This is a genomic window from Pararhodonellum marinum (assembly GCF_015354735.1).
GTDB classification, from domain to species: domain Bacteria; phylum Bacteroidota; class Bacteroidia; order Cytophagales; family Cyclobacteriaceae; genus Pararhodonellum; species Pararhodonellum marinum.
In genome coordinates, this window is sequence record NZ_JACEFJ010000012.1 from 1 (window position 1) to 57,671 (window position 57,671).

A 57,671-nucleotide genomic window follows, 5' to 3' on the forward strand; every position below is an offset into this window, starting at 1 on the left:
GATGATATTATAGGCGAGACCCGAAAAAAGAGCTGAAAGGATCCCTACAAACAAGAACCATAGGTCAATTCTTGGATCAAAGCCTTCAATGACCAGAACACCGGCAAAGGCCATGGCAAAATAGAAGAATTGAATCGGCTTGATTTTTTCTTTAACAATAAAAATCCCCAGAATACTGGTGAAAATGGGAGAAAGATATTGGATGGTTACAGCGCTGGCCAATGGAATTTTCTGTAGGGTGTAAAAAAATGTAATAAGACCAATGGACCCTACCACTCCTCTCAATATTAATAAAGGTTTGTTATTGCCTAAAACCGGTACCTTTTGCTTTTTAAGGATTAAAAAGCTGATCACAAAACTGATGATAGACCTAAAGAGTATGATTTCAATGGCAGGAATGTGTGGCAGATATTTTACCGAGACATTCATCAAGGCAAAAAAAACACCTGCTATCAACATGTGCTGAATACTTTTATTCGTCAAAACGGTCCCAGTTTAAATTATGGTTAAAAAAAGTAATTCCAAATAAATGAATTAAGTTCAGTAAAACATTCTTTGCTTTACGGACTTTATCTATATTGAACTACAAATCAATTTAAAATGGCCTTAAAAATAGGACAAAAAGCACCGAATTTTTCCTTGCCCAGCACATCCGGTACAATCGTGATTTTAAATGAAGACCTCAAAGGCAAGCCATGTATCTTGTATTTTTACCCTAAGGATTTCACTAAGACCTGTACGGCTGAGGCCTGCGACTTTAGAGATCAATTTGACGCATTCAGGAATTTGGACGTGCCTGTGTTCGGTATTAGCCGGGACAATATCCCCACCCACATGCGTTTCAAAAAAGAGCATAGACTTCCATTCGAACTCTTGAGTGATGAAGATGGCGCTGCATGTAAGGCTTATGATGCTTTAATCCCAATTCTTAAGATACCAAAAAGAGTTACCTATCTATTGGATAAAGACCATCGCATTCAAGCGGTGTATTCTGAGATGTTTGAATCCAAACAGCATGTCGAAAGCATGTTAAAGCAATTGAAATCATGAGTGTTTAAAGGATTTTTCCATCCTGCATGGTCAACATCCTATCGGCCATCTGAGCGAGTTCTTGGTTGTGCGTCACGATAACAAATGATTGTCCAAATTCTTTTCTCAATCTAAAAAAGAGTTCATGCAACGCTTGCGCTGAATTGGAATCGAGGTTGCCGCTTGGTTCATCGGCGAAAACAATTTTGGGATCGTTGATCAAAGCCCTCGCTACTGCGACCCGTTGTTGTTCACCACCGGAAAGCTCAGAAGGTTTATGCTGTAATCTATCAGAAATACCCAAAAGTTCTGCCAGTTCACCAGCCCGCTTTTTCAAAGCTTTTTCATTTTTTCCTGCGATTAGTCCAGGTATCAGTATGTTTTCCTCAGCAGTAAATTCAGGCAAAAGGTTGTGGAACTGGAAAATGAATCCAATCTCTCTGTTTCGGAATGCGGCAAGCTTATCACCCTTAAGTTGGGTTATTTGGGTGTTTTCTACAGCGATGCTACCTTCATCAGCTTCATCCAGCGTGCCAATGATGTGCAGCAAGGTACTTTTACCCGCCCCTGAGGCACCTACGATAGAAACTATTTCACCAGGTTGTATGGTGATATCTACCCCCTTGAGTACATGGAGATCCCCGTAATATTTATGAATACCTTTGGCTTCTAACATTTTTCAGAATTGGAATTTCCAAATTTAAAACTATTTCCAAGATAACTTCAAAAATATGCTTATTTGCTAAAAAGAGAGGGGCTTTCCTTGAATAATCAAATGGTTCACCTTAACTTCGGGCAAAAATTTTAGGAGGATGAACATACACGAATATCAAGCAAAAGAAGTTTTAAAGAGTTATGGTGTTAAGATTCAGGAAGGTATCGTAGCCGAAACCCCTGAAGCAGCCCATGAAGCGGCGAAAAAATTGCATGAAGAAACCGGCACAACATGGTTTGTGATCAAAGCCCAGATCCATGCCGGTGGTCGTGGTAAAGGTAAAATCCAAGAAACTGACTCCAATGGAGTGGTTTTAGCCAGAAAATTAGAGGATGTTGCTGAGAAAGCCAAAAATATCCTTGGGGGTACCCTCGTTACTCACCAAACTGGCCCTGAGGGCAAAAAAGTAAACAAAATCTTGATTGCGCAGGATGTCTACTATCCTGGAGCAACTGAGCCAAAGGAATACTACTTATCCATTCTTTTGGACCGGGCGACAGGAAGCAATGTTATCATGGCTTCTACCGAAGGGGGCATGGACATTGAGGAAGTAGCGGAGCATCAACCCGAGAAAATCATCAAAGAATGGATTGATCCCAAAGTAGGCCTACAGCCATTTCAGGCTAGGAAAGTAGCCTTCGACCTAGGTTTATCCGGGAATGCATTTAAGGAGATGGTTCAGTTCATTACAGCACTTTATAAAGCTTATGAAGGTACTGATTCCTCCCAGTTTGAAATCAATCCTGTACTCAAAACATCTGATGATAAGATCCTAGCTGTGGATGCCAAAGTGAATCTTGACGACAATGCCTTGTACCGTCAGAAAGATCTGGCAAACCTAAGGGATTTAGCAGAAGAGGATCCTTTGGAAGTAGAGGCCACTAAGTCAGGCTTGAATTATGTAAAGTTGGATGGAAATGTGGGTTGCATGGTCAATGGAGCAGGCTTGGCTATGGCTACCATGGACATGATCAAGCTATCTGGGGGTGAGCCTGCCAACTTCCTTGATGTAGGAGGCGGAGCCAATGCGCAAACCGTAGAAGCAGGGTTTAGAATCATCTTGCAGGATCCCAATGTAAAAGCCATTTTGATCAATGTCTTTGGAGGTATCGTAAGGTGTGATAGGATCGCCAATGGTGTAGTCGAAGCTTACAAATCCATCGGTAATATTAAAGTCCCTATAATAGTCAGACTACAAGGTACCAATGCAGAGGAAGGAGCCAAAATCATAGACGAATCCGGATTGAAGGTTTTTTCGGCCATTACTTTGAAGGAAGCTGCAGAAAAAGTTCAGGACGTACTCAGAGACGCCCGATAATCACATATTTTGACCCTAGTTCTCCAAGGATCTAGGTCACGCGCCCGTAGTTCAACTGGATAGAATATCGGATTTCGGCTCCGAGGGTTGAGGGTTCGAATCCTTCCGGGCGCACCATTGGGTATCCATGCTTGTAAAGCATGGATTTTTTTTGCCCAAAAAACGCCAACCTTTTAAATATGATCAATGTCATGCTTTTCCCTGATTTTCTATAGGGATTAAAAAAAGAAAGGAGCTTATATTTAAGAAACTGATATCTAACACTTTAACTCCTAATTGTCATGAAAAAAATATTGATCCCAACAGACTTCTCTCCTTATGCGGAGGCCGCATTGGAATACGGCATGGCCATTGCCAAAAAGACCGGGGCAGAACTTATTCTCATGCACGTGGAGCTCACCCCGGTCAATTGGGCAAAGCTCAGCAAGGATCAGGAAAATCTCTATCCGGAGGCTCAATCTGCTATCAAAAAGGCAAAGGCTGAATTATCAAATCGGATCAAAAAAGTGCAGAAGTTAGGAATTCCTGTCAAAGAGTATTTGCAATTGAGTGATGGGAAAGGACAGATTGAAAAATACATGGATTTGGAAAAAATCGACCTGATCATCATGGGTTCTCATGGCCAATATGGGTTCAAAGCACATGTATTGGGCTCAAATACCTATGGAGTAATCCGAAAATCAAAAGTTCCTGTACTTGTGGTAAAATCATTGAACAAACCCGTTGGGTTCTCTACTTTATTGTTTGCTACTGACTTTAAATCACCTGCCGGCAAACATTTCAAAAAAATTGAAATGTTTGCAGAATCCATCGGGGCTAAAATGGAAATCCTCTATATCAATACGCCGGCTAATTTCAAAGAAGATGGAGAAATAAAAGAGATGGGCAAAAAATTCATCGATCAATTTGCCAACTATGATTTCCCCATTCATCTGTACAGTGCATACAAGGAAGAACGGGGTATAATCCAATTTTCAAAAATTATTGGAGCCGATTTGGTGGCAGTCATCACGAGAGGTAAAACCGATTTGCAACAGCTTTTTTCCCCAAGCATTACGGAAAACCTAATAACTTATCTGGATTTGCCCATTTTAAGTGTCAATATGCAATCTACTTGAATAAAAATAGCCAAAACGTAAAAAAGCAGGAGAAATTCCCCTGCCCTTTATTATGAAAACTAAACCAACTATTATTTAACTACCACAATTGAAACAAAAATAGTACTTTTTACTAATAAACAAAATATTTTTTCAAAAGCTTGTAAATGAACTACTCTTTATTGCCAATTTTGTAGAGAATTCCCAACGCTAAGCCTTGGCTAAATTGAATATTGGAATCCTGATCGAAATCATACAAATTCAAACTTGTAAAAGTGACATTTATCAGGTTTGTGATTTTGGCTGTTAAGGTGAGGTCCAGCCTATGGTCGGTCTCTTTTAAATTGAACTTCTCATAATTGGAGAACATCTGATACCTCATCTTCAAGTTCAGGTTTTCCGCCAAATCTTTGTTCCATGAGGCGAAGATCTGAAGTGCCAACCATTCTGTTCTGACTGTTTCTCCTATTGGGACCCCATAGTTTCCAGGAACAGTCAAAAAGAGGTCCCTGTTGGTCACAAAAGTCAATCGGGGAGATAAGGGCCCTATCCTAAGGGCAAATTCATCGTTGGGCTTGTATTCCATCCCTATGGATGAGGTCAGAAAGGCTGGTGACATGAAATCCGAAATCAGCAAAAAGGGAGGTTCGGAGAAATCAAAACCCTCTGCAAACTGAGATAGAAAATTTAAGGAAGCGTATGTTCCCCACTTTTTGCTCAATAAATAACCGACTTTGGTGTCTAGGAAAATCCTGTCATTGTTTTTTCGGGTCTCTTCACCCTGATTTCTTACAATTCCGTACAACAATTCCACTTCAGAATCCCAAGAGAAACGGTTATTCAGGTAATTTGCAGTCCCTGCCAATATTCCTCCAAAGGCAACTGAGTTCACTCCACCGGCCTTCCAGTTGCTGCTGAATGCACCTTGGTTAAAGTTGAGCCCACCTGAAAAACTTTTTATCCAATAGGTGGTGTCTTTAAAAACCAACTGGTCTTCTTCCAAAGAAGGCGGTGCAGGAGGAGGTGCTACTTCCTGGGCAGATGATGAATACAAAATACAGAGCATAAACAGGGGTAAAAGAATGAAACTTTTCATAAAATGGTATATTTAAGTTGTAAATAGATTATGAAGAAAACCAACCGCGAAAATATGGAAAATGAACCTGAAAATGAGCTGATTGTTAGAGATTATTTGGCTCGACAGCGGACAACGATGGCCAACGACCGTACTTTGCTTTCGTATATCCGAACTTCCCTTTATTTTTTGGTCAGCGGAACAGCCCTTATGGAGGTAGAAGTCTTAGATCATATCAGTGATTTGGGATACCTCTCCTTTGCCTTGAGCATTTTCCTGGTCATTCTGGGATTTGTAAATTTTTTTAAAGTAAGAAAGAAATTAAAAAAAGGCTATTATCAAAGCATGTGAATTTTAAAAAACTATGTGATCTGATAAATATAAATGGTTATCCGCATATTTGCCAGTGACCCAACATTCTTCTCCAAACGGGTCGGTAGCCCCCTGCTTGTCGGCCTTGCAGGCCCGCCAGTGGTCGGGCAGGCCCGCCAGTGGTCGGGCAGGGGATGTTACGGGACATTGCAGTTTGCTGGCGAGAACTGTATTGGATTACCATTTTACTGGCATCATTGCGTACCTATATGGAAACAATAGCCAAATTTAAGTTTCCCAATACTTATGGAGAGCTTGGCAATGAATTTGTTCATCAAAATCAAAATGCATCCATCAATACCGAAACCCGAATCCAATTGAAATTAGCAGCAGTAGATATCGGATCCAATGCGATCCGATTACAGGTTACCGTGGTCACCCAATATGAAAATAAAATCACCTTTAAAAAGCTGGAATACATCAGGTTCCCCTTGAGGTTGGGAATGGACGTTTTTCACACCCGGAACATCAGCGATAAAAACAGAAGGAAATTTCTCAAACTCATGAAGGCCTTCAAATTGCTCATTGATCTGTATGAAGTGGATGATTACATGGTCTGTGCTACTTCAGCATTGAGGGAATCAGAAAACGGTAAAGAAATAGTAGAAGAGGTCAGGCAAGAGATGGGCATGAAAATCCAGATAATTGATGGAAATAGAGAAGCCGACCTGATCAATATGGCACTTTGGAGCTACATAGACCACAAGCCTTACCTGCATATTGATGTAGGAGGAGGAAGTACAGAGTTGAACATTTACAGAGACCAGACCAAAATAGCCAGCAAATCTTTTAAAATAGGTTCAGTGAGGGCTTTAGATGACAGGATTCCGCTGACCGTTTGGAAAAACATGCACAATTTCATTCATGAATTTGTACCTGATAAGGGTAAAATCACCTGCATTGGAACAGGCGGAAACATCAATAAAATATTTGAACTGTCCAATCCAAGAAAAAACAAAAGGTACTTAGACTTTTCTAAGATCAAAGAGGTCCAACAAACCCTGGAATCTTACACCTTTCAAGAGAGGATCAATGTGTTGAATTTAAACGAAGACCGTGCAGATGTAATTATCCCCGCCACCAAAATCTACCTGGCAGCCATGTCTGCGGCGAATTCCAGCAGAATGATTGTCCCAGACGTAGGGCTAAAGGATGGGGTTATGAATGTGCTCTATGAGCGAAACAAATTGAAAAAACCTCTAAAATAGAAAAATCTGACTTTAGATTAATTTTACATTTTCAATAATGCCGGTATCCAACTCAAAGAATTTTTGGTGAATATTGAATTCTTCCTCCCCTTCAACTGGCAACTTTATTTCATAAGTACCATCTTCTTGCATGATATAAGTATTGACATTGTCCTTAAGATTGTAGGCCAGGATATTCATCAGTTGCTTTTCCAAGAAAGGAGAGTCAATCCTGAAAAGTGATTCTAACCTTCTATCAAAACTCCGAACCATCATGTCGGCACTCCCTACATAGGTCCTTGATTTGCCTATGTTATGGAAGTGGTATATTCTGGAATGTTCCAAAAAATCACCTACTATGGAAAGTACCTGTATGTTCTCACTTAATCCTGGACGACCGGGTCTTAGACAGCATATCCCTCTGACAATCAATTTAATAGGTACGCCAGATTGTGAAGCCCTATAAAGCGCATAAATGGTTTCACTGTCTTCCAAAGAATTGACTTTAATAAATATCCCACAAGGTAATCCCTCTCTGGCATGACTTGCCTCATCTTCGATAAATTGGATCAACTGATTGCGCATGTCCCTTGGAGCTGTTAACAGATTTTGGTAAGTGGCAGGCATGGAATGCCCCGTAATGACATTAAAGAATTCTGACACATCATTGGCCAAAATTTCATTGGTAGTGAGTAACCCGATATCGGTATACAACCTGGAAGTTTCCTCATTATAATTACCGGAACCTAAGTGAACATATCGGATGACCCTGTTTTCATCTTTTTTGACGATAAGCAATAATTTGGTATGGGTTTTCAGGTTACTGACTCCATAGATTACAAAACAGCCAGCTTTCTGAAGTTTCTGCGCCTCTCTGATATTGTTTTCTTCATCAAATCTGGCTTTGACTTCAAAAAGAACCGAAACGTGTTTGCCGTTTTCGACCGCTTTCAATAGCGCATTGGTAATTCTGGAACCTTTGGCCAGGCGGTAAATGGTCATTTTTATGGCCATGACATTAGGATCTTCTGAAGCTTTCTCTAAAAGATCAAGAATAGGGCTGATGTTGTTATAGGGATGGTGAAGCAAAACATCTTTGTGCTTCAAAACCTGAAAGATATCTTCGGTACCGGCTTCGGGATAGGAAAGTGGCGGAACAGGATTGGGTACTGCTGGTATTTTATCTTTAAACCGCTTGTTGCCGATCACCTCCCAAAGCCCATTGAAATCAAACATACTGGCTCTTTCAATCTTGAAGATGCTGTCATCTTGAATCTGCCAGCGCTCTTTAAGCAAATTCATCATCCATTTGGAATAACCCTCCTCAACTTCTATTCTAACCACGCGGCCAGTTTTTCTTGCGTTGAGTTTTCTCTTGACTTCTTCCAGAAAATTGGTGTCCATATCCTCACTTTCCTCCAATGTAAAATCGCCGTTTCGGGTGATCCTAAAAAGGTTGATGGATTCTATGTCCACATTTCGGAATAAGGCAACCACATGTTCCCGTATGATTTCCTCAATAGGCACATAAATGACGAGATCTTCCCGTTCTATTTCAAAAAACCGAGGAATATTGGAAGGTATCTGAACGAAGGAGAGCTTTCTATTGTCTTTTTTATCCCCTGGACTAATGGTAACCACACCGAAGATAAGTAGCTTGTTCATCAGAATAGGAAAGGTATGGTATCCATCGTATACCATAGGGGTAAGCATGGGATAGACCGCCTTTTGATAGTATTCCTTCAGATATTCCTGTTCTTCCGGCAATAGATTTTTGACATTGCTCAAAATAAATCCAAATTCCTTGAGTCCGGGAAGTAAGGTATTCTGGAAATGGTCATGCTGCTTTTTGTGAAATTCTTGGCACTCAAGCATCAACTTCGTCTTAAAGGGCTCTTCACGCAATCCTGAATAATCTACCCTTTCTTTATCATAATCAAGGTAATTGTACAAAGATCCCACTCTGATCATAAAAAATTCATCGAGATTTGATGCCGAAATGGCAAGAAATTTCAACTTCTCAAAAATGGTTCTCGAGGCTTTGTAGGACTGATCTAGCACACGGTCATTGAATTTGAGCCAACTCAAGTCCCTACTGACTAAGTCACTTTGATAGATGATCTGGTCTACTCTATCTTTCTGAAGTACTTTCATGATAAAATTTTAGAAATCAAGGCATTAAGGATTTTTTTGCAAGGATACAAATGCCATTCACTTGCCGCTTCTGCAAAATATCCCCCTTTTGTTCGGGAAAAACAATGGGATTTACAAATTAGGACTAAATTATTGAATTAATCACATTAAATTTTGGTGGATACTTTATTAATTTATTAAATAAAAAAAAGGGGATGATGGTCCCCTTTATGTTTATTTGCGTCAGTTTCCATCAGGTATCTATGTGGGCATATTTGGCATTCTTCTCAATGAAATCTCTTCTAGGGGCTACCTCATCCCCCATCAGCATACTAAAGAGGTGGTCTGCTTCGGCAGCTGAGTCGATATTTACTTGCTTGAGTGATCTTCTCTCGGGGTTCATGGTGGTATCCCATAGCTGCTCCGGATTCATTTCACCCAGCCCTTTGTAACGTTGGATACTGACACTGTCTTCTCTGCCATCCTTGGCCAGTTCTTTAGTAATGATTTTTCTCTCCTCTTCGGTCCAGCAATACCGTTCTTCTTTTCCTCTTTTCAATAGGTAAAGCGGCGGTAAGGCTATATACACATACCCTTGTTCGATAAGGGTACGCATGTACCTGAAAAACAAAGTCAAAATCAAAGTCCGAATGTGTGACCCGTCAATATCAGCATCCGTCATGATGATGATTTTGTGGTAACGAAGGCTTGAAATATCTAACTCCTTGTCATCCTGCAAGGTACCGAACTTAACACCAAGGGCAGTTAATATATTCTTGATTTCTTCGTTGTCATAAATCTTATGCTCATGTGCTTTCTCCACATTAAGAATTTTACCTTTGAGAGGTAAGATGGCCTGGAAATCACGATCACGTCCTTGTTTGGCTGAACCACCAGCCGAGTCTCCTTCCACCAAGTAAAGTTCACAGACCGTTGGGTCACTGTTAGCACAATCGGCCAATTTTCCGGGAAGTCCTCCCCCACCCAGTACGTTCTTCCTTTGGACCATCTCTCTGGCCTTTCGGGCAGCATGTCTGGCTTGGGCGGCCAACACAACTTTGTCCACGATGATTTTGGCAGATCTGGGATTTTCTTCCAACCAGATCTGTAAAACCTCGGAAACGGAACTGTCTACTGCACCGGTCACATCTGAATTACCCAATTTGGTTTTGGTTTGACCTTCGAATTGGGGTTCTGCTACTTTAACCGAAATAACAGCTGTGAGGCCTTCTCTAAAATCATCTCCTGTCACCTCAATTTTCAGCTTATCCAAAATCCCAGATTTATCAGCATATGACTTCAGGGTCCTGGTCAATGCCCTTCTGAAACCTGAAACGTGCGTGCCTCCTTCATGTGTATTGATGGTGTTGACATAGGAAACCACATTCTCGGTGTAGGAAGAGTTGTAACTCATCGCCACCTGAACAGGTACTCCGTTTTTCTCTGATTCAATGTAGATAGGTTCGGGAATGATTTTATCCTTGGTTTCATCCAGATATTCCACGAATTCTACCAAACCACCTTCGGAATAAAACTCATCTCTTTTGGGTTGTCCATCCTCTTCAATTTCCCTTAAATCAGTCAGATAGAGTCGGATGCCGGCATTGAGAAATGCCATTTCCCTGAGTCTTGTGGCGATGGTTTCGTATTTATATTCACTGACGATGAAGATACTGTCATCAGGTTTAAAATGAATGGATGTACCTCTTCTGTCAGTGGTGCCGATTTCTCTGACGTCATACTGGGGAACTCCTATTTTGTATTCCTGCTCATATATTTTTCCGTCACGGTATACAGTGGCATGAAGGTCTGTGGAAAGCGCATTGACACAGGATACCCCTACCCCATGCAAACCTCCAGAAACCTTATAGGTGTCTTTATCAAATTTCCCCCCTGCATGAAGTACGGTCATGACCACTTCCAGCGCGGATTTGTTTTCCTTTTTGTGCAGGTCAACCGGTATCCCCCTACCGTTATCTTCTACAGTGATGGAATTGTTCTCGTGAATGGTTACTTTTATCGTATCACAATGTCCAGCTAGGGCTTCATCAACTGCATTATCGACTACTTCCCAGATCAAATGGTGGAGACCTTTGATTCCCACGTCTCCGATGTACATGGCTGGCCTTTTTCTTACTGCTTCTAATCCTTCTAAAATTTGAATATTCCCAGCGGAATAATCGTCCTTGTTTACTGGCTTGTTGGTATCGCTCATGATTTATTTAACGTCTTTCTTCCAAAAGAAAAACGACTGTTTTTTATTTTTAATTGACCCGTAATATTACGCAAAAAAACTGACAGTACATACCCGAAATCCTCCTTAAATTCGGCAAAAAACCTCAGGTGAAAGGATATTTTGAATTTCATTCCAGTTCTCGACTTTTATGGCTGTAATATAAAAATACTTGTAAAAATTGCATTTTTTTAATAGACAATTATCACTCATTTGACCCTTGATTAACAGCTGTTTATTTACATTTGTTTATCAAAAAGCCTTGTTCGTTAAACAAAATATATTTGGTTTCCATTATACTGGCATTACCCGAACAAAATAATATTCACTCATTAAACTCACTTTAACACAAAAACGCGTATGAAATCACTATTCCTCGCAGACATTGTAGGTCTGGAAAAAATTGTAAACAGTGACCCGGTCGCAATCACTTTCTTTATCGGATACATGGCCATGTTTGCCTCGGCTGTGTTCTTTTTTATTGAAAGAGGTTCTGTTGACGGAAAATGGAAAGCATCCCTTTTGGTATCAGGATTAATTACAGGGATTGCCGCAGTGCATTATTATTATATGAGAGACTTCTACCTGCAGACAGGTACTAGTCCCACAGCATTTAGGTATGTGGACTGGACTTTGACAGTGCCGTTGATGTGTGTGGAATTCTATCTACTTACCAAGCCTTTCGGTGCCAAGGGAAGTACCTTGTTTAAATTAATAGTTGCAGCCTTGGTCATGTTGATTACAGGTTACATCGGTGAAACATCAGGTTTGGACAACAATGTAATGTGGGGTATCTTTTCTACACTAGGCTACTTATACATTGTATATGAAGTTTTTGCTGGTGATGTGGCAAAATTAGCCAAAGGTTCAAACAGCCCAGCTTTAAACAGAGCAATGTTTCTATTGAAAATTTTTATCACTTTAGGCTGGTCCATTTACCCAATCGGATACATGGTGCTTCCTGGAAACCTGTTGTCCGGTGCCTTTGAAGTTTCAAGCATTGACCTGTTTTACAACCTTGCAGATGCCATCAACAAAATTGGATTCGGTTTGGTCATCTATTCAGTTGCCATTTCTGAAACTGCACTTTCCAGAAAATTAGCCAAAGCTTAATTCTTCTTCACCAAAGGCCATTCTGAAAATTTCAGGATGGCCTTTTTTCTATCTACTATGAAATATGATTTTATCATTTCGGGAGCTGGTTGTGCGGGGCTAAGTTTTATACACTATCTGCTTCAAAGTCCATTGAAGGACAAAAAGGTGCTGGTCATAGATGCCTCTGATAAAAAGCAGAATGATAGGACTTGGTGCTATTGGTCAAAAAGCCCATTGGACATTCACCCGAAAAAAGATCAAATCATTTCATGGAATAATATCATCATCCAGGACGAAGCCTCTACCGTCAATAAAAACCTGGACGGTTCAAAATATTTCCATATAAAATCTTCGGATTTCTATGATGAAATTTTGGGCCGCATCAAGATGTATCCGAACATCGAATTCTTACATGAACAGGTAAAATCAGTTACCGGCAAGCCCGGTTCTGCCATTATGGTGGAAACTGTGAGCTCGGGTTCATTCGAATGCCATCAATTGATCAATTCCATTCCCAACCTTGGAACCACCATGCCCCAACCCGAAATCAAACAGGTTTTTTTGGGGTGGGAAATTGTGACCGATCAGGCCTGTTTTGATCCCAATGCTGCTGTGTTGATGAACTTCAAAAATCTGTTTGCAGATAAAGTCAATTTCATTTACCTTTTGCCCTTTTCAGAAAAGCATGCTTTGATTGAATTCACGGTATTGGCCCCGGAATCTGAGCAAGAGGAAAAACTTGAGGAAAAGATCAAAGCATACATCAAAGAAAGCCTGGGAATAGATCAATATGCCATTACTTTTGTGGAAAAAGGCAGCATTCCGATGACTACCCAACAAATGCCGGAACCCAATGTGCCGAACTGGTTCAACATAGGCAGCATTGCCAACTGTACAAAAGCTTCTACCGGATACACTTTTTACAACATTCAGAAACAATGCCAAGAACTGATTGCCAGACTTTCCTATGAAAGCAATGCCTTTAAAAAAACAGAAAGGTCTCCAAGGCGGTTTAGATTCTATGACAACATCATTTTAAACATCATTGCGAAATGGCCTGCTGCAGCTCCTGCGGTTTTTAAATCAATATTTGCCAGTAATCCGGCTGACCAGGTTCTGAAATTCCTGGATGAAGAGACCACCCTGGCAGAGGAAATAAAAATGCTCTCAAGGTTGCCTTTCAGGTATTTTGTGAAATCTTTGCTCCACTATGGGAAGTACTGAAAAATATGGAAAGACCATCGGATTACTGTTGGCAGTCCTCTATTTTCTTTTTTTTCAGGAACACCCCGCATATCAATGGATTGTTTTTGCCTTGATTCTCATCACAGTAGGAATACCCCACGGGGCAATAGACCACCTTTTGGTAAAGGAAAAAGGAGAATCCATCAAACCCCTTGAATTTTACCTTAAATATCTTGGCACCATTTTGTTATACCTGTTGGTTTGGTGGCTTTCCCCCAAACTGGCCCTGTTTGTTTTTTTGGTAATTTCTTCCTTCCACTTTGGCCAGGCCCATTTTACAAGGCATTCAATCACTGACTTCAGATTTCTCACATATTTTTTATTGGGCGCTTTCTTTCTTGCCCTGATCATTCTCAGTGATTTCGCGGTTTCAAGAGATATCTTACTTCCTATTTTAGACATAGGGCCTATAGCCCCATATGCCTTATGGATTATTTTATTCCTTGGTTTGATCAGTTTTGTTTTAACTTCCCGGCAAAAAATAGCTGGCAAAGGGGCATTTTTTATGGAAATAGTTTTACTGTCTGTCCTGCTTTACTTTCTGCCTGTATTGATGGGTTTTATTTTGTATTTTGGATTTTGGCACTCCCTTCCCAGTATGCAGGAAGAATTCGAGGTGTTAATGGCCAAACAGAAATCCGACAAAATTTTTGGCTTTATTAAAAAACTACTGCCATTTAGCCTCCTCAGTTTGGGGGGACTGGCCCTGATTCTGTACTTTTCCAGCAACAGACTGGAAACTGATCAGCTAACTTTATTGCTTTTTGTAATGGTCTCTCTGATCACGGCCCCCCATGTGTGGGTAATGGACCGGTTCCTTGAAAATAAAAAAAACTAAAATTGCCCTGTGCTTAGCATGACCAGATTACAGGCAGGCAATACCTCTATGTTTTTTTTTCTGGCCTTGGCCATTAGGCTTGGGTTATGTGTACCCGGATTAAAAATGATTCTTCTGGGCTCCAATGACAAAATATACTCCTCCCATTCCACCTGATTTTCAGGTCCAATGTATAAGGTTATGGTATCCACTTCCTTAATCTGTGGCTTTTCTTTTAAATCAAGAATTTCCTTACCGAAAAGCTTTCCCTGTTTTATTCCGACGGGAACAAAATCATAACCCTTTTCTGAAAACATTTTGGCTGCCATGTAGGCGTATCTCCCCGGGTTGGTAGTGGCACCCATGATCACAGTTTTTTTCATGCTATTGCTGTAAGCTTTATAAGTTTATTTTTATCGGTAAACCGAAAATTGATGTATTGTAGAACTTGTACTGAATTGATAGATTCAATTTCTTGGCTGATTTACAATTCTTTCATTCATACAAAAAAAATTCTGGTATGGTTCATGGTTATCTGAAACAAATGGTTTGATTTATTTGTGATGTATGCTTAAAACTATTGCACTTTACGCTCCATTTTGTTTTCCATATCATAGCATGAAAAATCCAGAAAAACAAAATGCTTTAGCATCATAGGGATTTACGGAAAAGAACGAAAACATTTATTTGTTATCACCTCTTCAAGCCGATGATGTCAATTCTCTCCTTCGATTGATCAGAAAGTAACAGGGCCAAAAGTCAAGTCAATCCTCCAAAAGCCGCCGTTTTAACTCTTTAACCCGGTCTGCAATGCTCATCTGTGTGATATCTGCATTCAATGATATGGCACCTAAATAATCCTTTAGGTCCCCTTTATGGTCTGTGGTGGTGCCTTCCTTGATCGTGACATAGCGCATGGTGGACCAGAGAATGTTTTTCAGTTCCCCCTTATTGTCATCAGTCATGTAATACTCCACCACGACCGTATTGTGGTTGTGCCAAAGCAATCGGGTCATGATCCTGATCCACTCTCCTACTTTTGCAGGCCTCACATAGGCAATGTTGTGGTTGTATACCACCCATGCAGCCTCATATTTTCGAATAAAATCCATCATTTCTACCCCATAAAGCTTAGGCACCTGATCCTCCCGGGCATTGAAGTAATAATCAAAATACTTGGCATTATTCAGGTGACGGAGGGGGTCACAGTCCTGAAAACGGACTACTACCCTACTTTCGGTTTCTTTGGGATAGTGTTTTTCTGGATCGAATTCAAACATAGGTTGCTTAAGTTTGGAGTAGGCTTAAAAAAAATAAAATTTATGAATAACGGGTTCGTAGGATATCAAGGTGATGTTCGCAATGACCTGCAATAATAAATACCAAAGCCCTTACACTTACTGGCTTTCCATTGGCGATGCCTATCCTTTCGGAGGCGTTTTCTGGAAGCGTACTCAGCAAAGACATCAAACCGTATCTGGACATCTCAAAATCTTCCAAAAGTTTGGAAAGAGAAATTTGGTTAAATCCAGCTTGATTGACATAGGCATCCTGATCAAAGCCCGGCAATGGTTGCTCTTCTCCCCTAGCAATACACAATATTCTATAGGCCATGATTCGCTCCGTATCCACTACATGGCCCAAGACTTCCTTTGGAGTCCATTTCCCCTGCCCGTAAGGAAAGAGTGCCTTTTCCTCATCCATACCTTTAAAGTATGATTTGACTTTCTCCACTTGATTCAACATAAATCCCTCCAAAGATTTATCTATTACCCTTGAAATATATTTTTCAAAATAAGGTGGATATTCCAATTTATCGGGAGGGATCAAACTAATCATGTCATGACGTTTACTGATGTTTAAATTTATGCTTATTTCCAGAACTTGGAATGAAAAAACAGAACTTTATTTTAAAATTATGGTCATCCGCTTACTTGCCAGTAACCCATTATTCTACTTCAAACGGGTTGGAAGTCCAATGTACCGGACATTTCAGTTTCCTGGCGAGTGTTAGATTGAATTACCATTTTACTAGCGTCATTGTGTAAAGACATTTTAAAAATTCTATTTTTTAGTGAGGATGTATTGGATTGCATGCTCCATTTAATGTTTTTCTCCTTTAACATTCTTTACTGGATTCAATTCTATAACTTTGAAGTAATTGTGAAGTTAAATGACAAAAACTATCATTACCATGAATCCATTGTTGGAAAAATTTAATACTCCTTTTGAAACCCCACCTTTCGATAAGATTAAAAATGAACATTTTCTTGAAGCCATACAGTCGGCCATCCAAGAGGCAAAATCAGAGATAGCTAAAATCAAAACGAAAGAAAAAACTGATTTTTCAAATACAATTGCTGCAATGGATCTGTCAGGCCAAAAGTTGAATAGGATAGCGTCCATCTTTTTCAATCTAAATGCAGCAGAAACCAATGAAACCATTCAATCCTTAGCAAGGGAAATATCTCCTTTATTGACGGCCCATAGCAATGATATTCTGTTGGATGAAGATCTATTTGAAAGGGTAAAAAAAATTTACCATCAAAAAGAAACATTAAATCTGAATGCAGAACAACACACATTATTGGAAAAAACATTTAAGTCCTTTATCCGAAATGGCGCCAACCTAAACCCTGAAGAAAAGCAAAAATTAAGAGAAATTGACAAAGACTTATCCCAGTTGGGCCTGCAATTTGGGGAGCATGTATTGGCTGAAACAAACCGATACGAATTGGTCATTGAGGAAGAGAAAGACTTGGAGGGCTTACCGGAGACGGTCATCGATGCTGCCGCCCTTACAGCCGAAGAAAAAGGCAAAACAGGCAAATGGGTTTTCACGCTGGCTTTCCCTAGTTACGTTCCGTTTATGACATATGCAAAAAACAGGCAGCTCCGAGAGACCTTGTTCATGGCTTATAACACCAAGGGAAACAAGGGTGATGAGTTGGACAACAAGCAGATTATCAAGGAGATTTTAAAGCTGAAACATGAACGTGCAACACTACTTGGATACAATCGTTTTTCGGATTTTGTTCTGGAAGAAAGGATGGCTGAAAGTGGAGAAAAGGTGCTTGGTTTCTTAAAAGATCTATTGGCTAAAGCAAAACCCAAAGCGCTGGAAGAAATTAGAGAATTGCAGGAATTTGCTTTAAAAACCGATGGGTTGGATCAATTGCAAAAATGGGATTTCTCCTATTATTCGGAAAAACTAAAGATGGAGAAGTACCAGATAGATGACGAAGTCCTTAAACCTTATTTTGAACTGAATGCAACGATTCTTGGCGTTTTTGAAACAGCCAATAGACTTTTCGGACTACAATTCCAACCCAATATAAAAATACCTGTTTATCATAAAGATGTGACTGCATACGAGGTCTTAGACAGGCATGGAAAGCACTTGGCCGTTTTTTATGCGGATTTTTTTCCTAGAAGTGGAAAAAGAAACGGCGCATGGATGACCAGTTACAAAGGACAATACAAACAGGACGGAAAAGACTCAAGGCCACAAATTTCCATCGTTTGTAACTTCACCAAACCTACCAAAACAACTCCCTCCCTCTTGACTTTCAATGAGGTTACTACCTTGTTCCATGAGTTTGGCCATGCCTTGCACGGTATGTTGGCAGATGGAACCTATGAGTCCTTATCCGGCACGAGTGTGTATTGGGATTTTGTCGAGTTGCCCTCACAGATTTTTGAAAATTGGTGTTACGAAAAAACTTGTCTCGATCTGTTTGCCAAGCACCATAAAACAGGAGAAAAGATCCCTCTGGATTTGGTTGAAAAAATTAAGCAGGCATCTAATTTTCAACAAGGTTATCAAACTGTTAGACAGATCAGTTTTGGATTGCTTGACATGGCATACCACAGTACTGATCCGGAAATGATAGGTGATATTGTGTCATTTGAAAAACAGGTGATGGGAGAAACGGATCTATTGCCGGTAACACCTGGAACTTTGATGAGTACTTCGTTTTCACACATTTTCCAAGGAGGATATGCAGCTGGATATTACAGTTATAAATGGGCGGAAGTGCTGGATGCGGATGCATTTGAACTCTTTCTTGAAAAAGGGGTGTTTGACCAGGAAACCGCAGAATCATTCAGGAAGAACATCCTTGCAGCAGGAGGACGGGAGCATCCAAAAATACTTTTCAAAAGATTTAGAGGAAGGGAACCTAGACCTGATGCGCTCTTGAAAAGAGCAGGATTAAAAATATGAAAAAAGGGTGCAAAATATTTGCACCCTTTTCATTGTTCTATTCATTCTAGAAAAAACTTATTGTAATGGTTTAACATAGGCTAGCCAAGTTAGATGATAAAAATAAATCCAACGAGCACTAACCAAACAACAGCTGAAATGGCCAGAAATAATCTGAATTGTTTGTCCTCGTTCATAGCTTTTTAGATTTAATGTGTGGATAAGTTACACTTTTTTTTATTTGAAAGCAATTTTTTTGTGGATAATTTCTCTTATCAATCCATTGATTTTAAGGTGTTTAACAGGCATATCAAAAAAAAGCAGTCAATTGAATTTTCCTCAATTTATAATTAAGGGAAGTGAGCATGATGAAAAAGAGAATCACTTCCTGATATTTATAATTATTAGAATATTTTATATCATCATTTTTATTTCGTCTGTTCAGGGGTTTTCCGTGGTTTCATGGTAATGTTTTTGATTCTTAGCCATCAATTCCGAGGTCCACTTAATTTTCACCGAATTTGGGGATCTTCTCACCGGGCAGTTTTTGACCATACAATAATGGCAGCATTTTTCTGGGATACAAGGGTCAGCGTGAATGAAAACTTCGACCATTCCGGGAAGCTGATTTCCCAAAACATCTTCAACGTTTTCCACTTCATCATGTACCTGTCTCAAATTAAAATAATAGGGCAATGTAAGGTGAAGGTCTATGTGCCGGTCTCCGCCATATTGTTGCACCCGCATGTTATGGATGTCTATCCAAGTAATTTTTCGGTGTTTGTTCAGCAGTTTAACGGCTGGTTGTAAGTTTGCAGGATTGATTTCATCCATTAGGCCTGCTACAGATTTGCGAACCAAAAAATATCCATTGTATAAAATATAGGTGGCAAATAACAGGGACAAAAAACTGTCCAACCAATAATACCCGGAAAAATACATGAGACCAATGCCTAGCAACAAGACCAAGCTACTGACGGCATCCGTGGAAACATGTTTACCGTCTGCTTCCAAGGTTAAGCTGTTCAATTTTTTTCCCTTTTTGAGTAACAAATACCCCAAAAGCCCATTTGCCAATCCAGAAAAACCCACCAAAACCATTCCTAAAGGCAAAGCAGTAAGTTGTATTGGAAAAATTAAAGTATAAATAGACTGATAAATAATAAATAAGCCTGCTAGAATGATTAAAACACCTTCTAGTCCTGCGCTGAAGAATTCGATTTTACCGTGTCCATATGGATGGTTTTCATCCCTAGGCATGGAAGAAAGGTAGATGCTGTAAAAAGCAAATCCGGAAGCAACTACATTAACAATGCTTTCGAGCGCATCTGTAAGGATCGCATTTGACTGGGTAACATAATATCCATAAAACTTGACTACCAGCAATATGATACTGACTACAAACGAAATCAATATCCATTTAAATTTTTCCTGGTGAGGCATTTGGCAGGCTGAAGGGTTATAATGAAAGCAATATACACAGTGAAAGCTTATCTACCACAAAGAATAAACTTGATTTTTGTCCTAGGGTTTAGGTAGCTTTAAGTCCGGTATTTATCGAAAAATCGGTTGTAAAAAAAACTCAATGTATATTATATGGTTATCCATTTCTTTGCCACTAATCCTATATTCTCCTTTAAAAGAGTCGGAATTCAGAAGTCACCCGCCTGTCGTCGGGCAGGGATTTACGGGAAATTTCAGTTTGGTGGCGAGAATTAAATTGAATTACCATTTTACTGGCATCATGGCGTACATACATTTTGTATTAAATTTCTTTTGAAAAAAAAAAGCCCCGAAGGGCTTTTATTGAAATTGTTTAATCTTCAAACAGAAATTTTTTCAACTCGTCTTCCGCTGCTCCGGTTTTCTTTTGCAGTTTTCCCAAAAGTTGGTCTTCTTGACCTTCTTCATAAGCTAGGTCATTGTCAGTCAATACTCCATACTTTTCTTTCAATTTTCCTTTCAGGACATTCCAGTTTCCTTTAATCTTAAGGTTATTTGACATGGTATTAAGGTTTAAGTGGTAAATTTATTTTACTTTTATACCTAAATATAAACAAGATTCGTTCCAAAAATTATTTTTATGCAAAAAATAATATTACCAAGATACATAACTGTATTATTTATTCTTTTATTAATAATTGTTATTGTATTTATACTAATTATAGGTCGAGGGATTATGGTTCCCTTGTTTTTATCTGGCTATTTGGCAGTCATACTTACCCCCTTGAGTGGATGGCTAGAGAGAAAGAAAGTTCCTAGAATACTTAGCATCATCCTATCTTTGCTTTTGGGCCTGGCTACTGTAGCCGGATTGATCACTTTGGTCATTCTTCAAGTAAGCAGTTTTACCAAAGATTTGGATAATGTCAGTGACCGACTCAATAATTACCTTAAAGATATCGATGGTTTTTTATCCGGTTATGGTTTGAACACAGGTATCGGAAATGGGATTGACAAGTCTCAAATTATCGAAATGGTAGAATCAAACAGTAGAACTTTAGGCGAATTTTTGCTGAATACGGTAGGTTCCATGACCAGTTTAATACTCATTCCTGTATTCGTTTTCTTCTTTTTATTGTATAGGGATCACCTCACCACTTTTGTAGCTAAGCTTTTTCATGATCAGGATACCAAAATTGTAAAATCAGAAATTCTACAACTTAGAAAATTGGTTCAACAGTATATTGTTGGTATGTTTAAAGTGATGGCTATATTGGCGGTGTTGAATACAGGGGCGCTGTATGCCTTGGGTATCAAACATGCTTTATTCTTTGGTTTGTTTGCAGCATTATTAAATATCATTCCCTACTTAGGTCCTTTTTTGGGTGCGATTCTTCCATTTATTTTTGCTTTTCTCACCAAAGACAGTCTGTTTTATCCCATTGCTGTGGTTGGTATTTTTACCATCATTCAATTGATCGAAAGCAACTTCCTCACTCCCAAAATCGTGGGTAACAATGTCAATTTAAATGCATTTGTGACATTTTTTGGCCTTTTGGTCGGCGGAGCAATATGGGGCGTGATCGGCATGATTCTGATTATTCCTACTATGGCGATCATGCGACGTATTTTTGAATTGAGTGAGTCAACCAAACCTTACGCTTTTTTGTTTGGTGAAGAGAAATCAACGTAAATATGAAGGTATACAGACTGGGAGTTATTTGTGTTTCAATTTTCATGTTCTTTTCTTGTGATAGTCAGGAGGACAAAAAAGGAAGGTTTTTGTTGAAAGGAAATGGAAAAATCCAAGAAAACGACCTTACAGGAGCGATCAGCTTCTATTCGGAAGCTTTAAAAATTGACCCCACATTTGCTGAGGCATACTATAACCGTGGGATAGCCCATAGCCAATTAGCCAAATCAGAAATGGCTATTTCCGATTTTACAAACGCCATTTCCAACAAACCTGAATACCTTGACGCATACTTTCAGCGGGGATGGGCCCATTTGGATTTAGGTGAAAAATACAAAGCCTTGGAAGATGCTGAAGCAGTCATCAAATTAGATCAAAATGGATATAGAGGGTACTTTTTGAAAGGATTGGTCCATGAATCCTTGAAAAGATATGCTGAAGCATTGAATGACTTTGAAGAAGCCATCCTTCGGCAACCCAATAACCCTGATCTTCTGGTCAACAAGGCCACCATCTTATTTTACACAGGAAAGCTGGATGAAGCCTTGGAAATTTTGGAAAATGCAGAAAAAATAAATCCTGAAGAGGCCAATCTTTACAACCTTAGATCTCAAATTGCTTTTGAAAAATCCGATTATGAAGCTGCCCTATTTTGGGTTGAGAAAGCCCTGGAAAAAGATCCCGGTCAGGCTTATTTTTATAACAACAGAGGGCTTTACCTTTTGTTTGCTGGCCAACCCGAGAAAGGTCTGGAAGACATCAACTTTAGTTTGAGGCAAAACAGCAAGAATCTGTATGCTTTAAGAAACAAGGGGATTTACTATGTTATTAAAGGGGAAAAAGACCAAGCTATGGTCTATTTGGAAGATGTGTACCAAAAAGATCCCGAAATCCCCCTTACCAAAAGATTTCTGGAACAGGCTCAGAAATTGTGATTGGCTGCCTGTAGAATCTCGAATATTTTTTTGTGCAATTCCTGGCCGTCTATGGGTTTAGATATGAATCCATCGAATTCATTTAAATCAATCTGTTGGATGATTTCTAGTTTAGAAGCCGCTGTAAGGGCAATAATAGGTACATTTACTGTTTTTTTAATGACCTGACTGGCTTCAAATCCATTCATGATAGGCATTTGAATATCCATTAGAATCAGATCGTATTTGTTCTTTTTGACAGCCTCTACTGCCTCTTGCCCATTCTCTACTCGGTCATATTCATGTCCCCATTTTCTCAAAATTTTTCCTAAAACCAAAGCATTGACATCATTGTCTTCCGCCATTAGCAGCTTTAATTTATTCACTTTTTTTGATGGATCTATTCCAGCTGGTTTGTTACCTTCACTTGATTTCGGTACTTTTTCCAAATCCAGCTCAAAAAAGAAGACGGATCCCTTTCCTAATTCCGAATCAAACTCGATTTTACTTCCCATCCTCTCCAGGAGTTTTTTGGTGATGGATAGCCCTAAACCAGTTCCACCATATTTTTTACTGAAACTATGCCTGACCTGATCAAAATCATTAAAAATTTTGTGGTGATTTTCTTTGGCAATGCCTATCCCAGAATCTTTTACCTCAAAGTAACATCTTGCTCGATTTTCATTTTCATTGAGTATTTTAACCCTTACATCTACCTGTCCTTTCTGGGTAAATTTCAGGGCATTTGTAATTAGGTTGTTAAGGATTTGAGCCACCCTGACTTTATCTGCTTTCACCTCGATATCCAATTCTTCAACATGGTGCAGCGTTAGGGTGTTTCCTGTGTCCTTGGCATGAAATTCCAATCCCTTTACCACTTGTTCCACCAAGACCCTCATATTTACCGGATGGTATTCCAAACTCAGTTTACCGGCTTCTATTTTCTGAAAATCCAATAAATCATTGATCATGATGATCAAGTTGTCTACCGCAAAATTGATGGTATTTAAGGATGTTTTTTGGGTGTCCGAATGGTCATCCTGAAGGAGGGAATAAACCGAGCCCGCAATCGCATTCAGAGGTGTTCTGAGTTCATGGCTGATCATAGAAAGGAACTCGGATTTAATCTGATTGGCTTTCTCAGCAGATAGCTTAGCTTTTTCTAATTTGTATTCAAAATTTTTGAGTTCAGAAATATCTGTGATGTACCCGTACCATACCACATTGCCACTTTCTTGAAGCTCAGGTCTGGCAGCAGCCATCACCCATTTGAAACTGTCCCCTTTTTTAACCCTGAACTGGCAATTCCAAGGCTCCATTTTTTTGGCTGAAGCTACCGTGGTGATCATGATGTGCGGAAGGTCTTCCGGATAGATTTTGGAAATGGCAAATGAAATGTCATTAAAGTGGCGGTATTCATCTTCACCCAAATCGAGAACTGACTTGATTCCCGGACTCAGGTAGGCAAATTCCATTTTACCCTCTTCATTGAGGACAAATTGATATAGCGCACCAGGAACCTGATCAGCTAAACGCTTAAGGAATTCAGAGGTTTCCTGAAGGGATTTTTCAAGTTTTACCCTTTTGGAAATATCCCTTGAGAAAGCCAAAATAAACTCTTTGCCCTGCACCTCAATCAGATTGACGCTGGTTTCAATGGGGAATTCACTGCCATCGCTTTTCTTATGAGAGCCTTGGATCAGAAGGGACTGGTATTTTCTCAATTGCTCTTTATGAGACTCCCATGAAGATTTTTCTGCAAAAACAGGCTCCACCTCACCAATGTGCAATTGGCCTGGAACGAAATTTTTCAATTGAAGCCTTCTCTTGGCCTCCATATTTAGGAACTGAATTCTTCCTCCCGGGTTGATGATCTGTATGGCATCCGGAGAATGATCAAACATCTCCTTAAAAATACCCAATTCAGCGTTCGTTTCTTCCTCTGAAGTAATGTCCTGAAAAGTCCCAAACCCTTTTAAAACCACCCCTGATTTGATTTCCACATTACCCAAAATCCTTACCCATTTGACCTCTTCCTCCCCTGCTTTCACCTGCAGTTTGATATCAAATGATTTTCCGTCCTTAAGTAAGTGATTTATGGCCGTACTGAATCTTTCTCTGTCCTTTCCTTCAAAGTATTGTTGCCAAGCTTCCAGCGAAATGGGGTTAGGATAGGTGGTTCCTAAGATTTTAGATAATTCACTACTCCAATGAACCGACTTATCATGTGGATTAATCTCATAAACCCCCAGTTTTGCCACTTTTTCTCCCAATCTATACAATTGGTTTTGCCACTCTCTGGCTTCTTGAATTTCCTTCTCTTTGGTAACATCTCTACCCACACCATAGTATTTGCCTTTGGTGTACTTTACCTTCCAGTCTATCCATACGTACTCACCTGATTTGCTTTTCATCCGGGTGGAAATGGTGTCTAAAAGGGACTGTTTTTTGATGTTTCTCAGAAAATCTTCCCCGGATTTCGCATCGTCTGGATGGAGCAATTGACAAATATTTTCATTGATCAACTCTTCTCTTTCATAACCCAGGACGCTGAGTACGGCCTCATTGATCCAGGTCAGAAAATTTTCCTGACCGATGGCAATGATGTCCAGACTGTTATCGAAAAACAATTTGATCTCCTGTTTTTCTGGCAATACTTGCCTATCCGTTTCTTTCCCTTTATAAAAAACGAAAAAATCAGTGCCATTCTCTTCAGGAAGTTCCAGTTGAAAGATATAATCTTTCCCTTGGAAAGATATGAAGACTTCTTCTTTAAAAATATAAGAACTCACATCCAAGCCCAGACCGACTAGGGAGTTTTCTTCCAGATAATTCCCAATTTGTTTTTCAAAGGAGGAATTGGAATAAAAAATGCCATAGGGAAAAGTGTCGTCAGCTAAAAAGACCATCTCTGAAGATTCAAAGACCATCTTTTTAAACATACTATTAATGCCTATTTCCTTCATTTAGAGGATCAAATGATAAAATATAATTTAGGTGACTAAGCGTACGGTTCCATAAAAACATAAAAGAAGCGTACATTCAAACAATTGACTCCAAACATACACTTTTTTGTTTTTTATAACAAATTTTTTGTTGTATAAATTTATTTTGACCTAAATGTACCCACTGGTAATGCTTTAAATTCCGAATTCCACCTGAAACATCCCTGTCCATGTATTCCCTGCATTAGAGAGTATTTCCAAGCCATCCAACCATCGGTAACCTACATTTCCCTGCACCTTAATTCTATGTCCGCTGAGATAGCGCGTGTACCCCAACAACACTTCATCTGTTCGCTGTTGTAAGGCCTGTATCTGCTCGGAAGGTACTACAAAAGAATACCGTAAGGCAAATTCTGACTTATGGGATATTAATTTACTACATTGGGTATTAAGTCCATGACCTGTTACTATATATCTGATCTCTCCCAAATCATTCTCAGTAATTGGATCTGTGGCACTTCTGCTCAGAAATTCTGCCTGTACAGCCCAGCCCTTATGTTTATAAATACCATCAATGATAAGGGTTCCCATGTCCCTTGACTCAAACAATTCAGCACCCAATTGTCCACCGGTTCGAATGGCTTTAAAGTTTTTATTTAAGGAGAGTCCCAGTGAAAGTTTTGGGTTGGTTTCAAATTCAAGATCGCCTTCAGAATAATCCCCGCTATTGGAAAATGACCCAAATGGCAGAAATTCCAGCCTACCCGTATAGGACAAACCATCATTAACACCAGAAGCATTCCTTCCATCTCCTGTGGTCACTGCACCTTTTATCATCCAAATAGATTCCGTTTTTGTTCTGATGGAATAGTATCCAAAAAAACCAAAATCCCTGTCCAAGGTAAACAACGCATTGACCAAGGATCTATCGGCAAATTGAAGGTTACCGGAACTGATTACCCTTTGTCTATTCCCTGGCAGTTTAGATTGACCAAAACCCACATAAAAATTTTCACTTACTGAGTAATACAAAATCGCATCCCTGACAGGCTGGGCAATACTCCCCACCTCCAAATCAAGATCTGCCTTTGAAAAAGCCAATTGGATATAATACTGGAATCTGGGGTGCATCACAAAACCGTCAAATCTCAGCCTTAACCTTCTAACCCTCATTTCAAAGGCTTCTATTCCGAACTCATCCCCTCCTACTGTATTGAAGCCCGCTCGGTTTTGCATTCGGAACCGTAAGTTCATCAAGAAAAGTGAATCTTTGGAAAAACTGATCCCATCTTCACTATACAACAAAGGTCTTTCATCGGATTCCACCACTTGGGCATGGGTAGCAACCGAGTACAATAAAAAACAAAAAATCAGCAAAAAACCAGCTCCTCCAGTCTTTCTGAGTTTAACAGTTAAAGGGGTAATCATGGTAGGCTCTAAAGGCTTTCAAAATAGGAAAAAATATTAAAAAACAAGAAAAAAGGCCGCAATTTAACTTGCGGCCTTAACCTTAAAATTTAAAATAGATCAACCATTCTGCGCTTTGATCAAATTAAGGGCTGAGCCGGCCTTAAACCACTCAATTTGGCCTTGATTATACGTATGGTTTACTGTTATTTCATCTTTACTGCCGTCAGAGTGATTAAGAACCACTTTAAGGGACTTCCCTGGAGCGAACATGGTCAAACCTAGGATATCTATGCTATCATCCTCCTGAATAAGATCATAATCCGCTGGGTCTGCAAAAGTCAATGCAAGCATTCCCTGCTTTTTGAGGTTCGTTTCATGAATCCTTGCGAAAGATTTGACCAAAATTGCCCTTACTCCAAGGAATCGAGGTTCCATGGCCGCATGTTCCCTGGATGAACCCTCACCATAATTTTCATCACCTACCACAATAGATCCTACATGATGCAACTTGTACTGACGTTGCACAGCCGGAACCTCTCCGTATTCACCTGTAAGTTGATTTTTAACGGTATTGGTAGAGTCATTGAAAGCATTGACCGCTCCGATTAGCATGTTGTTGGAAATGTTGTCCAAATGCCCCCTGTATCTTAGCCAAGGACCAGCCATGGAAATATGGTCTGTCGTACACTTACCTTTTGCTTTTATCAATAATTTCAGATTTTTTAGGTCTGTTCCTTCCCAAGGTAGAAAAGGCTCCAGAAGTTGTAGTCTGTCAGATTGAGGATCGACGATTACTTCTACCACTTTGCCATCATCAGATGGGGCCTGATAACCTGCATCCTCTACGGCGAAACCTTTAGTAGGAAGCTCAAGTCCATTGGGTTCTTCCAACCTGACCTCTTCTCCACTTTCATTCAAAAGCGTATCTAACATAGGATTGAAGGTTAAATCACCTGCGATTGCTAATGCCGTGACCACTTCTGGAGATGCCACAAAAGCATGTGTGTTCGGATTACCGTCTGCTCTCTTGGCAAAGTTCCTGTTAAAAGAGGTGATGATGGAGTTTTTCTCTTGTTTATCAGCACCGTGTCTAGCCCACTGTCCAATACAGGGACCACAGGCATTGGCCAAAACAACACCTCCCATTTTATCAAAAATATCCAAAAAACCGTCTCGGTCCACCGTATACCTTACCTGTTCAGAACCAGGAGTGATGGTGAATTCAGATTTAGCCAAGAGTTTTTTGTCCACGGCCTGTTGGGCAAGAGAGGCAGCCCTTGAAATGTCCTCATAAGAGGAATTGGTACAGGATCCGATCAAGCCCACTTCCAGTTTTGCAGGCCACCCATTTTCTTTCACTGCAGCGGCAAATTTGGATATAGGCCAGGCCAAATCCGGAGTGAATGGACCATTGATATGGGGTTCGAGTTCTGACAGGTTTATTTCTATTACCTGGTCAAAGTAAATTTCAGGTGAAGCATAGACAGCATCATCCCCATTTAGGTGATCCTTGATGGTATTGGCCAAATCAGCGATGTCTGAACGGTCTGTGCCTCTAAGATAAGCCTCTGACTTTTCATCATACCCAAAAATTGAGGTAGTGGCTCCTATTTCAGCTCCCATATTGCAGATGGTTCCCTTTCCTGTGGCAGATAGTGATCTTGCCCCTTCTCCAAAATATTCTACGATTGCTCCGGTTCCTCCCTTTACAGTCAGGATCCCAGCTACTTTTAATATGACATCCTTAGCAGAAGTCCATCCTGACAATTTCCCGGTAAGTTTGACGCCGATGAGTTTTGGGAATTTCAACTCCCAAGGCAACCCGGCCATGACATCACATGCATCTGCCCCGCCCACGCCGATGGCAATCATACCTAATCCGCCAGCATTGGGAGTATGTGAATCCGTACCGATCATCATACCGCCTGGAAAAGCATAGTTCTCTAAAACGACTTGGTGAATGATACCTGCACCCGGTTTCCAAAATCCAAGACCATATTTGTTGGAAACAGAGGAGAGAAAATCATAAACCTCTTTATTTTTATCTTTGGCTTTTGCCAAGTCGGTTTTTGCTCCGATTTCAGCCTGAATCAAATGATCACAGTGAACAGTGGATGGTACAGCCACTTTACTCCTACCGGCTTGCATGAACTGAAGTAATGCCATCTGAGCGGTCGCATCCTGCATGGCCACCCTATCAGGTTGAAATTCCACATAGGATATCCCTCTTTGATAAGGTTGAGAAGCTTCACCTTCCGTCAGATGACTGTATAATATTTTTTCTGTTAGGGTAAGAGGTTTGTTTACCGTTTTTCTTGCAGCAGCAATGCGTTTGGGAAACTGTGCATAGACTGCCTTGATCATTTCTATATCGAAAGCCATTTGAAAAGATTTGTTGGTTAAGCGCTTGATTATTTTTTGTTGTTGGCAAAGATAGAAAATTAGGGTAAAATGAGAAGTGGTAAGTCCTTAAAAGCGTATTTTATTCTTCTAAAACCATATAAGAATACCCAAAAGGAATACCAATGTACCTACCAAAAAGAAAATCGAAGTATATTTAAACAACTCTTTTCCAGTCACTCCAGTTATGGCCATCAACGGAAGGGCCCAAAAAGGTTGTAACATGTTGCTTACTTGATCTCCATAGGCCATGATCATAATCATTTTTGGTATTTCCAAATCGAAGTTTTTGGCCGCCTCAATCATTACAGGCCCTTGAATAGCCCATTGCCCGCCGCCGGATGGGATAAAAAAATTGAAAAGGGAGGCACTGAAAAAGGTAACAATAGGAAAGGTATCTGCATTTGAAAATGTAACAAAAAAGCCTCCCAAAGCTACCAACAAACCTGAATATTTAAATATCCCTAGAATGCCCGCATAAAAAGGAAACTGTAAAATGATGCCCGCAGCACCAGTTAAAGCGGTTTGGATTGCTTTGACATAATCAGTCAGGTTTTGATGACTGATCAACCCCAAACCAAACAACATGAAGTTGATGTAATTGAGATTGATAAAAGCCAAATCATAGCTGAAGTCCTGTAAAATTGCCAGAAAACCAGAAATTACCATAAGCATCCCGATCCAAATTCCTCCCTTACCGGATTTTGTGGATGGCTTATGGCCCCCATCAGATAAGGTTGGTTTGGGCCACGAATCGGATCGGCTGTATTTTGCCATCAGATATAGTAAAATTGCCAAAACAAGCAGAATTAATGCATTTATACTCATGTTAAAATGACTTAACAGCGTTTCTCCGATAGGTATTACTCCTATTTCCTGCATCAAAAAATGTCCATTTTCTGCCACTTTTAGCGGTGCTGAGCCTGATAATCCGCCGTGCCAAATCATCATACCCAAATACCCACTGGCAGCCAAGAGCGCGTAATTTATTGGTTGTCGGTTCAATTTGGCTTGGGCGCCAACTTCCTTGGCAAGAACTGCACCCAAAATCAGCCCGAATCCCCAATTTAAATATCCTCCTAACAAAGCCCCTGCAGCCACAAGAAATGTGGCTTGGATTTGATTAGATGGCCATGACGCTAGGTTTTTCAGGCATTTTTGGATGATGGGTGAAAGGGCCAATGCATGCCCGAAGATTAAAATCAAAACCATCTGCAGGGTAAAATCCAATAATTCCCAAAAACCGATCCTCCAAAATCCCAACACTTCAGTACCATACTGTACATAGGATAATTCACCGGGCTTGGTTAGAAAAATGGCAAGTATTAAAGTTAGTAGCGTTAGCCAGAGCGCAAGTTCAAAAGGGGTAGGAAAGTAAATAGAAGAATCATTCTTTTTTGGGTCCATAATATGGTCAAATAACTGTATAAACGGTAAATTTCCTCACCTTAATGGTAAGTTATATTTTACTTACAATTTATCAAACCTTAGCCTTTGACGGAGGAATTAATTAACGGATCAAAACAAATCGAAGAAAAAGCATTTCAGATATTATATATTGCATTTTAGATTAAATCGATATATTATTTTACACAAACAATAATTTATTTATAAAATAATTGTAAATTATTGAAAAATTATTTCTTTATTTGTTTGATATTTTAATTGTTTGATTTGTTTAAGTTCATTTAATCACCCTTAAATGGCATATACTATGTACCCGTTAACCGTCGTGCTATTTTTTGCATCGGTTGTCTTGATGATTTTGGCTTTTGCTGTATTGAAACAAAAGAAAAGTAAGTTGGTTTGGCTCTCTCTCACCATTGTGGCGATGGCCATTTGGTCTTTGGGCTATGGGTTTGAATTGGCCAGCAACACGCATGAGCAAATGCTTTTTTGGAAAAAGATCGAATATTTGGGCATCAATTTGATACCTGCCTTTTGGCTGATCTTTTGTATTGAATTTTCCGGTAAGGAATTCTTCCTTTCTAAAAGATGGCTGGGGCTTATTTTCTTTTTTCCGGTCATATCTTACTTGATCATTGCGACTAATGAATATCATCTGCTTTACTACGAAACAGTTGCATTGGACTCAAGTGGGATAGTTCCCCTGTTAAGGACCACCCCGGGAGTTTGGTATTACATACATGTATTTATTTTTTACATCATGTTTGCCTTAGGCACATTTACCTTAATCTTCCGATTAAAATACCTCAATCCTTTATTCCGACCACATGCTTATACTTTATTGGTGGCAGCCTGTTTGCCGTGGTTGATTAACATAACCTATATTGCTGATATCCGGCCTTTTGGTCAAATTGACATTACTCCCTTTGCATTTATCCTTTCTCTTCTCATCGTTGGGGGTAGTTTTATCAACAACTCTTTATTTAATGTTTTACCAATTGCTACGTCAAAAGTGATTGACTCCATGAGCAATGGATTGATGGTATTGGATAATCAGAATAAGGTAATAGAAATCAATCCATCTCTCCTCAAAATACTGCCTTTTTGCACTAAAGATTTATTTGGCAAAGATGTGCTCTACCATGTCCTTCATTATGAAGGATTGCACAGCACAATATTAGAAAGGAAAGCAGCAAAAAATGGCTTTCAATTTAAACACGAGGGGAAAACCAAATACATCCTGGTCGAATCTGTTCCCATGACCGAAAAAAATGGCGTATATATAGGCCTGCTGTTGTTGTTTGAAGATATTACCAAAGAAAAGAAGCAACAGGAGCTGTTGTTTAAACAGGCAGAGGAATTGGTACGACTCAATCAATTGAAGGATAAATTGTTTTCAGTGATCTCTCATGACCTTAAAGGACCTATTCAAGGTATCAAAGAAATTCTTCACATGACCCTTAGGGGAGTCATATCAAAAAGAGAGTTCTTTGATATTTTACCTGATATGACCAAGGACATCAAAGAGGCCTCCAACCTACTGGATCAGTTATTGAAATGGTCAGGAAAACAATTGAAAGGAGAAGGTGTGGTGAAGGAGAAAATGGATCTCTTTTATTCGGTAAGCAAGCAAATGAAGTTTTTCGAAAATGCTGCCAAAGAAAAGAATATCCATTTCATCAATGAAGTACCTGATGGCATCATGGTCATCGCAGACATCGATATGATTGAATTGGTCCTCAGAAACTTGATTGGAAATGCAATCAAATTTTGTTCAACAGGAGATACAGTTCGTATCAACGCCAATATCAGAGCTGACAAAATAAAAATATCGGTGACGGATACAGGTCAAGGTATCAAAGAAGAGCATTTGGAAAAATTACTTTCAGGGGAATCAATCAGCACAAAAGGAAGTCAGAAAGAAATCGGCAATGGGCTTGGTTTAATTATGGCCAGGGATTTTATCCATAAAAACGGTAGCAGGTTAGAAATCAAAAGCATACCTAAAGAGGGCAGCATCTTCAGCTTTGAACTACCTTGGGATCAAGAAACCATCGATGAGCCAAAAGAAAGCGCTGTGGTCAACCTATAAAGAAGTTAAAAAGGCCAAAGTATCCACTTGGTCTGCGTAATCATTGACTTCAGGATACTGGGCTTTTCCGAATGGAAGACTATTCGGAAACCAAGCCTCTTTACTTACCATACATTGGATGCTGTCAGCTTTCCCTGTTATTTTTTCAGTTAAGTCAGCAAAATCATTATAAATTTCATAGAACAATACTGAAATTGGAGACACCAACTCCTCACTCTCTTTGACCAACAAAAAGCCATTATCCAAATGATCCACCTGATTGATTAGGTAAATGGACTTATTGTAATCGTAATTATTGCGGTATTTATGGTGATTTCCAACCTCCGAATAAGATTGAATGGCATCCATAAATGCAGGTAACTGATCTCTATTCTTCAGATAAATTTTGGATACATTTCTACATCCCAACCCAAAATAGGTAAAAATATCTTCTGCCAAACTTTTGTAATCATGATCCGATTCCATTCCATTCAACACCCCAATAGAGGTTCTGTTTTTACGAATGATGCACGGATATTTGCCAAAGTAATATTCAAAATACCTGGCAGAATTGTCACTTCCAGTGGCGATGTAGGCATCCTTTCCCTTCAACATCTCCTCAAAGATTATATTTTCACTAAACCGAGGCTCTATGCCAACAAGTTCTCCAGCTAGCCAGCGAATCAAAACTCCATCGGAAGAACTAAGTTTCGCATGGACCCTATGTCCACTCAACAAAACACACATAAAATCATGGAATCCCACAGCAGGTATATTTCCAGCCATCAATACGCCTACATTTTTTGGTCCAGCCTGGTCTTGAAAAAAATATTTGGAAAGCCAATTTCTTAATTTTTCTTCTTCCAGCATGTAGCCTATCCCATCAAGTGCCTTTTTGGTTTCATTTGGTGTAAACCAATTATTGGAATTTTCAATCTTGCTGGCCAAATGCATAAATTCAGTTTCCTGAAGATTCACAATCCTTTCCTTTAACTTCACAAAGGCTTCTATCCTTTCTTTAAGTACCATATTCCTACATTTGAGACACAAAGATATTTATTTGAATCCAAACGAAAGGCATGCCTTGCTAAAGTGGAATGAATAAAAATTACTTAGCACAACAACTTTTGTATTGGTAGATTGTTAAATGGTTAGTAATTTTGAACAAAGTTTAAAGAATAAAAGAGCAAAGGATATGGCAATTATGATTACAGACGAATGCATCAATTGTGGTGCATGCGAACCAGAATGCCCCAATACGGCAATTTATGAAGGTGGAATTGAATGGACATGGGGAGGTGGAACCAACCTGAAGGAAGTTACCCTACCAGACGGTACAGTGATTGATGCCAACGAAAAACAAGAACCCGTCTCTGACGAGTTTTACTATATTGTATCCGATAAATGTACGGAATGTACAGGTTTTCATGAGGAACCACAGTGTGCTGCAGTGTGCCCTGTTGATTGTTGCGTAGATGATCCTGACCACCGAGAATCTGAAGAGATTCTACTGGCCAGAAAGCAGTTTTTGCATGGGGAATAGGGTCAATTGACTATTTTTGGCTATTTTGAAATAATTTCATGAATGATTTCCTTTGAGTTTAAGCCATTTACCTTATTTAATTTTGGTATGTGTTAAAAAAACTTAAAATTTGTTTGAATTTCAATAGGTATTTCATTTATCTTGCTGATTGATTATTTGCAGTAAACATAACTAAACTTTGCACTGTGGAAGATAACAAAGGAAATGACAGGGAAGAAATCTTCTCTAAGAAGGTAAAAGCAGGAAAAAGAACTTACTTTTTCGACGTGAAGTCCACCCGATCCAATGATTATTACCTCACCATCACTGAAAGTAAAAGAAAGATGAGGGATGATAATTTCTATTATGAAAAACATAAAATTTTTCTTTACAAGGAGGATTTTTTCAAATTTGTAGAAGCGCTCAATGATGTGGTAGACCATGTGAAAAATGATCTGATGGCAGATGTGGATTTTTCTCAATTCGAATCTGAAACCTCAAGAAATGATTTTGGGGATGAATTGAAGTGGGAATAAGGTCGGGTACCTGGAAATTGATTTAGGAGTAGCTAGTCTTATTGATATAGTATCAATCCCTTCCATTTTATTTTGGATGGGCTTGGTTCTCTTTCATCCCCTTTTGTATTTTTGATACCATGAGAAAGTCGCTGCTTTACATTCTGATTTTTATTGTGACATTTTGTGTCCTTTTGTGGTATTTCTCCAACATTACTCTTTATTTGATTTTTTCATTGGTTATTGCGGCCATTTTAAGACCCCTCACCAACCGTGTCAATAGCATTCATGTATTTGGGCAGCACATTCCAAGGTGGTTGGCCATATTGTTTTCTTTTGGTGCAATAGTTTTTATATTTTTTCTCATAAGTCTACTATTCATTCCTTTGTTCAGAAATCAGGTTGAAGTAATCAGTAAACTTGACCTAGACTACTTGTACGAACAGATTCAGAACCCCGTCGCCAAAATTGAGGAGTTTTTGATTAGAAACAGCTTGGTAAAGGATGAACCCGGATATCTGATTGCCATGGTCCGCCAAAATTTAATTTCCAGTTTTAATGAAATCAACATTCAAGGGTTTATCAACAGCGTGATTAATACCACCAGTTCGGTGCTTATCAGCATAATATCCATTGCGTTTATCACCTTTTTTCTATTGCTGGAAAATGGTTTGTTAAGGAGAAATTTCATTCAATTGGTTCCCAATAAATACTTTGAAATCTTTGTAGGTACATTTCATAAAGTAGAGCGGCTCCTCTCCAACTATCTGATTGGTTTGGTTCTTCAAATTTCCGTGATATTTTCTATGGCTGCCATTGGGCTTACATTCGTGAGGGTGGATTATGCCCTTACTATAGCTATTTTTGCTGCTGTAGCCAATTTAATTCCATACGCAGGACCCGTTTTGGGAGCCACATTTGGAATTTTGGTTGGGATTTCTACAGGTTCATTTACGACCAACAATGAAATTTTTATCATGGTGATAAAAATCCTATCCGTTTTTTCAGTAGTACAAGTTACCGACAATGTGATCCTTCAGCCACTTATTTTTTCCAAATCCGTAAAAGCCCACCCACTTGAAATATTTGTTATTATCTTTGTGGGTGCGAAAATCGGTGGTGTATTGGGAATGATCTTTGCCATTCCGGTATATACTATTTTCCGGGTTTCCATCAAGGAATTTTATAAGGGATATCAGGAATATTCCATCTTCAAATTAAAAAACATCTAAAATTAAATGGGCTTAAAATGCGGTATCGTTGGGTTACCCAACGTAGGAAAATCCACTTTGTTCAATGCTTTATCAAATGCCAAGGCAGAAGCTGCCAATTTCCCCTTTTGTACCATTGAACCCAACGTGGGTGTCGTTACTGTACCTGACAAAAGACTTAACATACTTGAAAAATTAGTCAGTCCCCATAGAGTCCTCCCTACTGTCATTGAATTCGTAGATATTGCAGGACTTGTCAAAGGTGCCAGCCAAGGGGAAGGCCTTGGAAATAAGTTCCTTGCCAATATTCGGGAGGTTGATGCCATTATCCATGTCATCAGGTGTTTTGATGATGACAATATCGTGCATGTGGCAGGAGGGGTAGATCCGCTGTTTGACAAAGAAGTCATCGATACTGAATTGCAACTAAAAGACTTGGAATCGGTCAACAAAAAAATCCAACGCATCGAAAAGATCGCTAAATCCGGTGATCCAAAATCCAAAAAAGAACTGGAAACATTATTGATTTTTAGAAAAAGCCTGGAAGATGGACTAAACGCCAGAGCCATTTCGTTAGATAAAGAGGAACTCGAGGCTGTCAGAGATCTTCAATTGTTGACCATCAAACCGGTACTTTACGTGGCAAACGTGGATGAAGGCAGTATTTTGACAGGAAATGCTTTTGTGGAAAAATTAACTGCCAAAGCTGCCGAGGAAAATGCCAAGGTAGTGGTCTTGTGTGCTGCTATTGAAGCACAGATCGCGGAATTTGAAGACCCCGAAGAAAAGCAGCTATTTCTGCAAGAATATGGTCTGGATGAAAGTGGATTGAACAAACTGATTGCAGCGGCCTATGAATTACTTGACCTCATTACCTATTTTACTGCTGGTGTACAGGAGGTTAGGGCTTGGACAATTAAGAAAGGCTGGAAAGCACCACAGGCTGCTGGGGTCATCCACACCGATTTTGAGCGTGGTTTTATTAAAGCTGAAGTCATCAAGTTACCTGACTATGAACAATATAAGACAGAGGGCGCATGTCGTGAAAACGGGAAAATAGCCATAGAAGGAAAAGAATATGTTGTTAAAGATGGTGATATTATGCATTTTCGGTTTAATGTATAGCATTATTCAAGATTTTATACGTAAATTTGCTGTTAAGCTATGGCAGCCTTACACACTACAGGATTAATCTAATATAAATTATTGTTTAACATTTATTTTTAATACCGTGAGAATAAGATTAATATTTTCGTTAAAAAACAAAGGTGCTTATTTACCCTTTCATCACCAGTATATCCTGGCCCAGTTTCTTAAAGGTCTCATTGTAAAAGGAGGCCGAGAAGAATTCTTTAACTACAATTACTTCAACTTCTCAGGTTTGAAAGGTCAAACCAAAGTAAGTAGAAGTGGCTTGCATTACTACTCTAGCTTGGTAACGTTGGTACTCTCCTCCCCCAACGAGGATTTTATCGATTATCTGCTTGAACAAGTCTTTGAAACACCAAAAATTGAGTTAGGAAATCTGATCATTTCTCCTGAATACACCGAAAAGGAAACTGAACCTGAACTGGAACCTTCCAACAAATTTGTATGTATTTCTCCCTTGGTATTGCTTACCCCTTCTTTCAATGATGAATCCGGAAAAAGATTTATCAATCCGGATACTGATGAGTTTTCTGATCTGCTATATGAGTCTACTCTGACTCGGATGGAAAGATCAGGCTGGTATACGCAAGAACAAATGGAGTCCTTCTACAAATTCCAAGTAGTTCCTGATATGGGTTATGTAAATAAGCTGAGAGAACAACAAAAGAAATTTGCCAGAATCTATTCTGTATTTGACATGGATGTAAAGTATGAAGTAAGGGGATACACCCTTCCGTTTACCTTATATGCTGCTCCAGAAGTACAGGATTTTGTGTTCAAATGCGGTTTGGGAGCCTTTACCCACAAGGGTTTTGGTATGCTGGATCTGGCCAACCACTCCTCTGGCGATAGGACAGAACCATATAAATACAAAAGAGAGGGTTTTGTTCCTTACCGATCTAGAACTGCCTCCGACCTTCCTCCCAGACAGAAAGGAGTCGAAGAGGAAAATGATGAGACAACAGAGAACTAAAAAAAAACGGTCTAGGCCGTTTTTTTTATGTCTTGCCTGAAATTAAGGACGTCTTTTATTGGGATTCAGCACCGTATATCCAATAAGCTCATCATATCGAGAACCCATCTCCCTGTAATAAACGAATACCTCATATTCGTTTTCGGTTTGAAAGTGATCCCCTTCTATTGGTGACATATCAAAGCCCTCTGAGGATTTAAAGCCATACTGATAATCATACCAGCCCTGTTTTAAAATCAATGTAGCCTGATAACTTTCCAAAGCTTCATTGTATGCCATTTTGGAGGCTGGAATTTGTCCCCAATTGCTTAATGCGCCCAAAACATATGGAGCCTGCCCCAACTTGGGAGATTTAAAATTAAAAGTGGTGAGGACATATTCTCCCTCCAAGTGATGGCTTCTTCTTTCCAGATTGAAAACAGCAAATTGGCCATTCATGTCTAAATATTCCAAATAAGTCTGTCCCGATCTTTCCTGATCCATACCTGCTTCGGCAAATACGACGTCGTCCTCCATTTTGATGGAACTGATATTTCTTCCAATGGCTCTTACGGTCCTCAAATCAATAAATCTAAATTCATTTCCCGCAAGGAACACATTGCTTCCATCAAAAAGGGAGTATTCCAACATCTTTTTCTCTTCCCTAAAAAAATTAGGCTTTAATCCAAAAATGGCATTGTCCCATCTTTGGTTCTGCCTGATGACCACTTTGACCGTATTGATGGGATCAAGCAGTTCACGTCTGCCATAGTTTACATTAAGATCAATCTGTTGCGCATTAAATCGATCAGAAGTTTGGCTGGGCGGGACAATACGGGCTCCTACTTGAAGCTGATCTTGGTATACCATGAAGCGTTGCATAATGACCACTGCTTTTTCGTCCCTCCCTCGATACACCTTAAGTACGTAATTTCCAGTTCTTCTTACTGGAGGAACAGCGAAGGTATAATGAATGTAAGGAATACGGGTATCTATCGCATACGCATATTCATTGACATTAAATTCATTGTAGGCTCCCAAGAAATCTGCATCCCTTAATCCGGACTTTGTCCAATCTGCATTGCAGTGAATCAATTTTGCGGAATATACATCCGGATCAAATGCCAGATCGTCAAATTCAAGAATCAAAGGAGTGGACCCACTTAATTGCATAACGGGCGAGCTCATCTGGCTTGAAAACTCATCCGTCCTTGGGTAAAGGCGGACAGACTGAATGTTTTCTTCGGTGACCAAATTTTGATACACTTCTTGTCCCAAAGCCTCTGTCAATAAGAAAAAAATAAATAAGCTAAGTAAAGGTAAGTATTTGCTATTCTTCGTTTTATATTTCATTTTGTGAATTAGAATTCAACAGGGTTTTATTGGAAGGCACTTCAAAACTCATGATCTTTTTTGATAATGGTTGCGTCAAGCTGACTAATTTGATGCGTGAATTTCTCATACCAAAAAAAACAGCCTTTCTTCAGAAAGACTGTTTCTTTATTGTCCTTTAATTCAAAATCTTATAAAGCTCATCCAACTGCGGGGTCAGAATAATTTCTGTTCGTCTGTTTTTGGCTCTTCCCTCAGCAGTATCATTGGATTCTTTAGGGTTGAAATAGCTATGACCCGAGGCAATTACCCTTTCCGGCGTCACTTTGTAGGTATTGGTCAATACCCTAACAATTGAGCTCGCCCTCGCTGTACTGAGTGCCCAGTTATCTTCAAACCTGCCGCTTATGGGTACATTGTCTGTATGCCCTTCTACCATTACCTGGATTTCAGGATTGTTATTGAGTACTTCGGCCAGTTTTCCCAAAGCCTCAATTCCGTCTCTATTTACTGTAGCACTACCAGATGGAAATAGCAGTTTATCCTGAAGGGCTACATATAATTTCCCGTCTTTTTCATAAACCTGCAATTCATCAGACTTGTACTGGTTCAAAGCCCTGTCTACAGTGCTTTTCAATCGGTTCATGACCTCACGTTGTTCATCAAACAACTTCTGAAGCGCATTCAATCGATCCTGTTGTTCCATTAGGGTTTTTTCTTTGTCTGTCAGCATCCGCTGCTGATCAGAGGTCATGTCCATGGCCATACCCAATTGCTCCTTGAGGCTCCTAACTTCTTCCTCAGAAGCTTCCAATGCCTCTTTGGTTTTTTCAAGTTCAGATTTGGTGTCTGCAAGCTGACTTTGGGTTTCACTCAATTGAGTGGATAAGGAGGCGATGTTGTCCTCTGCAGCCAAAAACTTCTTCTTCGAAACGCAAGACATGAACAAGCCTGATAGGATCACGGCAAGGATTAGGTTCTTTGTAAATGTTTTCATGGTATCGGTTAGTAAAGTGTTTATACAAAAATCAATTCAGATACTATAAAAACCATACCTGAATTGAATTTTATGAAATATTTTTCTCTTATATGAGCCTTATCAATTCGTCTGCAACTGAAGTTGTTCGATCTCCCCTACCAATTCTTCCCATTGTTCAGTCAGTTTCTTCAGCATAGATGCATTGTTCTCGTATTGACTTTGCACTTTGCTTAACTCTTCCGCATCAGCATAAAGCGACTCATCAGCCATCTCCTTCTCCAAAACATTTTGTTTTTCTTCCAATCCCATCAATTCGGATTCAAGTTTTTCCAAGTCTTGCTCCTTTTTTTTCAGGTCTTTCTTGGCCTGTTGTTTAATCGGATCATGGACTTTTTGCGTGTCTACTGGTATTGGCTTAACCTTCTTCTCTTCTTTAGGAATCTCCGCTACCTGTTGTGATTTCCAATAAACATATTCATCATAGGAACCTGGATATTCTTTGATTTGATAATCTTCGATATACCATATTTTATTGGCCACTCCTTTGATAAAGTGACGATCGTGAGAAACCGTGATGAATGTTCCTTCATATTGCTGCAAAGCCTGAATCAGGATGTTTACAGACTGCATGTCCAAGTGATTGGTCGGTTCATCCAAGAGAAGGAAATTGGCCTCAGAAATTAACGTCTTTGCCAAGGCCACTCTGGATTTTTCACCTCCGGAAAGTACTTTGATTTTTTTGAACACTTCCTCATTGGAGAACAAAAAACAACCGAGAACACCCCTGAGTTCTGTTTCAGTCTTTTTGCTGCCAGCCTGCACCATTTCCTGAAGGATCTCATTGTTCACATTCAGTGCTTCCAATTGGTGCTGAGCGAAAAATGCTTTGATTACATTGTATCCTTCCTCTCTTTTCCCTTTAAATTTTTCTGAACCATCTATGATCCTAAGCAAAGTCGATTTTCCTTTTCCGTTGGCACCTATCAATGCGATCTTGTCTCCCCTTTCTATCCTGGCTGTACTGTTTTCCAATATTTTGATGTCTCCATAAGCTTTGGAAATGTGCTCCATAACCACCACATCTCTTCCCGACTTTTGAGAAAACTTGAATTTGAAATTGACCGCAACCTCATCATTGACCACCTCGTCTACCCTGTCCAGCCTGTCAAGTGCTTTGATCCTTGATTGGACCTGATTGGATTTGGTCGCTTTGGCTCTGAAGCGCTCAATAAACCTTTCGGTTTGCTTGATCATCTGTTGCTGATTTTCAAATGCATTTTGTTGGATCAATTCCCGTTCGGCCTTCTCAACCCTGTAAAAAGAATAATTTCCGGCATAGCTGGTCAAGGTCCTTCGAGACACTTCCACCGTGGTACTGATGCAGTTGTCCAGAAAAGTCTGATCATGGGAAACCACGATAACGGCCCCATCATAGGTTTTGAGGTAATTTTCAACCCACTGAATTGAAGGTAAATCCAGGTGGTTGGTGGGCTCATCCAACATCAAAAGAGAAGGTTTCTCGAGAAGCAGCTTAGCCAGCATGACACGCATCCTCCAGCCTCCAGAAAACGTCCTGAGTGGTCTGGATAAATCTTCGGTTTTGAATCCGATTCCTTCCAAGACTTCTTCGGCTTTCGCTTTGATGGTATAGCCTTCATTGGCCTCAAATCTGTCCTGAAGGTGGGCAAGCTTATGGATGATTTCTTCCGAATAATCCGTTTCCATTTGTTTAAGCACCTCTTCTATCTCCTGCTGAAGGTTCAAAGTTTCCTTGAAAGCGGCCAAAGCAACATCGAGAATACTTTCATCCGATTGATAAGACAACAGGTCCTGATTCAAAAAGCCGATGGTACAATCTTTAGCCTTCTGAACCTCTCCTGAGCTGGGTTGAATATCCCCATCGATTATTTTTAAAAGGGTAGACTTGCCGGTACCATTGAGTCCAACGAGTCCGATTTTATCTTTAGGTCTGATATGGAGTGAAGCATTTTCATAAATGGGTCTTCCCCCTATATAATAGGATAAATTATTAATTGATAACATGGTGCAAAAATAAACATTCTTCCGCTTATCAATGATGTCTCGTAAAAAATTAACTTTTTTCTTAACTTAAACTTTCAATAAAACGAAAAAAGCTGGAATACTTGGATCCAAGTTCAATATAAGTCATGATTAAACCACAACTGATTTTAACCGCTTTCTACAATTTTCTATATCTATCTCTGTTTTGGAGCCTTTTAGGATGTACCAAAGGGGATTCAAATACATTGAGTAACAAAGAAACGGACAAGGACGTCGCTCAAATTTCAATCAAAGATGCCAAGGCTAAAGTGGAATTGGATAAAATCCAGCTGCCTGAAGGCTTTGAAATAGAAGTATGGGCAGAAGATGTACCCAATGCAAGGTCATTGGCCATGAGTGATGATGGCAAAATTGTCTTTGTAGGAAACAGACGGGGGAATAAGGTCTTTGCCTTAACAGATGAGGACGGAGATGGCAAAGCAGATAAACGCTACACTTTGGCAAGTGGTCTTAAGATGCCCAATGGAGTTGCATATAAAGATGGAGACCTTTATGTAGCAGAAGTGAGCCGGATTTTAAGATTCAAATCCATCAAAGACCAATTGGATAAGCCCACCTATGAGGTGGTTTATGATCAATATCCGGACAAAACCCATCACGGATGGAAATTCATTGCTTTTGGACCGGATGGTTTATTGTATGTGCCAGTAGGTGCTCCCTGCAACATCTGCGAATCTAAAGAGGAAATATTTGCCACCATCACCAGAATAGATGTCAATGCCAGCGATATTCAACCTGAAATCGTAGCGCATGGCGTTAGAAACTCGGTAGGTTTTGACTGGCACCCGGATACCAAAAAACTTTGGTTTACCAACAACGGCCGAGACATGATGGGAGATGATATTCCAGATTGTGAGTTGAATATGGTTGAAGAAAAGGGAGAGCATTTTGGCTATCCCTATTGGCATGCGGGAGATGTCAAAGATCCGGAGTTTGGCAACAAAGGAAAAGGCAAGGAAGCCTACAAAGCCCCTGAAGCCAAACTCGGTGCCCATGTCGCACCATTGGGCATGCGGTTTTACCAGGGAGATATGTTTCCTGATGTATACAAAAAATCCATCATCATCGCAAAGCATGGATCATGGAACAGAAGCAAAAAAAGCGGCTACAACCTTTCTATGGTCACCCTAGGTGCAAATGGGAAAGTTGAAAAAGAAACGGTTTTTGCAGAAGGTTGGCTGGACCATCCTTCACAGGAAGTATGGGGGAGACCTGTGGATGTGATGGAGATGCCTGATGGCAGCTTGTTGGTCTCTGATGATATGGCTGACTGTATTTACCGCATCAGCTATAAAAAATAAGACCGAATTCAAATTAAGAACCCGGCCCTACTAACTATTTTATTGGTACTAAATTACTTTGTCTAAACGCTTATCAATAGTAATTTTTTAAATTTTCACTCCAGATTCCAACCATTCTGGCTTGGTCGTATTCACCTCGGCGCCCAATTGGTTCAATAAATTATATATGCCAAAATAAGTTCTGTTGATGTAAAGCCCATGTCTTGATCCTCTTGCCTGACGGGATTTTCTAAACATTTTTTCGTTAGAGATTCTATCTCCCAATGCAAAGATTTGCTGGAAATAGCTATTATCCGCGAAATCGAAAGTATCTACATGAAAAGGCTTGCCTAGTAGAGAGATCATTTCCTTGAAAACGCTTTTGAAATATTCTCTCTCTACCTCCGTATCCTTGTCAGAAATAAATTCAAGGCCATAGAAAATCTGATTGAGCTCCTCTTCATTGATCAATAAGTCCCGCTTGATCAATGAAAAATAGCCTTGATAGAAATCTTCCGGAATGACTTTAACACATCCAAAATCTATAATGCCTAAAGTTTGGTCGTTTTGAATGATGAAATTGCCTGGATGTGGGTCAGCATGCACCTGTTTCAGGTTATGAACCTGATGGTGATAAAAATCCCATAAGGCCTGTCCAATCCTATTTCTAGCTTCTTGAGAGGGATTGGTTTCCATCCATTCTTTGATGTGTTGACCTTCCAACCAATCCATGGTAATGATTCGATCGCTACTTAAATCCTCGTAATATCCCGGAAAATTAAGGTCTTTAATATGCGAACAAGCCTTTGAAATTTCCTTGGATCTTGCTACCTCTAAAATGTAATCTGTCTCTTCCAAAAGCTTTTCTTCCACCTCTTCCATATAATGGTCCAACTCCTTCTCATTCATGTTCAGAAGTCTTAATGCAAAGGGTCTAACCAATTTCAAATCTGAGCTGACACTGTTGGCTACTCCTGGATATTGGATTTTAACTGCCAGCTTTTTGTCTCCCAAGGTTGCTTGATGTACCTGTCCTATTGAGGCCGCATTAACTGCCGACTTGGTAAATGTCTTGAAAATTTGATCTGGAGACTTTCCAAAATGTTTCTGAAATGTCTTCACCACAAGAGGGAAGGATAATGGAGGAGCGCTGTACTGTGCCATGGTGAATTTATCCTGGTAGGCCCTTGGTAACAGATTTTTGTCCATGGACATCATTTGTGCCACTTTAAGGGCACTTCCCTTAAGTTCACTCAAGGAGGTATAGATATCATTGGCGTTATTGTTATGCAGATTTTCTTTGGTAAGTGAAGGGTTCACCACTTTTTGTGCATAATGCTTCACATAATTCCCCCCTACTTTAGCGCCTGTTTTGATAAATTTGGCCGCCCTTTGTACTTTAGAAACAGGAATGCTTTCCTGCTCTTTGATTTTATTGTCCATGAATTGTAAGAATTATTTTGATTGATACATGAATTTGGCAAAATCCACGAATGAGTCTAAGGCACTTTTTCCCATCAAGTCAAAAGCTAAATTGACAGATTTTTCGATTGCGGCATCGGTTTTTTCAAAGCCGGGGGAATCATCCTTGATCCAAAATTGAAGAACAAACATCAGTTGCAACCACAATGCCTCATCGTACTTGTCACTGATATAAGGCCTATTTGCAATTTCCTCTGTTTCCTTGCCTTCTAAAATGATGTCGCTTACAAAAGACTTAAATTTCTCCTTAAAGCTTTTGATTTCAACAGGGGGCATTCCTCTACGACCGAATTGGTTGGTATAAAGCGTGAGTAGATAGCTTCTGTTTTTCTTTAATTCTTCTATCCAGGTAAAGAAAAATCCCAACATTTTCTCTCTAGCAGAATAGGATTTATAGATTTCTTCAGCTTCAAGATTCTTGACGCTATGGTCAAAAAGTTGATCCCAAACAGCAGATTTTATAGACTTAAACGAGGTGAAATATTGATAAAATTCCTCTTCTTTAATTTGGATGGATTGTGTGAATTTGTATACCGAAACAGGTTCTTTGCCATGTTCCAGCATGTGCTGTATAAAACCAGTTATGATTTTTTCTTTGGTATCTCGAAGGATTTGCTTTTTGCTTGCGGATTTTTCCATGCTGTATATCAAGTATTTATTTTTGATCGTGTTATTATTTTTACAACAACTAAAAGGCTTTCACGGTTTAATATTTGCTGAAAAAAAATTACATTTGGTCAACCGGCAGACAATAAAATATCGTTAATGATTAAGATTAAAAATTATATCATGTACAAATCCTCTAAGGCTGCTCATGCTCTAAATATTATTTTGCTTTCCAGCTTTGTTGCTTTTTCCTGTATGCCGGAGGAACGGAATCCTATCCAGGTCGAAGAAGCGGTCAAGTCTGCTATTTTTGAAAGCATGCAGGAATGGTACTTTTGGAACAATGAGTTGCCTGCCAGCATTAACGTATCCAATTTTTCTTCCAATCAGGCTTTACTGGATGCACTGACTTTCAAGCCTCTTGACAGATGGTCTTACCTCACCACCCGGGAGGCATTTAATCAGGCTTTTACAGGTCAAAACAGTGGCCATGGATTTGGTTGGGGATTTGATGAGCAGGAAAGGTTATTTCTGACTTTTGTCTTTGATGAAGCTCCTGCCGGAATAGATGGATGGCAAAGAGGATGGCAGGTGTTGGAAATAAATGACCAACCCATAACATCTTACAGGACGCCTAATGGTTATAATTTTCAACTTGGTCCCAATGAAACGGGCATCAGCAACAAATTCAAGTTTCTTTTGCCTGATGGCTCCGAAACCACAAGGGTAAATGCAAAAGCAACCTACCAATCCAATTCAGTGCTTTTTAAAGACACGTATGAAATGACGGGCAAAAAGGTAGGATATTGGGTGTATCAAAGTTTTAAGGCTACCGCAGGGCTTACCCCAACAAGAAGCCAGGAAGTTGAAGAAAGCTTCACTTTTTTTCAACAAAACGGTATCGATGAATTGATCATTGACCTGAGATACAATGGTGGCGGTTCGGTTGCAGTGACAGAACAGATCTTGAACTACCTCATCCCTGCCAGTCACAACAACAAAGTGATGTACACCAATAAATACAATTCAGATAAAAGTAACTTCAATACGAATGTAAATTTTTCCAAGAAAGGAAGTCTTAATCTCTCACGGATTGTCCTTATCACCTCTAGAGGTTCCGCTTCAGCATCTGAGTTGCTGATCAATTCTCTCACTCCTTACATGGATTTATTTTTGATAGGAGACAATACATATGGTAAGCCTGTTGGTTCTTTTCCGCTTTCCAGATACCACAAAACTTTGGAGGAAAACAATGTCGAACTTGTCCCCATCACCTTTGCCACAGCGAATGCGGATGGAAGGGCGGAATTTTTCGATGGATTTCCTGCCAATGCTTTGGTAAGTGATGATCCAGCCAAAAATTGGGGAGATATTTCAGAACGCAGACTAAAAGCGGCCTTAGAGTATATAGAGACCGGATCGGTAAATTCCAGAATGAGACAGGAATTCTATAGGCCTAGATGGGAGTTGATAGATGCTTTCTCAGGACTTCAGAAAGAATTTCCAGCTTTTTGATGAATTGATTTTTATTTAAAGTTACATCAATCAGGAATCGGCATGCCTTTGGATCAATACATCCATGACTTGATCCAGCTCATATTCCTTGGCTTCCAGAAGCACCAAAAAATGGAACAGCAAATCCGCTGCCTCTCCTAAAAACAATTCTTTGTTGTCATCTTTGGATTCGATTACAATCTCCACAGCCTCTTCACCTACTTTCTGCGCAACTTTATTGATGCCTTTTGCAAACAAATCAGAAGTGTATGACCCTGCTGTGGGGTTTTGTTTACGGTCCTTGATGATGGCCCTCAGTTGGTCAATAAAATATGTTTTGGATTCATTTTCTTCTCCAAAGCAGGTATCTTGTCCTGTGTGACAGACCGGACCTGCAGGATCTGCTTTGATCAATATGGTGTCCATGTCACAATCTACGGTCAGGGCTTTCACATGGAGAAAATTCCCGGAGGTTTCACCTTTGGTCCAAAGTCTGTTTTTCGTTCTGCTGTAGAAAGTAACCTTTTTGGTTTGCATGGTCTGATCCAAGGCTTCTTGATTCATGTAGCCTAACATCAGGACTTTATTGCTTTCCACATCCTGAATGATGGCAGGTACCAATCCATCTACTTTTTCGAAATCAATTTTCAAGTTTTCCGGGGTCATTCCTTTATTCGGCTATATTGTTGATTTGAATTACGATAAGGCTGTTACAAATAAAACCATATTTCCAAGAAACCGTTCCTTCATCGACATATTTAAGCGGTTTTGGATCAATAAGGCTCAATTTAAGGTCTAACACTGATCATTTCCTTTTCAAGAAATGCCTTTAATTCCGGAATGGGAATTTCTTTGAAATGAAAAATACTCGCGGCCAAGGCGGCATCCGCTTTCCCGAAAGTAAATACATCCCTGAAATGTGACATCTTTCCGGCACCTCCGGATGCAATCACCGGTATACTCAACTGGGCCGAAATTTCAGCTGTAATTTCATTGGCAAAACCAGCTTTGGTCCCATCATGGTCCATGGAAGTAAGGAGGATTTCACCTGCACCCCGTTCACAGACTTCCTTGGCCCATTGCTGGGTTTTTAATACGGTAGCTTGTCTTCCGCCATGGGTAAAGACAAAATCAATCCCATCCACATTTCTGGTGTCTATGGCAACTACGATACATTGGCTACCAAATTCCCTGGCCATTTCATTGATGATCTTTGGGTTTTTGGTGGCTGCTGAATTGATGGAGATTTTATCTGCTCCTGCCTGAAGCAGTATTTTGACATCCTCAATGGTTCCTATACCGCCTCCCACCGTAAATGGAATATTGATCGCTTTGGCTACTTTGGTCACCAGCTCAGCCAAGGTCTTTCTTTTATCCACGGTAGCGGTGATATCCAAAAACACCAATTCATCTGCGCCTTGGTCAGAGTATATTTTGGCTAATTCCACAGGGTCACCAGCATCTCTCAACTCTACAAAATTTACCCCTTTAACTGTTCTCCCCTCTTTGATATCCAAACAGGGAATGATTCTTTTTGTCAGCATATTGACTTTAATTTCTTATTCGTCTACAAAGGAGGCAAGCTCCGCAAGGCTGATTTTCCCTTCATAAAATGCTTTCCCTACGATGACCCCATACACTCCCAAGGCCTTCAATTCCTCTAAATCGCTTACATCTGAAACACCGCCACTGGCAATGAGTTGTATTCCAGGTGCTTCTTGAAGGATATCCTTATACAGGTCTAAGGAAGGGCCTTGAAGCAATCCGTCCTTGGCTACATCGGTGCAGATGACATATTTCAGGCCTTTGGACTGATAGCTTTTGATGAATTCGACCACATCCATGGTGGTGGTTTCCTCCCAACCCGAAATAGCAATTTTCCTGTTTTTGGCATCCGCTCCCAAAATGATTTTCTCATTTCCATAGGTCTTAAGCCAGGAATCAAAAAGTACCGGATTTTTTACCGCTATACTCCCTCCAGTCACTTGGGTGGCTTTGAGGTTAAATGCCAGTTCTATGTCATGATCAGACTGAACCCCTCCCCCAAAGTCCACCTTTAAAGCAGTATGATGGGTGATGGACCTCAATACCTCTTTGTTGATGATTTTTTTGGCTTTAGCGCCATCCAAATCAACTAAATGAAGCCTTCTAATCCCCGCATCCTCAAATTGCTTGGCCATAGCAAGCGGGCTGTCATGGTATTCCTTTTTTTGTTGATAGTCTCCCTGAGTCAGTCTGACACATTTTCCATCAATAATATCTATGGCAGGTATGATTTCCATTTATAAGCTGAGAAAGTTGTTTAAAATTTTTTGGCCCGTGGGACCGCTTTTTTCAGGGTGGGCCTGCACGGCAAAGAAATTATTCCGGTGAAGCAGAGCACTGAAATCCGAAATGTAATGGGTCCGAGCAATGGTAAATTCGCTCAGCTCTGCATAATAGCTGTGCACATAATACACATAGGCCGAATCATCCAATCCTTTCAACAAAGGCGAATTCAATTCCTGAAGGTTATTCCATCCTACATGAGGTACTTTAAACTCCCTGTAATCTTCGGGAATAAACTTTTTCACTTGAATCGGAAAGATGCCCAAACATTCCGTATCGTTCTCTTCCGAATAGGCACAAAGCAACTGAAGGCCTAGACATACTCCGAAAAATGGCTGTTTCAATTCGGGAATCAATTTATCCAGGTTTTTGGATTTGAGGTAATCCATCGCTGTACTTGCCTCTCCTTGACCCGGAAAGATGACCCTGTCTGCTTTGGAAATCAGCTCAGGGTCATCGGTCAACAATGCCTCAGCTCCCAACCGCTCCAATGCATAAAGGACAGACTGAACATTTCCTGAGTTGTATTTAATTACGGCTACCTTCATTTGACATGGAGAAACAGAAAAGTTGCCAGATTAAGTGTAAGGTCACCTGTATGGGTTTCAGTGCCAGTTGAAACCGTTTGACCCCTCATTTAGTAAAATCCGGCAACTTTAAAATTGATTAAGGTATTTATATTGGTTGAATGGTAAGTGATGTTTATTTGAATGGCTATCCGCTTCTTTGCTAGTGCCTAATATTCTTCTTCAAACGGGTCTGAAGTCCGAAGTCCTCTTCCTGTCGGCAAGCAGTGATGTACCGGATAATTTAGTTTGCTGATGAGAATTATATTGAATTACCATCTTTCTGGCATCATTTTGTACATTCATGCTTTTTCAATTTTTTGCCTTTAGCTGAAGAAACAAATGTATACCTAGCCTAAAGCGTGCTTTTTTTTGTGGAAATTCAGTGAGGCTCTTATTGCCTCAAATGCCTAATTTGATTCATCAACCGGACTATTGGCTAGCATTTCTTCCAAAACCTGTTCGATTTCCGGAACGGAATTATACAGCTGCTCATAATTGTCTATCACAAAATACTTGTCTTGAAACTTATCCTTCCAATAGGGCATGCTAAGGATTTTCCTCACATCATAGGGATGATGAGCAGGTTCTGAAGAAAGGCTGAACTTGGTTTCTCCAGCGGAACTAAGAATGCCCGCTCCATAAATTCTCAAATTTCCTTCCTCCCGGATCAGACCAAACTCAATCGTAAACCAATATATTCTGGACAAAAGCTCAATGGCATATTTGTTCTTGATGTGTTTTAGTGCAATACCTCCCAATTGTTGTAGAAAATCTACATAAGACTGATTGGTCAACATGGGCATGTGCGCAAAGGCATCATGGAACATGTCCGGCTCTTCCAAATAGTCCAACTGCTCCATTTTTCTCAACCAAGTGGACGAAGGAAAATATTTGTGCTTTAACAACCCGAAAAACAAATCATCATCGATAAGTCCTGGGACCACCTGTATGCCCCATCCGGTTGATTTGGCCAGAATTTTATTGGTTTCCTCAAAATTAGCAATTTTCTCGGAAGAGAAATTGATCTCTTTAATTCCATCTAAATAAGCTTTGGAAGCAGCACCTGGCAAATTAACAATCTGCCTTTCAAAAAGGATTCTCCATACTTCAAAATCCTCTTCGGTATATGCCGCATAATCCTGTTTCAAGGGTTTCCACCTTGGATCTTTAAATATCCAATCAGCGTTTTCTTTCATCTTGTTCAATTTATTTGGGTTTATCTCTCAAGTTAATCATACGGACACAGTCTTGGCATGTTTATCAAAAAAGCCTAATCCATTTAATCAGGTTAGGCTTTTTGCAATCATATCCCTCATGACTACCTTAACCTGATGTCTCGATTAAGGTCTCAATACCATCTTCTACGGACTGTATTCATGTCAGCAAATTAGTCATTCGGATCAATTTAAACAATGACTATGTTACAAAAGGGAAAACGTTTTGCGGAGGGCAAAGGTCTTTCTGATGTGATCGGTAAGCAGGGCACTTTGGGAGAAGTCGAGCGTCTGTTGCCCATCAGAAAATGCCTTCTCGGGACAGGAATGGGTTTCATAGATGATGCCATCAGCTCCAGCCATCACCCCGGCCAAAGCCATTTGATGGACAAATTTACGTATTCCGATGCCATGTGATGGGTCTACTACGACTGGCAAATGGGACTTGTCTTTGAGAATCGGAACCGCATTGAGGTCTAAAGTATTCCTACTTGCTTTTTCATAGGTCCTGATGCCTCTCTCACATAAAATCAGCTTTTCATTGCCTCCGGAGAAAACATATTCAGCTGATTGCAACAGTTCCTCAATGGTGCCAGAAATCCCCCTTTTTATCATGACAGGCTTGTCTATCCTGCCTAACTCATCCAATAGGTTGAAATTCTGTGTATTTCTGGCACCTACCTGATACACGTCCACATAATCATACATCTCCTCAATCTGGGAAACCTGCATCACCTCAGAAATAATTTTGATACCGGCTTCATTGGCAATAGAGTACCAGAGTTTTAAGCCTTCAATTCCCGATCCCCTAAAAGCGTATGGACTACTTCTGGGCTTGTATACCCCACCCCGCATGATTTTGATGTCATTCTCTTTGAGGTGTTGGACAATTTCCTGAATTTGAGTTTCAGATTCAATGGAACATGGACCTGCCATGATGGCCATCTCTCCATCTTGGATAAAAACCTCATTTCCCAAGTCAATGCTAGTTGGTTTAACCTTCCATTTTTTAGACACCAACTTATAGTCATCCGAAACAATGTGGATGTCCTGAATGCCTTCGTGGTGACCGAATTTTCTGATGTCAAATTCACCCTTTCCAATACCAACCAGATAAGTTCCTACTTGGGTTTTTACTTCTGTGATCTTTAAACCGACCTTATTGATTTCAAGAATCAGGCTGTCTTTTTGTTGATTGGAAATATCTTCCTTTACCTGTATGATCATATACTAGTTTTTGACTTTTTTGAGATAAGCAACTATGGCTTCTTTTTGATTTTCAGGGGTTTGACCCAGTATTTTGATAAAAGCACTGCCTATAATCGCACCATGGCTGTATTGGGAAGCTTTTTGAAATGTTTCCTGATCGGAAATACCAAAACCGATCAATCTTGGGTTTTTAAGATCCATGGCTTTCACCCTTTCAAAATAACTGATTTGTTCTTCAGTAATACCTGATTTTGCTCCGGTGATGCTGTGGGAAGAAACCATGTAGATGAACCCATTGGAGTATAGGTCAATTTCCCGGATCCTCTTTTCGCTGGTTTGGGGTGAGATTAAAAAGATGTTTCTAAGGCCATGGCTTTCAAATATTTCCTTGTACTCATCCAAGAATTGCTGCATGGGAAGGTCTGGAAGAATTAAGCCATCTACTCCTACTTCCTTGCATTTTGCGCAAAATTCCTCGACCCCGAATTGGATGATTGGATTGAGGTATCCCATCAGAACCACTGGAATATGGATAGTGGAACGCATGTCTTTAAGCTGTCCAAAAAGCATCTTCATGCTCATTCCGTTTTCCAAGGCGATAAGGTTGCTTTCTTGGATTGTAGGTCCATCGGCTATGGGATCTGAATAGGGAATCCCGATTTCTATGATGTCAGCACCTGCTTCTTCTATGGCCTCCATAATGCCTAAAGTATCCTCCAGTTTGGGATAACCGGCAGTAAAATAGATGGATAGAACCCTTTCGTTTTTAGTATGGAATAAATTATTTATTCTGTTCATTTTTATTTATTAAAACGCCGAAAAATTCAATGCTAAAATCGACCAACTCCTCTCCAAAGATTTCACCCTTTCCAAATCTTCATTCTTCATTCACAATTCCAATATCCTAAATCCAAACTCCCAAATCGTAATTTGTAATTCTAAAATCGTAAATCATAAATCCACTTCAATACCCCCCCCATTTGATATAGGTGTCCAAATCCTTGTCTCCCCTACCAGAGAGATTGATGACTATAATATCATCGGTTTTGTATTCAATCATATTTAAGGCATGGATGGCATGGGCAGTTTCAATGGCTGGGATGATGCCTTCTGTCCTGCTTAGGGCTATCCCGGCTTTCATAGCATCCTCATCCTCCACAGCCAAAAACTCAGCTCTTCCTGTATCAAACAAATGTGCGTGGACAGGCCCGATACCGGGATAATCGAGGCCTGCTGAGATCGAATGTGGTTCTGTCACCTGACCATCTTCAGTTTGCATCAGTAAGGTTTTGCTTCCATGAAGGATACCTGGAGTTCCCAAAGCGGTGGTTGCTGCTGATTTTCCGGAATGAATACCTAAACCTGCTGCTTCCACAGCAATCAGCCTGACTTGATCAAGATTGTAATAATGATAAAACGCCCCGGCTGCATTGCTGCCTCCCCCTACACAAGCCATGACAATATCCGGATTTTCGGTTCCTTCTTTGGATTTAAGTTGCCATTTGATTTCCTCGCTGATTACGGATTGAAACCGGGCCACCATCTCAGGATAAGGATGCGGGCCAACCACTGATCCTATAATGTAGTGGGTGTCCACAGGATTATTGATCCATTGCCTCATGGCCTCATTAGTGGCATCTTTTAAGGTTTTACTGCCAGATGTGGCGGGGACCACTTTGGCTCCCAAAATCCGCATGCGCTCCACATTCGGTTTTTGTCTGGCCATGTCCAATTCTCCCATATAAACCGTACAGTCCATACCCATCAGCGCACACACAGTAGCTGTAGCAACGCCATGTTGACCCGCACCTGTTTCGGCTATGATTCTTTTTTTTCCGAGCTTTTTCGCCAAAATGATCTGCCCAACAGTGTTGTTGACCTTATGTGCACCTGTATGGCATAAATCTTCCCTTTTGAGGTATATTTTTGCTTGATACTGCTCGGAAAGTCTGCTGGCAAAATAGAGCGGGGTTGGTCTTCCCACAAAATCCTTGAGAAGACTTTTGAATTCTTTTTGGAAGGATTGAGACGCTGTGATTGACTCATAGTTTTCCCTGAGTTCTTCAATATTGGGGTGTAACATCTCCGGAATGTAGGCACCTCCAAATTTCCCATAAAACCCCTTTTCGTCTACTTGTATCAATGGCTTTACCATATTCATGCACTTATATTTTTTACAGCCAAGCTGTATTTACATTTGATTATTAAATTACGTCAATTCAATATCCTTTTTAATCAATTTAACCCATCAGGAAATAGATCTTGATTGCTTGACCAAATTTGCCAATTTCTTCAATTTTGATATGTCTTTGACACCGGGAGCAATCTCGAATTTGGAATTCACATCCAATCCCGCCAATTGACCAATTTCTTTTTTTAATTTTTCTATACCGTCCCAATCTCCAAGTGCTATGCCTCCACTTATAAGAAAGGGTTTGTTTAATGGATAAGTTTTTAGCATTTCCCAATTAAATTTCTTTCCAGATCCTCCATAAGCAATCGTGTGGGTATCGAAAAGAAAATAGTCCACATGAGGTTCGAAGCCACTTAAATAACTCCAGTTAATTTGATTTCCAACCCCATAGACTTTTATTATTTTTACAGGGGTATTTTTTTTCATTTCTTGGGCATACACTGCAGACTCACCCCCATGGAGCTGAACAAAATCCAAACCAAAGCGATCAATCCTATCTAACACATCAATCATAGGCGCATTCACAAAAACACCGACCTTTACGATATGGTTTTGGGCTTTATAAAAATCAGCGTTGTCCAATCCTACAAAACGCTTGGATGGAGGATAGAAAATCAATCCCACCAAATCCGGATTGACCTGTTGGGCCAATTCCGTGATGTTCTCCTTTTCCCGCATGCCACACACTTTTAACAACATGATTTACCTCTCTTCTTTATCCAGTTTTGGCTTAACAGCCCTATATGCATTCATGAAGTTATAAGCTGCCTGATGAGGTCGACTGGCTTTCATAAAGTTCTCTCCTATCAAAAATCCATCAAATCCCATCATCTTCAGTTGAACCAAGCTTTCAGGATTAGAAAGCCCACTTTCGGAAATCTTAACAAATTCCCGGGGAATTTGCTCTACAAGCGTGTGGGAGGTCTCCAAAGACACCTCAAAGGTTTTCAAATTTCTGTTGTTCACACCTATCAAATCCAAATGAGGATTTAGAGACCTTTCAAGTTCTTCCTCTTCGTGGATTTCCAATAACACTTCAAGCCCCAACTGATGAGCAAAGGCTGCCAAATCATTGATTTGTTTCGGGTCAAGAATGGCTGCTATCAATAGGATACAATCCGCTCCTATGGACTTGGCCTCAATGATTTGATATTCATCTATCACAAAATCCTTCCTTAGAATGGGGCAGAAATTGAATTTTCGCGCCAAAGTCAGGTCTTCATTACTTCCACCGAAGAAATTTCTGTCTGTGAGTATGGACAAGGCAGAAGCACCGGACTGCATGTAGCCAATGCTTGTTTTCTCAACCGAGGCATTCATGTTTATCTCCCCTTTTGATGGAGATTTGCGTTTGAATTCAGCGATGATGCCCGTTTTATCCTTCCGTTTCACATACTTTTTCATGGAAACCGCTTGGTTTTCGAAAAAGATACTCTTTTCCAACAACTTAGTAGGAATTAGGCTCTTTCGTTCCTCGACTTCCTTGATTTTGAATTCCACTATTTTATCTAGAATATTCATAATTGTAGGTTAGGCAAACGATACTGAAGTTTTGGGATAAACCAGGGATTTAAATACCTCCAAAGCTTTCCCTGATTGAAGAGAATGCTTGGCTTTTTGAACGGCATCTTCCATGTTTAGTTCAGGATTTGCAGTATGTAAGGCTGCTCCGGCATTGGCAAGAACCACGGCTTCTTGTTCATGAGTACCCTTACCTTTGAGAATATTCTCAAATATAATTGCTGAATCTTTTACCGTATCGCCACCCTTGATGCTCTGGGGACTGATTTTGGGCAAATGAATGGATTCGGGAGAAAATACTTTCTCCCCTTTATTGGAGATTATTTTGAAATCACCAGTAAGAGAGATCTCATCATAACCATCCAAAGCATGAAGTATACTGAACTTCACTTTATTGTTTTGATAAAGGTAGGCATAAAGCCTTGCCAGTTCAAGACTGAAAACCCCGACCAATTGTTTTTTGGGGAAACTGGGATTCACCATAGGACCCAGCATGTTGAAAAAAGTCTTTACACCCAATTCTTTGCGGATGGGACCTACGTTTTTCATGGCCGGGTGAAACAATGGGGCATGTAAGAAGCAAATGCCTGCTTCATCCAGATTTTTCCTGATTTTCCCGAGATCATTGCTGAATTCAAACCCAAAATAAGCCAGCAGATTGGACGATCCACAAATGGAAGATACCCCGATGTTGCCATGTTTGGCTACTTTCTGCCCCGATGCTGCCACGATAAAAGAGGAAAGAGTAGAAATATTGAAAGTATCCTTTCCATCCCCTCCCGTACCGCAAAGATCCATGGCATCATATTCAGCGATATCAACCGGAATACACAGCTCCAGCATGGCATCCCTGAATCCTGATAATTCCTCTACAGTAATGCTCCGCATAAGGTAAACCGTTAAAAAGGCGGCTATCTGACTGGAATTGTATTGATTACTTGTGATCTTTTTAAGCACTTCCTGAGCCTGTTCCCGGCTCAGTGTTTTATGTTCAAAAAGGTGATTGAGAATGTCTTTCATGATTTGCAATCCTTTATGGTACATCTTTGGGGTGAAATACAATGACAAAGAAAAGGTACCTATTTGAAACTACTAAATTATTCAATTTAACTTTTAATCCAATTCGACATGATCCTATGCCCGTGTTCGGTCAGGATGCTTTCAGGGTGAAACTGAAGCCCACAAACTTTATGATGCGCATGCCTAACCCCCATGATTTGGCCATCTGG

General features: G+C 40.0%; 51 protein-coding genes and 1 tRNA gene (1 of these 52 running past the window's edge). 20 read left to right on the forward strand and 32 right to left on the reverse strand.

Annotated features, from left to right (window positions below; all coding sequences use genetic code 11):
- The coding region (locus H1A14_RS18175; protein WP_194777858.1) for a DMT family transporter at positions 1 to 459 on the reverse strand (459 nt) is incomplete at its 3' end.
- Between the two features lie 141 nt (positions 460 to 600).
- On the opposite strand from H1A14_RS18175, the gene H1A14_RS18180 reads away from it, so the two are divergent.
- Positions 601 to 1,050 carry a peroxiredoxin gene (locus H1A14_RS18180; RefSeq protein ID WP_194777721.1) on the forward strand — a complete coding sequence of 150 codons (450 nt, stop codon included), beginning with the start codon at positions 601 to 603 and terminating at the stop codon, positions 1,048 to 1,050.
- A gap of 4 nt (positions 1,051 to 1,054) precedes the next feature.
- Here the strand turns inward: H1A14_RS18180 and H1A14_RS18185 are convergent, their stop codons facing one another.
- On the reverse strand, positions 1,055 to 1,705 hold the full coding sequence (locus tag H1A14_RS18185) for an ABC transporter ATP-binding protein (protein ID WP_194777722.1): 651 nt from the start codon (positions 1,703 to 1,705) through the stop codon (positions 1,055 to 1,057).
- A 136-nt stretch (positions 1,706 to 1,841) separates the two neighbouring features.
- Between H1A14_RS18185 and sucC the strand changes: the two genes are divergently transcribed.
- From sucC to H1A14_RS18200, 3 genes are all read left to right on the forward strand, one after another.
- Complete coding sequence (gene sucC / locus H1A14_RS18190) at positions 1,842 to 3,062, forward strand: ADP-forming succinate--CoA ligase subunit beta (RefSeq protein WP_194777723.1); 1,221 nt, start codon at positions 1,842 to 1,844, stop codon at positions 3,060 to 3,062.
- A 40-nt stretch (positions 3,063 to 3,102) separates the two neighbouring features.
- A tRNA-Arg gene (locus tag H1A14_RS18195) sits at positions 3,103 to 3,179 on the forward strand.
- A 164-nt stretch (positions 3,180 to 3,343) separates the two neighbouring features.
- The gene (locus H1A14_RS18200; protein WP_194777724.1) at positions 3,344 to 4,180 is read left to right on the forward strand and encodes a universal stress protein; all 837 of its coding nucleotides are present in this window, start codon (positions 3,344 to 3,346) and stop codon (positions 4,178 to 4,180) included.
- A gap of 151 nt (positions 4,181 to 4,331) precedes the next feature.
- Here H1A14_RS18200 and H1A14_RS18205 read toward each other — a convergent pair whose 3' ends face one another.
- Positions 4,332 to 5,255 carry a DUF3078 domain-containing protein gene (locus tag H1A14_RS18205; RefSeq protein ID WP_194777725.1) on the reverse strand — a complete coding sequence of 308 codons (924 nt, stop codon included), beginning with the start codon at positions 5,253 to 5,255 and terminating at the stop codon, positions 4,332 to 4,334.
- Between the two features lie 54 nt (positions 5,256 to 5,309).
- On the opposite strand from H1A14_RS18205, the gene H1A14_RS18210 reads away from it, so the two are divergent.
- Both H1A14_RS18210 and H1A14_RS18215 read left to right on the forward strand, forming a co-directional pair.
- Complete coding sequence (locus H1A14_RS18210) at positions 5,310 to 5,585, forward strand: YidH family protein (RefSeq protein WP_194777859.1); 276 nt, start codon at positions 5,310 to 5,312, stop codon at positions 5,583 to 5,585.
- 338 nt (positions 5,586 to 5,923) lie between these two features.
- The gene (locus tag H1A14_RS18215; RefSeq protein ID WP_194777860.1) at positions 5,924 to 6,814 is read left to right on the forward strand and encodes a Ppx/GppA phosphatase family protein; all 891 of its coding nucleotides are present in this window, start codon (positions 5,924 to 5,926) and stop codon (positions 6,812 to 6,814) included.
- A gap of 12 nt (positions 6,815 to 6,826) precedes the next feature.
- On the opposite strand, the gene ppk1 is transcribed toward H1A14_RS18215, so the two are convergent.
- Both ppk1 and gyrB read right to left on the reverse strand, forming a co-directional pair.
- Positions 6,827 to 8,947 (reverse strand): polyphosphate kinase 1, encoded by a 2,121-nt coding sequence (ppk1, locus tag H1A14_RS18220; protein ID WP_194777726.1) that lies wholly within the window; start codon positions 8,945 to 8,947, stop codon positions 6,827 to 6,829.
- A gap of 232 nt (positions 8,948 to 9,179) precedes the next feature.
- Positions 9,180 to 11,141, reverse strand: coding sequence for a DNA topoisomerase (ATP-hydrolyzing) subunit B (gene gyrB, locus H1A14_RS18225; RefSeq protein WP_194777727.1), 1,962 nt, complete (start codon positions 11,139 to 11,141; stop codon positions 9,180 to 9,182).
- A gap of 378 nt (positions 11,142 to 11,519) precedes the next feature.
- Between gyrB and H1A14_RS18230 the strand changes: the two genes are divergently transcribed.
- From H1A14_RS18230 to H1A14_RS18240, 3 genes are read left to right on the forward strand one after another with little or no spacing between them, the layout of a single operon-like run.
- Entirely contained in the window at positions 11,520 to 12,272 is a 753-nt protein-coding gene (locus tag H1A14_RS18230; RefSeq protein ID WP_194777728.1) for a bacteriorhodopsin, read from the forward strand.
- 57 nt (positions 12,273 to 12,329) lie between these two features.
- Entirely contained in the window at positions 12,330 to 13,478 is a 1,149-nt protein-coding gene (locus tag H1A14_RS18235; RefSeq protein WP_194777729.1) for a lycopene cyclase family protein, read from the forward strand.
- The gene (locus H1A14_RS18240; protein ID WP_194777730.1) at positions 13,465 to 14,337 is read left to right on the forward strand and encodes a Brp/Blh family beta-carotene 15,15'-dioxygenase; all 873 of its coding nucleotides are present in this window, start codon (positions 13,465 to 13,467) and stop codon (positions 14,335 to 14,337) included. Before H1A14_RS18235 ends, H1A14_RS18240 begins: the two co-directional genes overlap by 14 nt.
- Here H1A14_RS18240 and H1A14_RS18245 read toward each other — a convergent pair.
- The 3 genes from H1A14_RS18245 to H1A14_RS18255 form a co-directional block, all read right to left on the reverse strand.
- On the reverse strand, positions 14,334 to 14,699 hold the full coding sequence (locus tag H1A14_RS18245) for a CoA-binding protein (protein ID WP_194777731.1): 366 nt from the start codon (positions 14,697 to 14,699) through the stop codon (positions 14,334 to 14,336). The two genes, H1A14_RS18240 and H1A14_RS18245, sit on opposite strands and share 4 nt — an antisense overlap.
- A gap of 381 nt (positions 14,700 to 15,080) precedes the next feature.
- A complete protein-coding gene (locus H1A14_RS18250; protein ID WP_194777732.1) occupies positions 15,081 to 15,596 on the reverse strand; it encodes an acyl-CoA thioesterase in 516 nt (171 codons plus the stop codon).
- 40 nt (positions 15,597 to 15,636) lie between these two features.
- Positions 15,637 to 16,155, reverse strand: coding sequence for a DinB family protein (locus H1A14_RS18255; RefSeq protein ID WP_194777733.1), 519 nt, complete (start codon positions 16,153 to 16,155; stop codon positions 15,637 to 15,639).
- A gap of 355 nt (positions 16,156 to 16,510) precedes the next feature.
- On the opposite strand from H1A14_RS18255, the gene H1A14_RS18260 reads away from it, so the two are divergent.
- The gene (locus H1A14_RS18260) at positions 16,511 to 18,541 is read left to right on the forward strand and encodes a M3 family metallopeptidase (protein WP_194777734.1); all 2,031 of its coding nucleotides are present in this window, start codon (positions 16,511 to 16,513) and stop codon (positions 18,539 to 18,541) included.
- A 420-nt stretch (positions 18,542 to 18,961) separates the two neighbouring features.
- Here H1A14_RS18260 and H1A14_RS18265 read toward each other — a convergent pair whose 3' ends face one another.
- Complete coding sequence (locus tag H1A14_RS18265; RefSeq protein ID WP_194777735.1) at positions 18,962 to 19,963, reverse strand: cation diffusion facilitator family transporter; 1,002 nt, start codon at positions 19,961 to 19,963, stop codon at positions 18,962 to 18,964.
- A 373-nt stretch (positions 19,964 to 20,336) separates the two neighbouring features.
- A complete protein-coding gene (locus H1A14_RS18270) occupies positions 20,337 to 20,525 on the reverse strand; it encodes a CsbD family protein (RefSeq protein WP_194777736.1) in 189 nt (62 codons plus the stop codon).
- A 78-nt stretch (positions 20,526 to 20,603) separates the two neighbouring features.
- Here H1A14_RS18270 and H1A14_RS18275 point away from each other — a divergent pair, with 78 nt between their 5' ends.
- Both H1A14_RS18275 and H1A14_RS18280 read left to right on the forward strand, forming a co-directional pair.
- Positions 20,604 to 21,656 carry an AI-2E family transporter gene (locus H1A14_RS18275; protein WP_194777737.1) on the forward strand — a complete coding sequence of 351 codons (1,053 nt, stop codon included), beginning with the start codon at positions 20,604 to 20,606 and terminating at the stop codon, positions 21,654 to 21,656.
- Positions 21,657 to 21,658: 2 nt separating this feature from the next.
- On the forward strand, positions 21,659 to 22,591 hold the full coding sequence (locus H1A14_RS18280) for a tetratricopeptide repeat protein (RefSeq protein WP_194777738.1): 933 nt from the start codon (positions 21,659 to 21,661) through the stop codon (positions 22,589 to 22,591).
- Here H1A14_RS18280 and H1A14_RS18285 read toward each other — a convergent pair.
- The 4 genes from H1A14_RS18285 to H1A14_RS18300 all read right to left on the reverse strand — a co-directional run bounded on the left by H1A14_RS18285 (position 22,579) and on the right by H1A14_RS18300 (position 30,732).
- Positions 22,579 to 25,512 carry a PAS domain-containing hybrid sensor histidine kinase/response regulator gene (locus H1A14_RS18285; RefSeq protein ID WP_228527864.1) on the reverse strand — a complete coding sequence of 978 codons (2,934 nt, stop codon included), beginning with the start codon at positions 25,510 to 25,512 and terminating at the stop codon, positions 22,579 to 22,581. The genes H1A14_RS18280 and H1A14_RS18285 overlap by 13 nt on opposite strands.
- A gap of 198 nt (positions 25,513 to 25,710) precedes the next feature.
- On the reverse strand, positions 25,711 to 26,943 hold the full coding sequence (locus tag H1A14_RS18290; RefSeq protein ID WP_194777740.1) for a porin: 1,233 nt from the start codon (positions 26,941 to 26,943) through the stop codon (positions 25,711 to 25,713).
- Between the two features lie 99 nt (positions 26,944 to 27,042).
- Positions 27,043 to 29,307 (reverse strand): aconitate hydratase, encoded by a 2,265-nt coding sequence (locus tag H1A14_RS18295; protein ID WP_194777741.1) that lies wholly within the window; start codon positions 29,305 to 29,307, stop codon positions 27,043 to 27,045.
- 108 nt (positions 29,308 to 29,415) lie between these two features.
- Positions 29,416 to 30,732 (reverse strand): TIGR00366 family protein, encoded by a 1,317-nt coding sequence (locus H1A14_RS18300; RefSeq protein WP_194777742.1) that lies wholly within the window; start codon positions 30,730 to 30,732, stop codon positions 29,416 to 29,418.
- Between the two features lie 295 nt (positions 30,733 to 31,027).
- On the opposite strand from H1A14_RS18300, the gene H1A14_RS18305 reads away from it, so the two are divergent.
- Positions 31,028 to 32,824, forward strand: a complete 1,797-nt coding sequence (locus H1A14_RS18305) for a sensor histidine kinase (RefSeq protein WP_194777743.1) — start codon at positions 31,028 to 31,030, stop codon at positions 32,822 to 32,824.
- Here the strand turns inward: H1A14_RS18305 and H1A14_RS18310 are convergent.
- Positions 32,819 to 33,832: an acyl-CoA reductase gene (locus H1A14_RS18310; protein WP_194777744.1), complete on the reverse strand. Its 1,014-nt coding sequence runs from the start codon at positions 33,830 to 33,832 to the stop codon at positions 32,819 to 32,821. The genes H1A14_RS18305 and H1A14_RS18310 overlap by 6 nt on opposite strands.
- A gap of 166 nt (positions 33,833 to 33,998) precedes the next feature.
- On the opposite strand from H1A14_RS18310, the gene H1A14_RS18315 reads away from it, so the two are divergent.
- The 5 genes from H1A14_RS18315 (at position 33,999) to cas6 (ending at position 38,173) form a co-directional block, all read left to right on the forward strand.
- A complete protein-coding gene (locus H1A14_RS18315) occupies positions 33,999 to 34,346 on the forward strand; it encodes a 4Fe-4S dicluster domain-containing protein (protein WP_194777745.1) in 348 nt (115 codons plus the stop codon).
- A 185-nt stretch (positions 34,347 to 34,531) separates the two neighbouring features.
- Positions 34,532 to 34,861, forward strand: coding sequence for a DUF3276 family protein (locus tag H1A14_RS18320; protein ID WP_194777746.1), 330 nt, complete (start codon positions 34,532 to 34,534; stop codon positions 34,859 to 34,861).
- Positions 34,862 to 34,980: 119 nt separating this feature from the next.
- The gene (locus H1A14_RS18325; protein ID WP_194777747.1) at positions 34,981 to 36,072 is read left to right on the forward strand and encodes an AI-2E family transporter; all 1,092 of its coding nucleotides are present in this window, start codon (positions 34,981 to 34,983) and stop codon (positions 36,070 to 36,072) included.
- Between the two features lie 6 nt (positions 36,073 to 36,078).
- Positions 36,079 to 37,176 carry a redox-regulated ATPase YchF gene (gene ychF, locus H1A14_RS18330; RefSeq protein WP_194777748.1) on the forward strand — a complete coding sequence of 366 codons (1,098 nt, stop codon included), beginning with the start codon at positions 36,079 to 36,081 and terminating at the stop codon, positions 37,174 to 37,176.
- 106 nt (positions 37,177 to 37,282) lie between these two features.
- Positions 37,283 to 38,173 carry a CRISPR-associated endoribonuclease Cas6 gene (gene cas6, locus H1A14_RS18335; protein ID WP_194777749.1) on the forward strand — a complete coding sequence of 297 codons (891 nt, stop codon included), beginning with the start codon at positions 37,283 to 37,285 and terminating at the stop codon, positions 38,171 to 38,173.
- Positions 38,174 to 38,215: 42 nt separating this feature from the next.
- Here the strand turns inward: cas6 and H1A14_RS18340 are convergent, their stop codons facing one another.
- The 3 genes from H1A14_RS18340 to H1A14_RS18350 all read right to left on the reverse strand — a co-directional run bounded on the left by H1A14_RS18340 (position 38,216) and on the right by H1A14_RS18350 (position 42,506).
- Positions 38,216 to 39,505: a type IX secretion system plug protein gene (locus tag H1A14_RS18340; RefSeq protein WP_194777750.1), complete on the reverse strand. Its 1,290-nt coding sequence runs from the start codon at positions 39,503 to 39,505 to the stop codon at positions 38,216 to 38,218.
- A gap of 157 nt (positions 39,506 to 39,662) precedes the next feature.
- The gene (locus tag H1A14_RS18345) at positions 39,663 to 40,481 is read right to left on the reverse strand and encodes an OmpA/MotB family protein (protein WP_194777751.1); all 819 of its coding nucleotides are present in this window, start codon (positions 40,479 to 40,481) and stop codon (positions 39,663 to 39,665) included.
- A 102-nt stretch (positions 40,482 to 40,583) separates the two neighbouring features.
- A complete protein-coding gene (locus H1A14_RS18350) occupies positions 40,584 to 42,506 on the reverse strand; it encodes an ABC-F family ATP-binding cassette domain-containing protein (protein WP_194777752.1) in 1,923 nt (640 codons plus the stop codon).
- A gap of 125 nt (positions 42,507 to 42,631) precedes the next feature.
- Here H1A14_RS18350 and H1A14_RS18355 point away from each other — a divergent pair, with 125 nt between their 5' ends.
- On the forward strand, positions 42,632 to 43,846 hold the full coding sequence (locus H1A14_RS18355) for a PQQ-dependent sugar dehydrogenase (protein ID WP_194777753.1): 1,215 nt from the start codon (positions 42,632 to 42,634) through the stop codon (positions 43,844 to 43,846).
- An 87-nt stretch (positions 43,847 to 43,933) separates the two neighbouring features.
- Here H1A14_RS18355 and H1A14_RS18360 read toward each other — a convergent pair whose 3' ends face one another.
- Positions 43,934 to 45,268 carry an ABC1 kinase family protein gene (locus tag H1A14_RS18360; protein ID WP_194777754.1) on the reverse strand — a complete coding sequence of 445 codons (1,335 nt, stop codon included), beginning with the start codon at positions 45,266 to 45,268 and terminating at the stop codon, positions 43,934 to 43,936.
- A gap of 12 nt (positions 45,269 to 45,280) precedes the next feature.
- Positions 45,281 to 45,946, reverse strand: a complete 666-nt coding sequence (locus H1A14_RS18365) for a TetR/AcrR family transcriptional regulator (RefSeq protein WP_194777755.1) — start codon at positions 45,944 to 45,946, stop codon at positions 45,281 to 45,283.
- Positions 45,947 to 46,072: 126 nt separating this feature from the next.
- Here H1A14_RS18365 and H1A14_RS18370 point away from each other — a divergent pair, with 126 nt between their 5' ends.
- Positions 46,073 to 47,428, forward strand: coding sequence for a S41 family peptidase (locus H1A14_RS18370; protein ID WP_228527865.1), 1,356 nt, complete (start codon positions 46,073 to 46,075; stop codon positions 47,426 to 47,428).
- Between the two features lie 30 nt (positions 47,429 to 47,458).
- On the opposite strand, the gene hisIE is transcribed toward H1A14_RS18370, so the two are convergent.
- The 12 genes from hisIE to H1A14_RS18430 all read right to left on the reverse strand — a co-directional run.
- Positions 47,459 to 48,073 carry a bifunctional phosphoribosyl-AMP cyclohydrolase/phosphoribosyl-ATP diphosphatase HisIE gene (gene hisIE / locus H1A14_RS18375; RefSeq protein WP_194777756.1) on the reverse strand — a complete coding sequence of 205 codons (615 nt, stop codon included), beginning with the start codon at positions 48,071 to 48,073 and terminating at the stop codon, positions 47,459 to 47,461.
- A gap of 122 nt (positions 48,074 to 48,195) precedes the next feature.
- Positions 48,196 to 48,951, reverse strand: coding sequence for an imidazole glycerol phosphate synthase subunit HisF (hisF, locus tag H1A14_RS18380; protein WP_194777757.1), 756 nt, complete (start codon positions 48,949 to 48,951; stop codon positions 48,196 to 48,198).
- A gap of 15 nt (positions 48,952 to 48,966) precedes the next feature.
- A complete protein-coding gene (gene hisA, locus H1A14_RS18385) occupies positions 48,967 to 49,689 on the reverse strand; it encodes a 1-(5-phosphoribosyl)-5-[(5-phosphoribosylamino)methylideneamino]imidazole-4-carboxamide isomerase (RefSeq protein ID WP_194777758.1) in 723 nt (240 codons plus the stop codon).
- On the reverse strand, positions 49,690 to 50,283 hold the full coding sequence (gene hisH, locus H1A14_RS18390) for an imidazole glycerol phosphate synthase subunit HisH (protein WP_194777759.1): 594 nt from the start codon (positions 50,281 to 50,283) through the stop codon (positions 49,690 to 49,692).
- Between the two features lie 428 nt (positions 50,284 to 50,711).
- Positions 50,712 to 51,500, reverse strand: coding sequence for a phenylalanine 4-monooxygenase (locus H1A14_RS18395; protein WP_194777760.1), 789 nt, complete (start codon positions 51,498 to 51,500; stop codon positions 50,712 to 50,714).
- Positions 51,501 to 51,725: 225 nt separating this feature from the next.
- Positions 51,726 to 52,745: a 3-deoxy-7-phosphoheptulonate synthase gene (aroF, locus tag H1A14_RS18400; protein ID WP_194777761.1), complete on the reverse strand. Its 1,020-nt coding sequence runs from the start codon at positions 52,743 to 52,745 to the stop codon at positions 51,726 to 51,728.
- Between the two features lie 3 nt (positions 52,746 to 52,748).
- Positions 52,749 to 53,525, reverse strand: coding sequence for a tryptophan synthase subunit alpha (trpA, locus tag H1A14_RS18405; protein ID WP_194777762.1), 777 nt, complete (start codon positions 53,523 to 53,525; stop codon positions 52,749 to 52,751).
- Positions 53,526 to 53,691: 166 nt separating this feature from the next.
- Complete coding sequence (gene trpB / locus H1A14_RS18410; RefSeq protein ID WP_228527873.1) at positions 53,692 to 54,882, reverse strand: tryptophan synthase subunit beta; 1,191 nt, start codon at positions 54,880 to 54,882, stop codon at positions 53,692 to 53,694.
- Positions 54,883 to 54,975: 93 nt separating this feature from the next.
- A complete protein-coding gene (locus H1A14_RS18415; RefSeq protein WP_194777763.1) occupies positions 54,976 to 55,620 on the reverse strand; it encodes a phosphoribosylanthranilate isomerase in 645 nt (214 codons plus the stop codon).
- A 3-nt stretch (positions 55,621 to 55,623) separates the two neighbouring features.
- On the reverse strand, positions 55,624 to 56,442 hold the full coding sequence (gene trpC, locus H1A14_RS18420) for an indole-3-glycerol phosphate synthase TrpC (RefSeq protein ID WP_194777764.1): 819 nt from the start codon (positions 56,440 to 56,442) through the stop codon (positions 55,624 to 55,626).
- A gap of 9 nt (positions 56,443 to 56,451) precedes the next feature.
- A complete protein-coding gene (gene trpD / locus H1A14_RS18425; protein ID WP_194777765.1) occupies positions 56,452 to 57,462 on the reverse strand; it encodes an anthranilate phosphoribosyltransferase in 1,011 nt (336 codons plus the stop codon).
- An 86-nt stretch (positions 57,463 to 57,548) separates the two neighbouring features.
- Positions 57,549 to 57,671 carry the 3' end of an anthranilate synthase component II gene (locus tag H1A14_RS18430; protein WP_194777766.1) on the reverse strand. Its footprint extends 444 nt past the window's final position, so 123 of the gene's 567 nt are visible here — the last part of the coding sequence; the start codon falls outside the window, past its right edge — the gene reads right to left on this strand; it ends in the stop codon at positions 57,549 to 57,551.

Coding starts and splice junctions, on each gene's coding strand:
- H1A14_RS18265 (WP_194777735.1), bottom strand. CDS start 19,963: ATGCCTCACCAGGAAAAATTTAAATGGATATTGATTTCGTTTGTAGTC.
- H1A14_RS18255 (WP_194777733.1), bottom strand. CDS start 16,155: ATGATTAGTTTGATCCCTCCCGATAAATTGGAATATCCACCTTATTTT.
- H1A14_RS18365 (WP_194777755.1), bottom strand. CDS start 45,946: ATGGAAAAATCCGCAAGCAAAAAGCAAATCCTTCGAGATACCAAAGAA.
- H1A14_RS18295 (WP_194777741.1), bottom strand. CDS start 29,307: ATGGCTTTCGATATAGAAATGATCAAGGCAGTCTATGCACAGTTTCCC.
- trpB (WP_228527873.1), bottom strand. CDS start 54,882: ATGGTAAAGCCATTGATACAAGTAGACGAAAAGGGGTTTTATGGGAAA.
- gyrB (WP_194777727.1), bottom strand. CDS start 11,141: ATGAGCGATACCAACAAGCCAGTAAACAAGGACGATTATTCCGCTGGG.
- H1A14_RS18250 (WP_194777732.1), bottom strand. CDS start 15,596: ATGTTTGAATTCGATCCAGAAAAACACTATCCCAAAGAAACCGAAAGT.
- H1A14_RS18270 (WP_194777736.1), bottom strand. CDS start 20,525: ATGTCAAATAACCTTAAGATTAAAGGAAACTGGAATGTCCTGAAAGGA.
- H1A14_RS18240 (WP_194777730.1), top strand. CDS start 13,465: ATGGGAAGTACTGAAAAATATGGAAAGACCATCGGATTACTGTTGGCA.
- trpC (WP_194777764.1), bottom strand. CDS start 56,442: ATGAATATTCTAGATAAAATAGTGGAATTCAAAATCAAGGAAGTCGAG.
- H1A14_RS18345 (WP_194777751.1), bottom strand. CDS start 40,481: ATGAAAACATTTACAAAGAACCTAATCCTTGCCGTGATCCTATCAGGC.
- H1A14_RS18340 (WP_194777750.1), bottom strand. CDS start 39,505: ATGAAATATAAAACGAAGAATAGCAAATACTTACCTTTACTTAGCTTA.
- H1A14_RS18315 (WP_194777745.1), top strand. CDS start 33,999: ATGGCAATTATGATTACAGACGAATGCATCAATTGTGGTGCATGCGAA.
- H1A14_RS18310 (WP_194777744.1), bottom strand. CDS start 33,832: ATGGTACTTAAAGAAAGGATAGAAGCCTTTGTGAAGTTAAAGGAAAGG.
- H1A14_RS18180 (WP_194777721.1), top strand. CDS start 601: ATGGCCTTAAAAATAGGACAAAAAGCACCGAATTTTTCCTTGCCCAGC.
- aroF (WP_194777761.1), bottom strand. CDS start 52,745: ATGATCATACAGGTAAAGGAAGATATTTCCAATCAACAAAAAGACAGC.
- hisIE (WP_194777756.1), bottom strand. CDS start 48,073: ATGACCCCGGAAAACTTGAAAATTGATTTCGAAAAAGTAGATGGATTG.
- H1A14_RS18245 (WP_194777731.1), bottom strand. CDS start 14,699: ATGAAAAAAACTGTGATCATGGGTGCCACTACCAACCCGGGGAGATAC.
- hisF (WP_194777757.1), bottom strand. CDS start 48,951: ATGCTGACAAAAAGAATCATTCCCTGTTTGGATATCAAAGAGGGGAGA.
- ychF (WP_194777748.1), top strand. CDS start 36,079: ATGGGCTTAAAATGCGGTATCGTTGGGTTACCCAACGTAGGAAAATCC.
- H1A14_RS18325 (WP_194777747.1), top strand. CDS start 34,981: ATGAGAAAGTCGCTGCTTTACATTCTGATTTTTATTGTGACATTTTGT.
- H1A14_RS18370 (WP_228527865.1), top strand. CDS start 46,073: ATGATTAAGATTAAAAATTATATCATGTACAAATCCTCTAAGGCTGCT.
- H1A14_RS18185 (WP_194777722.1), bottom strand. CDS start 1,705: ATGTTAGAAGCCAAAGGTATTCATAAATATTACGGGGATCTCCATGTA.
- H1A14_RS18200 (WP_194777724.1), top strand. CDS start 3,344: ATGAAAAAAATATTGATCCCAACAGACTTCTCTCCTTATGCGGAGGCC.
- ppk1 (WP_194777726.1), bottom strand. CDS start 8,947: ATGAAAGTACTTCAGAAAGATAGAGTAGACCAGATCATCTATCAAAGT.
- trpD (WP_194777765.1), bottom strand. CDS start 57,462: ATGAAAGACATTCTCAATCACCTTTTTGAACATAAAACACTGAGCCGG.
- H1A14_RS18210 (WP_194777859.1), top strand. CDS start 5,310: ATGGAAAATGAACCTGAAAATGAGCTGATTGTTAGAGATTATTTGGCT.
- H1A14_RS18355 (WP_194777753.1), top strand. CDS start 42,632: ATGATTAAACCACAACTGATTTTAACCGCTTTCTACAATTTTCTATAT.
- H1A14_RS18305 (WP_194777743.1), top strand. CDS start 31,028: ATGGCATATACTATGTACCCGTTAACCGTCGTGCTATTTTTTGCATCG.
- H1A14_RS18415 (WP_194777763.1), bottom strand. CDS start 55,620: ATGTTGTTAAAAGTGTGTGGCATGCGGGAAAAGGAGAACATCACGGAA.
- H1A14_RS18285 (WP_228527864.1), bottom strand. CDS start 25,512: ATGTTTAAAAAGATGGTCTTTGAATCTTCAGAGATGGTCTTTTTAGCT.
- H1A14_RS18260 (WP_194777734.1), top strand. CDS start 16,511: ATGAATCCATTGTTGGAAAAATTTAATACTCCTTTTGAAACCCCACCT.
- H1A14_RS18275 (WP_194777737.1), top strand. CDS start 20,604: ATGCAAAAAATAATATTACCAAGATACATAACTGTATTATTTATTCTT.
- H1A14_RS18290 (WP_194777740.1), bottom strand. CDS start 26,943: ATGATTACCCCTTTAACTGTTAAACTCAGAAAGACTGGAGGAGCTGGT.
- H1A14_RS18235 (WP_194777729.1), top strand. CDS start 12,330: ATGAAATATGATTTTATCATTTCGGGAGCTGGTTGTGCGGGGCTAAGT.
- H1A14_RS18360 (WP_194777754.1), bottom strand. CDS start 45,268: ATGGACAATAAAATCAAAGAGCAGGAAAGCATTCCTGTTTCTAAAGTA.
- H1A14_RS18350 (WP_194777752.1), bottom strand. CDS start 42,506: ATGTTATCAATTAATAATTTATCCTATTATATAGGGGGAAGACCCATT.
- H1A14_RS18395 (WP_194777760.1), bottom strand. CDS start 51,500: ATGAAAGAAAACGCTGATTGGATATTTAAAGATCCAAGGTGGAAACCC.
- H1A14_RS18280 (WP_194777738.1), top strand. CDS start 21,659: ATGAAGGTATACAGACTGGGAGTTATTTGTGTTTCAATTTTCATGTTC.
- H1A14_RS18230 (WP_194777728.1), top strand. CDS start 11,520: ATGAAATCACTATTCCTCGCAGACATTGTAGGTCTGGAAAAAATTGTA.
- trpA (WP_194777762.1), bottom strand. CDS start 53,525: ATGAACAGAATAAATAATTTATTCCATACTAAAAACGAAAGGGTTCTA.
- H1A14_RS18300 (WP_194777742.1), bottom strand. CDS start 30,732: ATGGACCCAAAAAAGAATGATTCTTCTATTTACTTTCCTACCCCTTTT.
- hisA (WP_194777758.1), bottom strand. CDS start 49,689: ATGGAAATCATACCTGCCATAGATATTATTGATGGAAAATGTGTCAGA.
- hisH (WP_194777759.1), bottom strand. CDS start 50,283: ATGAAGGTAGCCGTAATTAAATACAACTCAGGAAATGTTCAGTCTGTC.
- H1A14_RS18205 (WP_194777725.1), bottom strand. CDS start 5,255: ATGAAAAGTTTCATTCTTTTACCCCTGTTTATGCTCTGTATTTTGTAT.
- sucC (WP_194777723.1), top strand. CDS start 1,842: ATGAACATACACGAATATCAAGCAAAAGAAGTTTTAAAGAGTTATGGT.